Origin of the sequence: Brevibacterium sp. 2SA (genome assembly GCF_005502845.1) — a bacterium.
In the GTDB taxonomy this organism is placed as follows: Bacteria; Actinomycetota; Actinomycetes; order Actinomycetales; family Brevibacteriaceae; genus Brevibacterium.
Window position 1 is genome coordinate 1 of record NZ_SCMW01000021.1, and the last position, 54,354, is coordinate 54,354.

Below are 54,354 nucleotides of genomic sequence, written 5' to 3' on the forward strand. Positions count from 1 at the left end.
GTCGAGGGTCGCCGCGGACTCGTAGAACGAATCCGTCGTCCGGTTGACCACGGCCATGATGACCGGGGCACCGGGTCGGGCGTCGTCGAGGACGCTGCGGGCACGGACCGGACGGGCGGAACCGCTCGGTCGGGCCTGCGCGCGGTCTCTCACTGTTCGGGGCCTGCGCCGCCCACGGGGGCATCGGGGAGGGAGCCGCCGGGGCCGATGTGTGTCACGACCTCGTCGATGTCGTCGGTGAGGATGAAGAGGTCGAGGTCGGTGTCCGAGATCGTGCCCGAGGCCAGCAGCGTGCTCCTGATCCACTCGACGAGACCCGACCAGTACGCGGTGCCGAAGAGGACGACGGGGAACGAGGTGACCTTGCCGGTCTGGACGAGGGTGAAGGCCTCGAAGAGCTCGTCGAGGGTGCCGAAGCCGCCTGGCATGACGACGAAGCCGCGCGAGTACTTGAGGAACATCGTCTTGCGGACGAAGAAGTACCGGAAGTTCACGCCGAGTTCGACGTAGTCGTTGAGGCCGGACTCGAAGGGCAGTTCGATGCCGAGGCCGATCGAGACTCCCCCGGCCTCCATCGCACCGAGGTTGCCGGCCTCCATGATGCCCGGTCCCCCGCCGGTGATGATCGCATTGCCGTTCTCCGCGAGTCGGCGCGCGATCTCACGGGCGTCGTTGTAGGCCTGCGTCTGCGGGCCGAGGCGCGCGGAGCCGAAGATCGACACGGCGGGGCCGACCTCGGCCAGCGAGCCGAAGCCCTCGACGAACTCGGCCTGGATGCGCATGACCCGCCACGGATCCTCATGGACCCAGTTCGAGGGGCCGCGTGATTCGAGGAGACGCTGATCGGTCGTCGTCGTCGGCACCTGGGATCCGCGCAGGCGCAGCGGTCCCTTGCTGTAGAACTGTGCGTCCTCGCCCGGCTCGGGCTGGGGCGGAGCGTCAGTCTGCGGTGTGGCCGTGGCGGCCTGCGGTGCGGCGTCCTGCGCCGGTGCGCTCTCGTGCGCCGGTGCGCTCTCCTGCGGTCCGGCCGCAGATCCCGCCTGTGCCGGTGTGCCTGAGTGTGTCGACATCGTTCTCAGCCCTCCTCGAGGTAGCTCACGAGCGCCCGGGTCGCGTCCTCCACTTCCCGGACCCTGACATGTTCGTCTGACTTGTGAGCATACAGAGGGTTGCCCGGGCCGAAATTCACCGCCGGCACCCCGAGCGCGCTGAAGCGCGAGACATCGGTCCATCCGAGCTTCGCCGCCGGTTCGGCGCCGAGGGCGGAGAGGAAGTCCTGTGCGATCGGCCGGTCGAGTCCCGGCCGGGCGCCTTCCGCGGCATCGGTGACGACGACGTCGAAGCCGGTGAAGAGCTCACGGAGGAAGCCCTCGGCCTCAGCCGCCGACTTCGACGGCGCGAAGCGGTAGTTGACGGAGATCCGGGCCTCGTCGGGGACGACGTTGCCGGCGACTCCCCCGCTGATCGCGACGGCCGAGAGGGATTCGCGATAGTCGAGTCCGTCGACGGTGACCGTCTCGGAGACGTGGTCGGCGAGGCGGGTGAGCACCTCGGCGGCGGCATGGATGGCATTGACGCCCATGAAGGCCCGTGCCGAATGCGCCCGCACCCCGTGGGTCGTGACGTCGACGCGGATCGTGCCGTTGCAGCCGCCTTCGACGCTCGCGTTCGAGGGTTCGCCGAGGATCGCGAAGTCCCCGTCCAACCAGTCCGGATGGTTCCGGGCGACCCGACCGAGGCCGTTGAGTGCGGCGTCGACCTCCTCATGGTCGTAGAAGACCCAGCTGACGTCGCGCGTCGGATTGCGCAGGGCTGCCGCGGTGACGAGCTGCATCGCCACGCCCGCCTTCATATCGCACGCCCCACGGCCCCAGACGATGTCCTCGTCCGGGACGGCCGCCTCGGCGGCAGACGCCCCCGGCACACCCTGGCCGGGGTGCGGCTCGGCACCGGTCCCCGCGGGGCCGGCGGCGGTGCCGACGAAGCGCAGGGGCGGGAGGTTGCCCTCGACGGGGACGGTGTCAAGGTGACCGGCGACGACGATGCGCTCACTGCGCCCGAGCCGGGTGCGAGCGACGATCGTGTCGCCGTCGCGGAGGATCTCGAGATCGGGGCCGTCCCCGGCGCTGATCGCCTGCAGCACGGCCTCGACAGCATCGGTGATCGCCGCCTCGTTGCCGGAGACGGATTCGATCGCGCACAGCCGGCCCGTGAGCTCACCCGGATCGTCGATGGCGGCGAGCAGATACTCGCCGAGGTCGCCGTCGGGAACGAAAGCGGATGTGGTCTCAGCAGGTGGATGAGCGGTCATACGGCTTAGCCTAGTACCGCGGTCACCGACTAGGCTTGCGGTCATGACACAACGCATCGTTTCCGCGCGTGGACTCGCCACGCAGCATGAGAACACCGTCCTCTCCGTCTGGTACCCGACCCTGAGCGTCGCCGACGATTTCACCGACGCCGAGGCGGCCGCCACCGCCCTCGCGTCCGAGGACGGACTCGACGCGATGACCGGTGAGGATCCGGCCCGGGGAACGACGACGACCGTGGTGACGACGACGATCGACCTCGACGAAGCACCCGCCTCGGCGGCCGACGTCTACCTCCGCCTCCACGCGCTCTCCCACCGCATCGTCGTGCCCAACGACGTCAACCTCGACGGCATCTTCGGTCACATCGCCAACGTCGTGTGGACCTCGGCGGGCGCCTGCTCGCCCGAGGGCTTCGAGGCCACCCGCGCGAAGCTGCTCGCCAGCGGCCCCGTCGCGGTCTTCGGCCTCGACAAGTTCCCGCGGATGACGGACTTCGTCATCCCCTCCGGTGTCCGCATCGGAGACGCCGACCGGGTGCGTCTCGGCGCGCATCTGGCCCCGGGCACGACGGTCATGCACGAGGGCTTCGTCAACTTCAACGCGGGCACCCTGGGTTCGGCGATGGTCGAGGGACGCATCTCGCAGGGCGTCGTCGTCGGTGACGGTTCGGACGTCGGCGGCGGTGCCTCGATCATGGGCACGCTCTCCGGGGGCGGCACGCACCGCATCTCGATCGGCACGGGCAGCCTGCTCGGCGCGAACTCCGGTGTCGGCATCTCGATCGGCGACGACTGCATCGTCGAGGCCGGCCTCTACCTCACCGCCGGCACGCGCGTGAGCGTGCTCGGCGACGACGAGCGGGTCGTCAAGGCCTCGGAGCTCAGCGGAGCGAACAACATCCTCTTCCGCCGCAACTCCGTCACCGGTGCCGTCGAGGCGATCGCGCGCTCGGCCAAGGGCATCGAGCTCAACCCCGACCTCCACTGAGATCCAGGGCCGTCACTGAGGGACGGCACTGCGATTCACACCTGCCCCGTTCGGATCAGCCAACAGCCCTCCGGGAACCGAGGAACCGCCTCGGCGCCGGAGGGCTGTTTCGCTGCACTGCCGGGACGGGCAGGCGGAAGGTCGAACGACCGCGGATGAGGGCAGCCGCTCCGGCAACCCCCTACCCGGAGGTTCACACACAACCCGTGCGGGCGCAGGGGACGCGACTCCGCGGTGTGCGTGCGAAGCCACGCGGTGTGTGTCGCCCCGCAGGTTGTCGGTGTTCGGCGCCGCGATCACCCCACACGACAGCAGCCCTCCGGGCGCTCAGCCACCGTGCGGTGGAGAAGCGCCCGGAGGGCTGCCGGAGTGGAGAGGTGCTCAGCGCTCGCTGATGTCCTCGTAGTCGCGGGAGACCGCGCCGGTGTAGACCTGACGGGGACGACCGATGCGCGTCTCGGGATCGTTGATCATCTCGCGCCACTGGGCGATCCAGCCCGGGAGGCGACCGACGGAGAAGAGCACCGTGAACATGTTCGTCGGGAAGCCGAGCGCCTTGTAGATCAGGCCGGTGTAGAAGTCGACGTTCGGGTAGAGCTTGCGCTCGACGAAGTAGTCGTCAGCCAGCGCGATCTCCTCGAGCTGCATCGCGAGCTCGAGCAGCGGGTCGCCGCCGTTGCGGGCGAGCACCTCGTCGGCGGTCTTCTTGATGATCTTCGCGCGCGGATCGTAGTTCTTGTACACCCGGTGGCCGAAGCCCATGAGGCGCACGCCCTCTTCCTTGTTCTTCACGCGCTCCATGAACTTCTTCGGGCCGTCATCGGACGCCGCGATCGACTGGAGCATCTCGAGCACCGCCGAGTTCGCGCCGCCGTGCAGGGGTCCGGCCAGGGCGTTGATGCCCGCGGAGATCGACTGGAAGATGTTCGCCTGCGCCGAGCCGACGAGGCGGACCGTCGACGTCGAGCAGTTCTGCTCATGGTCGGCGTGGAGGATGAAGAGCTGATCCATCGCCTTGACCGCGAGCGGGTCCGGCTCGTAGGGCTCGGACGGCACGCCGAAGTTCACCCGCAGGAAGTTCTCCACGAGGCTGAGCGAGTTGTCCGGGTGGATGACGGGCAGGCCCATGTTCTTCCGGTGCGCGAGCGCCGCGATCGTCGGCATCTTCGCGAGCAGGCGGTAGGACGAGGTGTCGACCTGCTCCTCGTCAAAAACATCGAGGTCATCTTGGTAGAAAGTCGACAAAGCCGCGACAGCGGCTGAAACCATGGGCATCGGGTGCGCATCGTAGGGGAACGCACGGAAGAACCGACGCAGATCCTCGTGGACGATGGTGTGCTTGCGCAGACGCGAATCGAACGCATCGTACTGCTCCTGAGTGGGCAGTTCGCCGTGGATGAGGAGGTAGCAGACTTCGACGAAGTTCGACTTCTCCGCCAGCTGCTCGATCGGGTAGCCCCGGTACTGGAGCACGCCGGCGTTGCCGTCGATGTAGGTGATCGCCGAGGAGGTCGATGCCGTGTTGCCGAATCCCGGATCGTAGGTGACGGCGCCGGTCTCCTTGAGCAGAGAGCCGATGCGATATCCGTTGTTGCCCTCAGTGGCCGGCACTTCTGGCAGTGCCAGGTCCGTATCGGCAATCCTGAGATTCGCTTCGGTCGGCATATGTTCTCCTCACCGTCGACCCACCTCAAGAACTTCTTGAGGCGTCTTGCACAGTTCCCTCAAAGACTACCCACTCCCTGAGGATTCGAAAAATCACTGCACCCAGTGCATACTGACCGGTAACACGTCCTACCTGGTCAGACATGCCGCGGCCGGTCCAAATCAGAGCGGCTCCGCGGACCTCATTTCGCAGCGGCGAGAAGGCGCTCGGCAGCCGCGTCGATGCGCTCGTCGGTCGCCGTCAGCGAGACGCGCACGTGCGACGCCGCGGCGTCGCCGTAGAACGCGCCGGGCCCGGCGACGATTCCGAGATCGGCCAATGCACCGATCGACTCCCAGCCGTCGACACCGGCCGTGGCCCACAGATAGAGGCCGGCATCGGAGTCGTCGATGCGGAATCCGAAGGCCTCGAGCGCCGGACGCAGACGATCGCGCCGTGCGCGGTAGCGCTCTCTCTGTTCGACGACATGGTCGACATCGCGCAGTCCGGCGACCATCGCCGCCTGAATCGGCGCGGGCACGATCATGCCCGCATGCTTCCGCGTCTTCGTCAGATCGCCGATGAGCTCGGCGTCCCCGGCCACGAACGCGGCACGGTAGCCTGCGAGGTTCGACTGCTTCGACATCGAGTAGACGCTGAGCACACCGGAGTGGTCGCCCTCGGTGACCGACAGCACGCTCGGGGCCGGCTCGTCGGAGACCCAGTTGAGCAGTCCGTAGCACTCGTCGGAGGCGACGACGACTCCGGCTGCGCGGGCACGGCGGACCACCTCGGCGAGGGTGTCCCGGTCGAGGACAGCACCCGTGGGATTGCCGGGGGTGTTGAGCCAGAGGAGCCCGATGCCCTCGAGCGAGGCCCCGGCGAGGATCTCGGAGGCGTCGAGCCGGACGCAGTCGACGCCGGCGATCGTCGCCCCCATCTCATACGTCGGGTAGGCCGCGTGCGGGCAGGCCACGCTCAGACCCGCCTGCCGCAGGCCGAGCAGAGTCGGCAGCCACGCGACGAACTCCTTCGACCCGATGGTCGGGAGCACCTCGGTGGCGGGGTCGACGGTCACCCCGTGCCACGTGTCGTACCAGTCGGCGATCGCCGACCGCAGCTCATCGGTGCCGGTCGTCGTCGGGTAGCCGTGAGCATCGCCGGCCGCGGCCAGCGCGTCCTCGATGACCTGCGGGGTGGGGTCGACCGGCGTGCCGATCGAGAGATCGCAGACGCCGCCGGGATGCTCGGCAGCGCGGGCACGATAGGCCGCGAGCTTGTCCCACGGGTAGTCGGGCAGGTCGAGCCCGAGGCGACGCGTCACTCCTCGCCGTTCTGCGGCGGCAGGACGGAGATGATCGGGTGGTCCTTGCCGGTGTTGCCGAGCTTGGCGGCGCCTCCCGGTGAGCCGATGTCATCGAAGAATTCGACATTGGCCTTGTAGTACTCCGACCATTCCTCGGGAACGTCGTCCTCGTAGTAGATCGCCTCGACGGGGCAGACGGGCTCACAGGCTCCGCAGTCGACGCACTCGTCGGGGTGGATGTAGAGGGAGCGCTCCCCCTCGTAGATGCAGTCGACCGGGCATTCGTCGATGCAGGCCTTGTCCTTCACGTCGACGCAGGGCTGGGCGATGATGTACGTCACGGATTCGCGCTCCTCGGGAAACTGAAGTCGTTCTCTGCAGTCAACCATACGCCCTGCACACGTGCGCAGTCTCTCCGCGGGACTCGTGATCCTCGTTGCACTTTCCGTGGGCCCGGTCACGCAGGCGCGCGGGCCGGCGCCGTCTGCTCTAGGGTGGACTGAGGACTCAGCGAGCGAGAGAGGGGATTCCGTGGACGATCTGCAGCCCGGGAGGAGAGTCGTGGTGCGTTACTCGCTCGATCCCGGAGACAGTCATGCGACCTCCGATGCGCTCGGCGTCGTCACCGCAGCCGATGAGTCCCGCGTCGAGATCGACACGAAGCGCGGGCCCGTGCGCATCCTCCGCGACCAGATCCTCCTCGTCCACGAGGTGCCTCCCGCTCCCACCCGGTCGGGCCGCACGCATGAGATCGTCTCCGCTGTCGACCTGCGCCGGATCTCGGCGGCGGCCTGGCTGCCCGCCGATGTCTCGTGGCTCAACGCCGAGAACCTCCGCAACGAATCCCGCAGCGACGACGGCGACGACGTCGGCCTCCTGCAGAAGGGCTGGCTGCTGCGCAGCTCGGAGTCGGTGACCCGGCGGGCCAACAGCGCCCTGCCCGTCTCAGAGACGGGACTGAGCTGGGAGGACGGCCTCGACGCCGTCGAAGCGTGGTATGCCGCCAGGAACCGACCGCCGGTCGTCCAGATCTACTCCGCCGATGACTCCGCCGGCCTCGACCCCGTGTGCGCGGGCCTCGGCCCGCTGCTCTCGGACCGCGGGTACACCGCCTCGGAGACCGTGTATCTGCTCACCGGGTCCACCGCCGAGGCGGCCGGTGGTGCCGCCGGACCCGCCGAGGCGGCCGCTCCCGGCCTCGTCATCGACGTCACGGAGACCCCGAGTCCCCTGCACTACGCGGCGTGGACGAGTGAGCGCGACCCCGGCTCCGCCGAGGCCCTCCGGGCTCTCATCGAGGCCGACGATCCGTGCCAGTTCGTCACCGCCTGGGCGCAGCATCCTGACGGCTCGCAGACGATGGTCGCCACCTGCCGGGTCGTCGAGCGCAGCAAGTGGGGTGTCATCACCAACCTCGTCACGCGCCCCGACCTGCGTCGTCGCGGCGCCGGGCGCGCGGTCGTCCGGGCGGCCGCCGCGCTGCTCTCCCAGCGCGGGGTCCGCTCCTACCTCGTCGATGTCGAAGCGGGCAATACGGCTTCGCTCGAGCTCTTCGGCTCCCTCGGGGCGAGCGTGCGCCACCGGTACTGGTTCGCCGGCCGCGGCTGAGCCCGGACCGAAGCAGCTGAGCCCGGTCGAGCCGGCCTCGGGGTCACCCGCCTACTTGCACTCGACCTTGTTGACCGGGCGGTAGGTCGTGACGAAGGAGTCCTTCGTCGTCTTGCCCGTGGCGATCTCCTTCATCGTGCGGGTGATCTTGATCGACCAGCCCTCGCGCGGAGACTGCGGCTTGCACGAGGCTCCCGACTCCGTCTTCGTCGCCGGAGAGGTGAAGGCGTAGCGGCCGGAGGACTCGGAGGACACGTCGAGGGTCTTGACGCCGAAGACCTTCGCGTTCACCTTCCCGTCAGCCAGGTACATGTTGAGAACGACGGGCGTCTTCGACGTGTTCGTGAACTTGAGGTCGATCGACGAGAAGTCGAGCGTCGTCTCCCGGCCCTCGGGGTAGCGCGAGATGTAGCGCGAATGCGCCTGGTGCTCGTCGAGGGAGAAGCCGGCAAAGAACGCGGCGTTGAACAGCGTCGTCGACACCTGTGAGACTCCCCCGCCGAAGTCCTCCTTCATCTGCCCTTCCGAGATCACCCCGGCGGGCTTGTAGCCGTTGGCCGCGGTCCGCTGACCGAGGGTGTCGTTGAGGGAGAACTGCTCACCGGGCTGGAGCACGGTGCCCGAGACCTCCTTCGAGGCCACGCGGAGGTTGTTGTCGCGGTTCGGGTCGGAGTCGTAGGGAGTGCTGAACTCGGAGACGACCTGGGAGACGTCGGCCTTCTCCGCGTCCTCGGTCGTGAACTCGGGGTCGACGGAGGCCAGGGTCACCTCGGCGGCCGCGCTGTCTCCGTTGATGGCATCGGTGACGGCCTTCGAGAGGTCGTCGGCCTTGATGCCGATGCCGGTCTCCGATGCGACGACCTTCGGCTTGCCGTCGACGATCTCGTACGTCGCGTCCTTCGCGGGGCGGCCGATCTCCGTGTTCTCATCGAGCGTCTGCTTCTGCAGCTTCTTCGCGTCGAACTCAGGCACGAGGGCGGAGTCCTTCGGAACGAAGCTCAGGGTGTCCGCGATCGTCTCGGGTGCGATCGTCAGGTCTCCGCCCTTGACGTCGGAGTCGGCGTCCTTGCCGGGCACAGCCTTGACCGTGACGTCTCCGGCGACGGCGTCGGTCGCGAATCCCTTGGCGACCTCGTCGGCCTCCGCTGTCGTGATGTCGGGGTCCTCGTTCGTCGCCTCGACCGCCAGCGGCCCGTCCTTCTGCAGCCATTCCGAGGTGATCGCCGTGCGGATCGCCTCGGGTTCGACGGTCTGTCCGACGACACCGTCCTTGACCGTCGGGGTCGTCTTGTCATAGGTGAGCTCAGCATTGGCCGGGTCGACCTTGAGTGCCTGGGCGGCATCCTTGCCGGCCGGGTCGAAGGCCGCGTCGTCGACGGCGATGACCGGTGCCACGGTGTTGTCCCCGAAGAGCCGGTCCCAGAGGATCGTGGGATCGAGCGTGAACCCGGTGACCCTGGCGACCGTGGCGTCGACATCGACGCTCAGCCCCGCGTCCGCAGGGTTGAGCGTCGCCGTCGACTCGCCCGCGGTGAGCTCGATGTCCTGCTTGACCGGGTCGGCGAGGGCGTCCTCGAGGGCAGCGCTCGCATCACTCGCGCTCTTGCCGCCGATGTCGACCCCGGCCACGGTGGTGCCGGGAGCGACGATGCGGCCGCTGAAGAGCCCGAGGAGGAGGTAGACCACGGCGAGGCCGAGCACGACGAACAGGGCGATGAGCCAAGGGCGGCGGCTGCGTCGCTTCTGGGTTTCGGCACCGGATTCGGGGGTGCCGCCGGAGAGGGTGGGAGTGGACATCAGTCTTCCAACTTCAGCGTGGGCGTCCCGCGCGGTGCTTCTCCCGCCCCATCACAGGGGTGAAGGCGAAGACCGCGGCGACGATCATGGGGCCAAGCAGCCAGACAACTGACCGCAGGGTGCCCGTGACGATGGTGTCGGCACCCGGCAGCCACTGCGGCTGACCGAGGATATACGAGAGGAGAGCGATGACGATCGCAGCGACGAGCATCGGCCCGGTGCTGCGGTACATCGTCTTGAGGTGCCAGAGTCCGGCGACCGCCATGAGCAGTGCCAGGGCCAGTCCCCAGGGAAGGATGACCGGTTGCTCGCCGAGGCGGACGACCGAGACATTGAGGTGCTGGAGTCCGCCGAGGAAGCCGATGAGCAGCCCGAGCAGCACCGCGTGGATGAACGCGAGGACACCGGGCTTCTTCGGTTCCCGACGGCGCCGGCGACCGGCGAGGGCGTTCTCGTCCTCGATGGCTTCGAGGTCGAGCCCGGCGAGCACGTGCGCAGCGGGTCCCGCCTGCACCGTCTCGGCGGGGATCGGCGTGCCCGCACCGATCGAGTAGTACTCGTGGTCGGCAAGCTTCGTGCCCACGCCGTTGGACAGCGCATAGAAGTCGCCGTCGACGCTGACCTGCGTGCGATGGGCCGACAGCGCCGCCCGCTGCGCCGGCCGAGAGCGTGTGACGTCCTGGGCCACGGCGATCGGCCCGCTCGGAGCCTTCGTCGGAATCGCCTGCGCAGGCGCGAACCCGGACTCGGCGAATCCGGGCTGAGCAGGATCGAAGGACGCGCGAGCCACCTCGGAGGGCACCTCGACGAAGAGGAGGCGACCCGTCGTCCACGTCGCCGCCTCGACGGCGGCCACGGTCGCATCGTGGACGCGGACGTGGTCCGGGTGGCCGTAGCCGCCGTTGGCCGCATACGTGATGACGGCGTGCGGGCGGACCTCGTCGATGACGGCCGCGATGTAGCCGGCGACGTCAGCGACCGGTGCCGCGCAGAGCGCCCCCGCGGGCATCGTCGGGGCGGGAACGGCGTGGCCGTCGCTCCCCCAGGCCATCCCCGAATCCTCGAAGCGGCGCTCGGGCCGGGTCGCCGCACCGCCTCGGCGAGTGCCGAGGAACCGGTGGTCGGTGACGCCGAGCGCGCGCATCGCCGCCGCGATCTCCGTCTCCCGCACCTCGGCGAGGCCGGCCCGATCGCCTTCGAGACTGCGGAGTTCGGGCGGGATGACCTCTCCGCCCTCTCCGCGGGTGGCGGTCAGCACTGTCACCTGGTCGCCCTCGGCGACCAGTTCGGCGATCGTGCCCCCTGTCGCGATCGTCTCATCATCGGGATGAGCGTGCACGAAGAGGATGCGCGGGGTGACACTCATGCGTTCTGGCGGCGCAGCTTCGCGTAGTTCTTCGCGCGTTCCTTCTGGTCGAGTTCGACCTTGCGGATGCGCACGGCGCTCGGGGTGACCTCGACGCATTCGTCCTCGCGGGCGAATTCGAGGCTCTCCTCGAGGGTGAGCTTGCGCGGCGGGACGAGGTTCTCGAAGGAGTCCGCCGAAGCCGAGCGCATGTTCGTCAGCTTCTTCTCCTTCGTGATGTTGACGTCCATGTCGTCGGCGCGCGAGTTCTCGCCGACGATCTGGCCCTCGTAGACCTCGGAGGTCGGCTGGACGAAGAACGAGCCGCGCTCCTGGAGGTTGATCATCGCGTACGGGGTGACGGCCCCGGCACGGTCGGCCACGAGCGAGCCGTTCGTGCGGAACTCGATGTGCCCGGCCCACGGACCGTATCCGGCGGAGATCGAGTTCGCGATGCCGGTGCCGCGGGTCTCGGTGAGGAACCGCGTGCGGAAGCCGATGAGACCGCGCGCGGGGACGGTGAACTCCATGCGCACCCAGCCGGTGCCGTGGTTCGTCATCGTCGACATGACGCCCTTGCGGCTGGCCATGAGCTGGGTGACGGCGCCGAGGTAGTCCTCCGGAACGTCGATCGTGAGGTCCTCGAAGGGTTCGTGGATCTTGCCGTCGACGGTCTTCGTCACGACCTGCGGCTTGCCGACGGTGAGTTCGAAGCCCTCGCGGCGCATCTGCTCGACGAGGATGGCCAGCGCGAGCTCGCCGCGGCCCTGAACCTCCCACGCGTCGGGACGCTCGGTGGGCAGCACCTTGAGGCTGACGTTGCCGACGAGCTCGGCGTCGAGGCGGTCCTTGACCATGCGGGCGGTGACCTTCGTGCCCTTCTCGCGACCGGCCAGCGGCGAGGTGTTGATGCCGATGGTCATCGAGATCGCGGGATCGTCGATGACGATCGCCGGCATCGGCTTCGGGTTGTCGATGTCGGTGAGCGTGTCGCCGATCATGATGTCGGGGATGCCGGCGACGGCAACGATGTCACCGGCGGAGGCCTCGGTGGCGGGCACCCGGTCGAGACCCTGGGTCTCGAGGAGTTCGGTGATCTTCACCGAGCTGATCGCGTCGCCGCGGGCCCAGGCGACCTGCTGGCCCTTCTTCAGCGTGCCGCCGAAGATGCGCAGGAGGGCGAGACGGCCGAGGAACGGCGAGGCGTCGAGGTTCGTCACGTGCGCCTGGAGGATGCCGTCGGCGTTGATCTCCGGGGCCGGGATCGTCTCGATGATCGTCTTGAACAGCGGCTCGAGGTCCGGGTTGTCCGGGGCCTCACCGTCGGCGGGCTGGTCGAGCGAGGCGGCGCCGACCTTCGCGGCGGCGAAGACGACGGGCACGTCGAGGACGGAGTCGACGTCGAGGTCGGGGACCTCGTCGGCGAGGTCGGAGGCGAGTCCGAGGAGAAGATCCTGGGAGTCCTCGACGACGCCGTCGATGCGGGCATCGGCGCGGTCGGTCTTGTTGATGACGAGGATGACCGGCAGCTTCGCGGCCAGTGCCTTGCGGAGGACGAAGCGCGTCTGCGGCAGCGGTCCTTCGGAGGCGTCGACGAGGAGGACGACGCCGTCGACCATCGACAGGCCGCGTTCGACCTCACCGCCGAAGTCGGCGTGGCCCGGGGTGTCGATGACGTTGATGACGATCGGCTCGTCGCCGGCCGAGGGGCCGTTGTAGAGCACCGAGGTGTTCTTCGCGAGGATCGTGATCCCCTTCTCCCGCTCGAGGTCGCCGGAGTCCATCACGCGTTCGGCGAAGTCACCGTGCTCGTTGAACACACCGGTCTGCCGGAGCATGGCGTCGACCAGAGTGGTCTTGCCGTGGTCGACGTGGGCAACGATTGCCACGTTGCGGCGGTTTTCCCGGCGCATGGGAGCTTCAGTCATCAATAGCCTTTTGACGGTAGGGAGAACGGTCCGGTACGGACCCGACACTCAATTATACGCACCACCGCCCTTCCCCATTCACAGGTCGGTGACAGCAGCGGGCAAGGCGGGTGCCGGCACCTGCCGACATCGCCGCAGACGACAGCGAGGCGGATCCTCAGCGACATCGAAGTTCGACATCACGTCGGATCCGCCTCACCGGCACCGAGGTGGTCGCCCTTACGCGTCCATCGTCGCTTCGAGCACCGCGTCCCTGGCCTCGCGGCGCTTGCGCTGCTCCTTGGGATCCGGAACCGGAACTGCGGAGAGCAGACGCTGCGTGTACGGGTGGACGGGGTTGGCGACGACCTGTGAGCTCTGTCCGATCTCGACGAGGTAGCCGTGGCGCATCACCGCGATGCGCGAGGCGATGCGTTCGACGACGGCGAGGTCGTGGCTGATGAACAGGCACGCGAACCCGTAGAGCGCCTGCAGGCTCTCGAAGAGGTCGAGGACCTTCGCCTGCACCGAGACGTCGAGGGCCGAGGTCGGCTCATCGGCGATGAGCAGCTTGGGCCGCAGGCTCAGCGCCCTGGCGATGCCGATGCGCTGACGCTGACCGCCCGAGAGCTCGTGCGGGTAGCGGTTGCGCATCGTCGTCGGCAGCTCCACGGCGTGGAGGAGCTCTTCGACCTTCTTGTTGAGCGCCGGCCCCTTCATCCCCTCGTGGAGGTAGAGCGGCTCGCCGATCGACTCGCCGACGGGCAGACGCGGGTTGAGCGAGGAGCCGGGATCCTGGAACACGATCCCGACCTCTTTGCGCAGTGGCCGCAGCTGCTTGTTCGACAGACCCTTGATGCTCTTTCCACCCACGAGCATGTCGCCCTCGACCGTGGGCAGGAGTCCGAGGGCGGCACGGCCGATCGTCGTCTTGCCCGACCCGGACTCGCCGACGAGGCCGACAACCTCTCCGGGAGCGATCGAGAGATTGATGTGGTGGGCGGCCCGGAAGGCCTTCTTCCGCCCGAGCGCCGGGTACTCGATGGCGACGTCGCGCAGCTGGAGGGCAGAGGGCTTCGAGAAGTCCGCCTGCGACCCCGGATGATAGTACGTCTCCGTCGAGTCCATCTCGATCTGCGGGTGGTCGGCCTCACCGGTCGAGGCGGGCGTGGCTTCGGCGTCATCATCGGCCAGCGATCCCGCCGCGAGGTCGTCGCCTGCGGACTCGTCCGCTTCGGCCTCCTCGAGATCGTGGAGCGCGACCTCGACGTCCCCCAGATCCGCGCCGAAGGCCTCTCCCTCGATCTCGGTGCCGAGGTGGGGCACCGCCTCGAGGAGCTGCTTCGTGTACGGATGCTGCGGGTTGTAGAAGATCTCATCGGCGGTGCCCGACTCGACGACCTTGCCCGCCCGCATAACGATGATGCGGTCGGCCATGTCCGCCACCACGCCCATGTCGTGCGTGATGAGGATGATGCCGGCGTCGAGCTTCGACTTGAGCTCGCGCATGAGCTTGAGGATCTCGGCCTGCACCGTGACGTCGAGCGCTGTCGTCGGCTCATCGGCGATGAGCAGCTTCGGCTGGCACGCCAGCGCCTGCGCGATCATGATGCGCTGCCGCTGACCGCCCGAGAGCTGGTGTGGGAACGAGTGGAACCGCTCCTCGGGATCGGGGATCTCGACGAGACGCATGAGCTCGAGAGCGCGCTCCTTCGCCTCCTTCGGACCCATGTTCATGTGCACGCGCAGCGTCTCGACGATCTGGAAGCCTGCCGTGTAGACCGGGTTGAGCGCGGTCATCGGCTCCTGGAAGATCACCGAGATGTCGTTGCCGCGGATGTGCTGCATGCGCTCCTGGGGCAGTCCGATGAGCTCCGTGTCGCCGAGCTTCGCCGAGCCCGTGGCCCGACCGTTGGACGGCAGCAGACCGAGCAGGGACATGCTCGACTGCGACTTGCCCGACCCTGACTCACCGACGATCGCGAGCACTTCGCCCGCGTTGACCGTGTAGGTCAGGCCTTCGGCCGCCATCCACCATTCGTCGCTGACCCAGAAGTTCACTCCCAGGTCCGTGACGTCGAGGATCGGTGACTTCGCCGAGGCGGTCGCCTCCGCTGTGGTCTGTGCGGTCATCACTTGTCCCCCTTCTTCGCCATGCGCTCGGCCTTCTTCATCTTCCGCCAGCTCGGGATCGTCTTCATCCGCGGGTCGAACGCGTCGCGCAGACCGTCGCCGATGAAGTTCACGCAGAGCGCGATGATGATGATGAAGAAGCCGGGCCACCAGAACAGCCACGGACGCGTGGCGAACGAGGTCTGGTACTCGCTGATGAGCTGACCGAGCGAGATGTCAGGCGGTGCGATGCCGAAGCCGAGGAAGCTCAGCGAGGCCTCGAGGACGATCGCCTGGCTCATCAGCAGCGTCGTGTTGACGATGATGACACCCATCGCGTTCGGGAGCATGTGCTTGAACATGATCCGGAAGTCGCTCGCTCCTGCCACTCGCGCCGAGTCGACGAATTCGCGTTCGCGCAGCGAGAGGAAGTCACCGCGGACGAGTCGAGCGAGCCCGGTCCAGAGGATCGCACCGAGGACGAGCCCGAGCATCGCACCGCCGGTGCCCGAGACGAGCTTGCCGAGGATCGCGCCGACGACGATGACGGGCAGGATGATGAAGCCGTCGGTGATGCGCATGAGCACCGAATCGACCCAGCCGCGGTAGTAGCCGGCCAGCGCCCCGACGATCGTGCCGATGATCAGAGCCACCACACCGATGATGACCATGACCATGATCGAGATCTGGGTGCCCTTCATCACGCGGGCGAAGTTGTCGCGGCCGATCTCGTCCTGACCGAACGGATGCTCGCCGGGTGAGAAGAAGTTCGACAGCGTCCACGTCGGTGCGCCGCCGGGGTTGACCACCGGGCCTGATGCCGTGTGGTTGAAGATCCACCAACCGGGGATCGGACCGATGCCCTGGGCCGTGTAGGCGAAGATCGTCACGAGGATGAGGACGATGAGCCCTGCCATCGCGCCCTTGTGGCGGATGAACTTGCGGAAGACGATCTTTCCTTGGGAAAGACCTTCTGTCTCCTTCGTTTCGATCGCGTTCTCGCCGACGGGGTCGAGGCCCGTCTCCGTGTCTTGGTTCTTGTTGTCGATGCTCATGCGTTCACTCGGATTCTCGGGTCGAGGACGGCGTAGAGGAAGTCCGCGACCAGGTTGGCGATGATGGCGAGGATGCCCGTGATGAGGATGTAGGCCATGATCGGATCGAGCTCGGACTGTCGCATCGAGTCGATGAAGAGCTTGCCCATGCCGTTCCAGCCGAAGATCGTCTCTGTGATCACCGCACCGCCGATCATTGTGATGATGTCGACGGGGATGATCGACGCCAACGGAAGCAGCGCATTGCGCAGCGCATGCCGCATGATCACCGTGCGCTCATTGAGGCCCTTGGCTCGCGCCGTGCGGATGTAGTCCTGACCCATGACCTCGAGCATCGATCCGCGGGTGTACCGCGTGTACGACGCGAAGGAGATGAGGACGAGGGCGATCGACGGCAGCAGGAGGTGGGTGAACGTGTCGAGGTTCGTGATCCAGAAATCGCCATTGACGTTCGGTGCCGAGGCACCGATCGTCGCGATCGGGCGATTGTTGATTGCGGGACTGCTCGAGTACTCCGACCACCCCTGCAGCACACGGTCGGCGAAGATCGTCACCGCGATGATGACCGCAGTGAAGACGGTCGTGCGCGCGGTGTCCCACGGATCGGGTCCACGGAACGCGAGGCCGACGCCGATCGCCACGCCGATCGTGACGATGAACAGGCCGAGCATCCACAGCCAGTTCATCTCCTGGTAGTAGAAGAGGTACTGGAGCGGCATGTAGAGGAGCGCTCCGATGACGGCGATCGTCAGCGAGGCGTAGAGCACGCGCTTGTTCTTCAGGCCGGTCGAGAGGAAGGTCATGACGATCGCGGCGCCGACGCCGATGAGGACGACTCCGACGACGCCGATCGTCGGCTGCTGGAGCCAGCCGCTCGCCAGGATGTAGTAGATCGTCCCGAAGGTGACGAGCGTCGCGGCGAGGAACGTGATGATCCGTCGCTTCTTGCCACCGCCGAGGGCGCCCATCCAGAAGAGACCCATCGCGATGCACGCGATGATGATCGGCCACCAGCTGGTCAAGGTCGGATCGTTGATGAAGTTGTTGATCTCGATGGCTCCGTACTGCTTGAGGAGCACCGCGACCCAGAAGACGGGCAGCGAGTAGAGGAGAAACGAGACGAAGGTGATGAAGTAGTCGAAGCCCGAGTACTGGCGGATCGCGGAGACCATGCCGACGGCGATGCCGAGGATGATCGCGACGATCGTCGAGGCTGTGATGAGCTTGATCGTATTGACGATCGCACCCTGGAGCAGGTAGGTGACTTCCTGACCGCTCTTCCAGGCGATTCCGAGGTCACACTGGCCGACGAGGCAGCCGCTCGCGCCGGCGAGCCACTTGAAGTAGCGGACGATCGCGGGCGTCTCGAGATCGAGGAGGCGAATGCGCGACTCGTAGAGCGCTTCGATGTTCGGGGACGTGCTCGAACGCAGGTCCCAGAAGAAGTCGAGGGCGACGTTGAGCAGAAGGTAGAGGACGAAGGTGACGACGAGCAGAACGAGCACTGTCGACAGCAGTCGCCTGAGAATGAACTTGATCATGGTGTGTCCGATTCAGTCTGTGCGAGCACGCCACTGTGGGGATCACTGTTGTGACCCCCACAGCAGCTGAGATGGTGAAAAGCCGTTCGCATCAGAAGCGAATCAGTTCTTCTCCCACTCCCAGTAGTTCCAGAACATCGTCGGCGACACCGACGTCGACTTCACGTTCTTCACCTTGTCGTTGTAGATCGTCAGCTCGGGGAACTGGAAGATCGGCGCACCGAACGCGTCCTCGGTGAGCTGCTTCTCCATGTCCGTGAGCAGCTGCTGCTGTTCGTCTTCCTTCGACACGAGAAGCTTATCGAGGATCTCGTCCATCTTCGGATTCGAGTAGCCGCCGTAGTTGTTCTGAGCCCCAGTGCGGAAGTTCGCATCGTTCTCAGTCACGCCGGTGCCCTCCGACTGCCATCCGAAGAGGGCGACATCGTAGGACTTATCACCGAGACGGGTGCCCCAGTTGACGTCGCCGACATCTTCGATCTTGAAGCCGGCCTGCTCGGCCGATTCCTTGATGAGTTGGAACTCCTGCTGACGTCGAGCGTTCGTATTGTCGTACATGATGCGCACAGTCGGATTGGAAACGCCGGCCTCTTCGAGGAGCTTCTTCGCCTCGTCGAGGTTGACCTGGCTGTAGGCGTCTATACCGTTCTCGGCGACGATGCCGTCGTACATCGGAGCGCCTGGCACCTGCGAGTACGAGTCGCGGGTGACCGCTTCTGGATTAAGCGGCTTGATGATCTTTTCGACGATGTCAGCACGCGGCACAGTGTGGAGGAACGCCTGGCGAACCTTCTTCGCCTTCTCTTCGTCGCCGCCGTTGGCTGCGGGGTCAAACGGACCGCCGTTGTCGAAGGTGAAGTCGACGTGCTCATAGGTCGCACCGTCGGCAGCATCGACAGTCACGCCGTCAATACCTTCGGCTGCGTCGAGGACATCAGCGGTCGCCTGGGGCTGGGTCATGTCGACCTCGCCGTTCTCGATTGCCTGGACCATGGCCATCGGATCACCGTTGTAGCGCACGGTGATGGTGTCGACCTTCGGTTCGACCGGACCCGAATAGTTCTCGTCGCGCTGGAGAGTGATGTACTGCCCCTCCTGGAAGTCCGTGATCTTGTACGGACCGTTGTGGACGAGCAGGTCCTCGTCGTCGGGCATCGAGGTGAAGTCGAACCCGGTGTTCCAGAAGTTCGAGATCTTCGAGAGCTTCTCCGTGTCCTTGTTCTTGATCGCATCGAGGATCTCCTGCTTGCCTGCAGCTGCGTCCTCGGTGCCGAGCGCCTTCTTCGCCACGATGTGCGCGGGCACGCCGACCCCGTCGGCGCCGGTGCCGAACTCCGTTGCCCAGTCCGCGTAGGGCTTCGAGTACGTGAACGTGATCTCCTTTCCGTCTTCGGAGACTTCTGGGAAGTCCTTGATGAGCGCGGAGCCCGCTGTCGCGGAATCGAAGTAGACGGTGCTCGCGTCGTTCTCCTTGACGGTGCCGTCGTCGTTGTTGTTCGACTCGACGGTGTTGAAGTTCGCCGAGGTGCCCGCCCAGGTCAGAGCGAGGTCCGCGGCGTCGACGGGCGTGCCGTCGGACCACTTGGCAGTGTCGTTGAAGGTGTACTTGACCTTGAGCGGATCGTCGGAGACCTTCTCGACCGAACCGAGGGCGCCGTCCTGGACCTCGAGCTTGTCATCGTAGTACCCGAAGTTGTCATTCATCATGTAGGTGAGAATGGCGTTCGAGGTGGCATTGCCGTTGGCCGTCAGAGTGTTCATCGACCGGAACGACTCGTTCCAGCCGATGTTGAGAATCGAGTTGTCCGAGGCCTGGTCGTCGTTACCGCCACCGGGAGGGGTGCAGGCAGAAAGCACCATTGCTGCTGCGGCAACTGAGGCTCCGGCTGCGAGGAAGCGCTTGTTCACGTTCTCTCCTTGTTGTTCTCTGGGCTCGCGCCCATCGTGCCCGCATCCCGGTTTCGGGATGCGTTCCGACCACTCCTCCCGCCATCGGGAGTGTGACCGCGTTCATGTTTTCACATGGATTGCCTCAAAGTTAATTCACTGGTCTCTGTGACTGAGTCCACATTCTGAGCAGTTTGAGGAATCGTTACCGTTTCGAGACACAGCTCACATCCATCGAATTGAAAGTCTCAATGGATAGGATGTTCAGATGGCTGACAGTGAGATGACACCCGGTGAGACCCGAATTGTGAGAACCACGGGATCGACGGTGCTCTTCGGTCTCATCGCGATCATCGCCGTCATCGGCGTCGGCTCGATCGTCGTCGGTGACTTTACTCTGCGTGGCTTGGCGATCGCAGGGATTCCCGTGCTCCTCTTCATCGGCGCGTGGATGCTCTACCGGTTCCCCCGGGTCGAGCTGCGGCCCCGGGACATCGTGCTCGTCAACCCGCTCAAGACCGTGACGGTGCCGTGGAATCTCGTCGACGGCTTCGACACGCACTTCGGCCTCGGCGTCGAGACGCGTGAGAAGACATTCTCCTCATGGCCGCTCGCCGGTCGCGGGAAGAAGATGGAGAAGGATGCCGCCGGCGCGCGGCGCCTCGTCGACAACCCGAACCCCGCCGTCGACGGTGTGCTCGATCACTTCCGCGGGCTCGGCGACGAGCAGCTGTCGAACCCGCGGGGAGAGCGCACGATCACCGAGCGCTGGAACGTCGAGGTCATCATCGTCCTCGCCGTCGCGATCGGGTGGGCGATCATCGGCTTCACCGCCGTCCCCAGCTGGTGATGTTGATCGGCCCTCAGGCACCGTTGCCGGAGACCGTCACCACCCGCGCTCGCGCCACTGACCCAGTTGACCGCGCTCGGCTCCGAGCGTCGTCGGTGCGCCGTGGCCGGGCAGCACCTGCGTGTCATCGGGCAGCTGCTCGAAGACCCTCTCCTCGAGATCGTCCATGAGCGAGGTGAAGTCCTCGGGACTCCACGTCTTTCCCGGGCCGCCGGGGAAGAGCGAGTCCCCAGAGAAGAGGATCGACTGTCCGCCGTCGAGGAGCAGCAGCGCGATCGATCCCGGGGTGTGCCCGCGCAGCGCGATCGCCTGAAGGACGAATCCCCCGAAATCCCCGACATCGAGATGATCGACGGTGTGGGCGATCTCGACGCCTTCGGCCTCGGTGATCGCCTCGGCGTCGGCGGCACCGGCGATCGTCATGGCGTCCGGGTGCCGCGTCGCTGCTTCCGGCAGCGCCCGGATATGGTCCCAGTGCCGGTGCGTCGTGATGATCGCCTGCAGGCTCGGCTCGGCGCTCGTGTCCTCGGCTCCCGCTGCCAGCAGGCTCTCGATCGCCTCGATGTCGTCGGCGGCGTCGATGAGGACCTGTGCCCCGGTCTCCTTCGCAGTGATGAGATAGACGTTGTTCTCCATCTCGGAGACGGAGATCCATCGGATGACGACGTGTTCGGTCTCGATCGTGTTCACCATTTTCCCCTCACGTACTGTGCTGGATACGGTCCCGGCTCGACGCCGAGCTCATGGGCCGCCCGCTGCGGCCACGCCGGTTCGCGCAGCGCCACCCTGGCGAGCAGGATCGCGTCAGCCTGCCCCGAGGCGAGGATCGTCTCGGCCTGCTCGGGTTCGGTGATGAGACCGACGGTCGCCGTCGTCGCCCCGGCGTCGCGGATCGCCGCTGACAGCGGCACCTGGTAGCCGGGTCCGACGGGCACCTTGACGGGGAAGTTCCCGCCCGAGGACACGTCGATGACGTCGACCCCGCGGGCGTCGAGCTCACGGGAGACCTCGACCGCCTCGGCGATGTCGAAGCCGTTCTCCACCCACTCGCTCGCCGAGAGCCGGACGAACACGGGCACGTCCTCCCCCACGGCCTCGCGCACGGCGTCATAGGTCTCGTAGAGGATCCGGGCGCGACCGGCGAGGTCGCCGCCGTAGCCGTCGGTGCGCTGGTTCGACAGGGGCGAGAGGAACGAGTGGAGCAGGTAGCCGTGGGCGGCGTGGAGTTCGACGAGGTCGAAGCCGACGTCGATCGCCCGGCGCGCAGCCGTCGCGAAGGCGGCGACCACCTCGGCGATGTCGGCCTCCGTCATCTCTGTCGGCTCGGTGTAACCGGGATAGGCGATCGGGCTCGCGCCCAGCGGCTGCCATCCGCCCTCGGCAGCGGGCACCGTGCCGCGCGGGTTGCCGTCGAAGGGGCGGTACGTGCTCGCCTTCCGGCCCGCATGCGCAAGCTGCATGCCGATCGGAGTGCCCTGTGAGTGGACGAAGTCGACGACGGGCTTCCACGCCTCGGCGTGCGCGTCACTCCAGATGCCGGCGTCCTGCGGGGAGATCCTGCCCTCGGAGAGGACAGCTGCGGCCTCGGTGAGGATGAGACCGAATCCGCCGGTCGCCCGCGCGCCGAGGTGGACGAGGTGCCATGTGCCGGGCATGCCGTCCTCTTTCTCGCACGAGTACTGGCACATGGGCGCGAGCCAGATCCGGTTGTCGACGGTCAGTCCGCGCAGAGTCATCGGGGTGAAGAGTTCAGCCATGGGCACCAGTCTGCCTCAATGGTGCTTGTCCTCACAGCATGATGTTGAACACCGGGACGGCAAGCAGGTAGACGGTGGCGGTGATGAGGACGATGCCGATGAGGTTGAGCCAGATGCCGCCCTTGACCATCTGCCCGATCGTCACATAGCCCGAGCCGTAGGCGACGGCGTTGGGCGGGGTCGCCACCGGGAGCATGAACGCGCATGTCGCGGCCAGCGCCACCGGGATCGTGAGGATGAGCGGGTCGAGCTGGAGGCCGAGGGCGACACCGCCGACGACAGGGATGAAGGTCGCCGCGGTCGCGGTGTTCGACGTCAGCTCCGTGAGGAAGAGGATGAGCGCGGCGAGGATCGCGACGATGAGGATGAGCGGCAGCGCGCCGAGACCGGCCGAGACCTCGCCGATCCACTCGGTGAGTCCCGAGGACGAGAACTGCGAGGAGAGTGCGAGACCGCCGCCGAAGAGGAGGAGGACGCCCCACGGCAGCTTCTCCGCGGTCTCCCAGTCGAGGAGGCGGACGCCGCGGTGGGCGCCGCCGGGGATGAGGAAGAGGAGGAGGCCGATGACCATCGCGATGCCCTCGTCGCTGATCGGCGGGTCCTCGAAGATCAGCGGGATCGAGATCCAGCTGACCGCGGCGAGGATGAACATCCCGAGGACGAGCTTCTCGCCCGTCGACATCGGCCCGAGCTTGGCCATCTCCTCACGAATGAGTTCGCGGCCACCGGGGATCTCGTCGATCTCGGGCTTGAAGAGCACCTTGACGAGGAGGAACCATGCGATCGCCATCATGACGACAGCCAAGGGCACGCCGACGAGCATCCACTGGCCGAAGCCGATCGAGATGTCGTGGTTGTCCTTGAGGTAGGCGACGAGGAACGTGTTGGGCGGGGTGCCGATGATCGTGCCGAGCGAGCCGATCGACGCGGCATAGGCGATGCCGAGCATGAGCGCGGTGCCGAAGTTCGACTTCACGGCGTGGCCGATGCCGACCTCGCCGGTGCCGCCGTCTCCCCCGGAGCCGTCCGTGCTGCCGCCGGCCGAGGCGGTGGCGGCGTCAGCGGATCCACGGTCGCCGGGGACCGCCTCGGTGCCCGTTGTCCCTGTCACCATCGCCGAGCCGACGACCTTCGCGACGATCATGAGCACGGAGATGCCGATCGGCAGCATCATCACCGCGGTCGCCGTGTTCGAGACCCACATCGACATGAAGCCGGTGGCGATCATGAAGCCGGCGATCATCGGCCCCGGCTTGTTGCCCATGAGGCTGAGCGTGAAGAGGGCGATGCGCCGGTGGAGGTTCCACCGCTGCATCGCCAGGGCGATGAGGAACCCGCCGAGGAAGAGGAAGATGATCGGATTGCCGTAGGAGGCGCCGACATCGGCCATCTCCACCTCGGCGCCGAAGACGGGGAACGCGACAAGCGGCACGAGGGAGGTCGCGGGGATCGGCAGGGCCTCGGTCATCCACCACACGGCCATGAGGACGGCGACGGCGGCGGTGAGCTTCGCGTTGTGCTCGACGGTGTCGGGCATGATCGCGTAGACGAGGGTGCAGAGGATGAGGCCGAGGAGGAAGCCCGTCCACCGCACCCGCACCGTCCGCAGCGGGAAGCCGGGGGCGCGCTCCCCCGGTGACTGCTCGGCGATCTCAGTCGACTGCGGCGACGGGGTGTCGTTCACGGTGAGCTCCTCTATGAGCTGGCGGGCTGGGCCTGTGTCTCCACCCTAACGACAATGACGACAGTTGTCTTCGACCGCGAGGTCACGGCCCGGGCACGATCAGGGTCATCCCTCCGGCCCAGTAGGGGCCGTCTGGGCTGGTCAGGGCTGTCGGCGCAGTCGCAGGTGTCGGCACGGCCGCTGCCCGCGCCTCTCCGCCGCCCGCGTCAGCACGGCCGCTGGCGGCGCCCCTTCAGAGACGCGGCCGCTGGCGGCGCCCCTTCAGAGACCGGCGATGAACGAGTGGATGCGGTCGGCGACGAACTCGGGATGCTCGGCCATGAGGAGATGGGCCGAATCGGGGATGACGGCGAGCTCCGACCCCTCGACGGCGTCGCGCATCTTCCCCATCTCCTCCGGGGTGCAGCCGGGGTCCTGGCTGCCGGCCATGAAGAGGGTGGGCGTCGTGATCCCGCCGAGCTTGCCCTCGAGGTCGTAGAGTGCGAGCGCCCGGCAGCACGCGATGTAGGCGGCATCGTCGACGGTCGCGAGGTCGGTGAGGATCGCCGGCCCGGTCGCGATGTCCTCCTCGAGGAAGCCGGCGGCGAACCAGCGGTCGGCGGTGTCGGGCAGCAGGGATGCGGTTCCGTCGTTCTCGACCTCGGTGATGCGTTCGGCCCACGAGACGTCGGTGCCGAACTTCGGCGCCGTCGCACACGCGATGAGCCCGGTGAGCTTGTGCGCGTGTTCGAGGGCGAGCGTGAGCCCGATGCCGCCGGAGATCGAGGCGCCGCAGTAGGTGAACGACTCGACGCCCTTGTCCTCGAGCGAGGTGACGAGACCCGCGGCGAGATCGGAGATCGTGAAGTCGCGGCTCAGCTCCTCCTGCGACACCGGGTACGTGTGACCCGGCAGATCGGAGAGGTAGATCTGGTGGTCGTCGACGAGGCGGGAGGCCACAGCCGCCCACAGCGGAGTCCGGGTGCCCAGCGCATCGCCGAAGACGAGCGCGGGAGATCCGGGATTGTCATTGAAGGCGTGAAGGGCGATGCGCATGAGGGCTCCTCATCGTCGGAATCGGGATCGGCAGACGGTGCGGACAGCGGCTGCATCGGACAGCGGCTGTGTCGGACAGCGGCGGGAGGGTCTCTACGCCAACAGCCTACCGCCGGAGTAGGTGAGGTAACAGCGCGGACACAGCGATTCGTAGGTCACGGCGTTGCCGTCGATGGCGACCTGATCGCCGTCGAAGATGAACTCCCCGTCGACGAGGCGGCCGTTGAACATCGCCTTGCGACCGCAGCGGCAGATCGTCTTGAGCTCTTCGAGGGTGTGGGCGATCTCGAGGAGGCGGGCCGATCCCGGGAACGCCCGGGTGCGGAAGTCGGTGCGGATGCCGTAGCACATCACCGGCACGTCCTGCTCCGTGGCGACGCGCATGAGCGAGTCGATCTGCTCGGGTTCGAGGAACTGCGCCTCGTCGATGAGCAGGCACGCGACGGGCGCTTTGGGGGTGTCGATCGATTCCAGGAGCGCATCGTGGTCGACGTAGTCGGCGTGCTCGGCGTAGATCGTCTCGACGTCGGCGCCGGCGGGGACGAGGAAGTCGACGGTGCGGGTGACGCCGAGGCGGGAGACGATCTCATCGGCGCCCTTCGTGTCGATGTCGGGCTTCGCGAGCAGCACGCGCTGCCCGCGCTCCTCGTAGTTGAAGGCCGCCTGGAGCAGAGCCGTCGACTTGCCGGAGTTCATCGCACCGTACCGGAAGTAGAGCTTCGCCACCCGTGTCCTCTCTCGCTGTCCATCACTCGTCTGCGCGCCGGGACGCTACTCTACCGCCGAGCCGACGCGAACGCTGAGCCGAGGGCCAACGGCGGCAAAAGGTAGGATGGTGAGGTCAAACCCCACGACAATTCGGAGCAGTCCATCATTATGGCCAAAATCATCTACACACGCACCGATGAAGCGCCGCTTCTGGCGACCTACTCACTCAAGCCGATCATCGAAGCCTTCGCCACCTCGGCGGGCGTCGATGTCGAGACGAGGGACATCTCCCTCGCCGCCCGTGTGCTCGCTCAGTTCTCCGACCGCCTCCCGGCCGACCAGCAGGTCGCCGATGCGCTCACCGAGCTCGGCGACCTCGCCAAGACTCCGGACGCGAACATCATCAAGCTCCCGAACATCTCCGCCTCCGTTCCGCAGCTCAAGGCCACGATCGCCGAGCTGCAGTCGCAGGGCTACGACCTCCCCGACTACCCGGAGGAGCCCGAGACCGACGCGGACAAGGACGTCAAGGCCCGCTACGACAAGGTCAAGGGGTCAGCGGTCAACCCGGTCCTCCGTGAGGGCAACTCCGACCGGCGCGCGCCGGAGGCCGTGAAGAACTACGCGAAGAAGCACCCGCATTCGATGGGCGAATGGTCGAAGGATTCGCAGACGAACGTCGCGACGATGGACGCCGATGACTTCCGCGCCAACGAGCAGTCCGTCGTCATCCCCGCCGATGACACCCTGCGGATCGTCCTGCGCACTGCCTCCGGTGAGGAGAAGGTCCTCAAGGAGTCCCTCCCGGTGCTGGCCGGCGAGGTCGTCGATGCGACGAAGATGAACGTCGCCGCCCTCGACGAGTTCCTCCGCGCCCAGATCCAGCGCGCGAAGGACGAGGGCATCCTCTTCTCCGTCCACCTCAAGGCGACGATGATGAAGGTCTCCGACCCCATCCTCTTCGGCCATGTCATCGAGGCGTTCTTCCCCGAGGTCTTCGCGACCTACGGTGAGGCCCTCGCCGAGGCGGGGCTGACCCCGGACAACGGACTCGCCGCGATCCTCGACGGACTCGACGAGCTGCCCGCCGAGGTCGCCGAGGGCGTGCGCGCCGGCATCGAGAAGGGCCTGGCCGAAGGCCCGGCGCTGGCGATGGTCAACTCGCACAAGGGCGTGACGAATCTCCACGTCCCCTCCGACGTCATCGTCGATGCCTCGATGCCCGCGATGATCCGCGTCGGCGGCAAGATGTGGGACAAGGACGATCAGACGCAGGACACGCTGGCCGTCATCCCCGACTCCTCGTACGCCGGGGTCTACCAGACCGTCATCGACGACTGCCGGATCAACGGCGCGTACGACCCGACGACGATGGGCACCGTGCCCAACGTCGGGCTGATGGCGCAGAAGGCCGAGGAGTACGGCAGCCACGACAAGACCTTCGAGATCGCCGAAGCCGGCGTCGTCGAGGTCGTCGATTCCGCCGGTGAGGTGCTCATGAGCACCGAGGTGGCCCCCGGTGACATCTGGCGCGCGTGCCAGACGAAGGACATCCCCGTCCGCGACTGGGTCAAGCTCGCCGTCACCCGCGCCCGGCTGTCGAACACCCCCGCAGTGTTCTGGCTCGACGAGGCCCGGGCCCATGACCGCAACCTCAAGGCGAAGGTCGAGGAGTACCTCGGCGATCATGACACCGAAGGCCTCGACATCCGGATCATGAACCCCGTCGATGCCACCCAGTTCTCGATCGACCGGATCCGCCGGGGCGAGGACACGATCTCTGTGACCGGCAATGTGCTCCGCGACTACAACACGGACCTCTTCCCGATCCTCGAGCTCGGCACCTCGGCGAAGATGCTCTCCGTCGTCCCGCTCATCGCCGGCGGCGGACTCTTCGAGACCGGAGCCGGGGGCTCCGCACCGAAGCACGTGCAGCAGCTCGTCGAGGAGAACCACCTGCGCTGGGACTCCCTCGGTGAGTTCCTCGCCCTCGCCGAGTCGTTCCGCCACGAGTTCAACGTCCACGGCAATGCGCGGGCCGGCGTCCTCGCCGACACCCTCGACGCCGCGACCGGGAAGTTCCTCGAGGAGAACAAGTCGCCTTCGCGCAAGGTCGGAGAGATCGACAACCGCGGCAGCCACTTCTACCTCGCGCTCTACTGGGCGCAGGAACTGGCCCGCCAGACCGAGGACGCCGAGCTCGCCGCCGCGATCGCCCCGGTCGCCGAGGAGCTGGAGAAGAACGCCGAGGCGATCTCCGCCGAACTCCTCGCCGTGCAGGGCTCGCCGGTCGACCTCGGCGGGTACTACAACCCGGATGACGCGAAGGCCGACGCCGCGATGCGTCCGTCCCCGACCCTCAACCGCATCGTCGAGACGCTGCGCGAGAAGGTCTGAGCGCTCGCTCCGGCACCATCACCTGCCTGCGCACCACGGTGCGCAGTGACACCCTGACTCATGGGGCCATCAGCGTTTATGATGGCCCCATGAGTTCTCAAGACCCCCGCGGACGCGCCCAGACGCCTGACGAACTGCTCGCCGAGACCAACGCGCTCCTCGGCGCCGAGGGCGACGACCCGTCCGCTCGCCAGCCCGCAGCCGATGGCACTGCGACTGCCGGTCGCCGCGAGATCGCCGATCGCGACGGCACTCCAGTGCGCGGTGAGGGACAGATGCGCGGCGACACGGCGGGCGGGGCCGCCCGCAGCGGCGGTATGTCGGCGGGCATGTGGATCTCGCTCATCCTCGGCGCGGTCATCGTCGTCCTCCTCCTCATCTTCATCCTGCAGAACAACGTGCCCGCCGACTTCCAGTACTTCGGCTGGCAGTTCCAGCTGCCGCTCGGCGTGGCGATGCTCTTCGCCGCGATCGGCGGCATCCTCGTCGCCGGGATCATCGGGTCGGTGCGGATCTTCGTTCTCGGGCGCAGGCTCAAGAAGATCGAGAAGGCCACGGGCCGCTGACAGTGCCCTCCGATCCCCTCTCCCCCTCCGACTTGCCGATGCACCCGGACTTCACCGTCCTGCGCACCGATCTGCCCGCCACCCTCGTCCTCGCCGACACGGCAGGCCCCGCCGCGTGGGCGCGCACGGACGATTCCGTGCTCACCGCGCAGGAGCGCAACTACGCCGCGGAGTTCGAACCCGAGACCGCAGCGACCTGGTCCGCCGGACGAGTGGTGCTCCGGCACGTCCTCGGCGCCGTGCTCGAAGCCGATCCCGCCGGGATCGAGATCCGCCTCGATTCGGCGGGCAAACCGCGCGTCGACGACGTCGAGTTCTCCATCACCCGAGCCCGTCGCCTCGTCCTCGTCGCCGTCTCCACCGACCCTATCGGCCTCGACCTCGAGGCGATCCCCGATCACGACGTCGCCGCCGAGGCCGCCGGCCTGCTCCATCCGCGTGAGCGCGACGAGCTCGCTGCGCTCGGCGCCGACGACCTCGCGGCCGCCTTCGTGCGGGTGTGGGCGCGGAAGGAGGCCTTCCTCAAGGCGCTGAGCACGGGACTGGCCCGCGACCCCGGAATGGATTACATCGGTGCCGGTGAGACACCCGATTCTCCGCACCCCGACGTCGACATCCACGACCTGCGCGAGGGCATACCCGCCGGCTTCGCCGCCGCGATCGCGTTCAACCGCTGACCTGCACACGGTCGCGTCCTGCTGCCTCGCGCCGCTGTCACCAGGCACGGCCGGCGGTTGCTTGTGCGCCGAGTCTTTCGATCACGCGGGAGTGCGGTTAGCGGGCCTGCCATCGGCACCGGCGCTTGATCGAGGATGTCGGAGTGTGCCCGTCGCACGCAGGCGCGGCCGGGCACGCGGCGTTCAGTCCTTGCCGAAGTCGGGCCCGTTCGCGCCCGTCGTGAAGACGACGGCGATGGCGAGCGAGGCGAGGGCGATGAGGCCGAACCAGATGAACCCACCGGCCGGATTGCCGAGCGTGGCGAGGACGATTCCGAGGACGGCCGCGCCGACGATGACGACATCGGCGATGATGATGTGGCGCAGATAGGTCGTCGCCCCCTTGCTCACTCCGTAGGAGATCTCCGTGGCCGAGCTGAGGAAGAGCAGGACCGCCGCGGTGATGATGATCCACGCCGGAACGAGGAAGAACGACCCGAGGCCGGGAAGGAAGATGACGAGAACGGCCGCGAGCAGCAGCTTGACGATTCCGTCGATGACATAGGCGGATTTCCTCATGGTTCGATCCTACTGGCCACCGGCTCACGATGCTCGCCGCTGAGGCTCTGAATGAGTCCGAGGACCGACCGGAGCACGGTCGCCTCGACGTTCGAGTGGGCGATGACGATGCCGTGGCGCACCGCGCTGTCCCCGCTCCAGCCCGCGGCGAGCGAGGCGACGCGGATGCCCCTGCCCTCGAGCTCCCGCAGCAGCGTCTGCGCCCCGTCCGCGTCGGTCTCGATGACGAGGGTGCGCCCCTCGTGGACGAGTCCGGGGATCGCACCGGCCTCGGCGACGACCGCCTCGGCGGCCCGCAGACGTCGCCGCCCCCGGGCGATCCGACGTCGCAGACCACCGGATTCCAGGTAGGCGGCGATCGCGCTCTGCAGAACCGGGGCGATCGCGGGACCCCACGACGTCCGCACCGCGCTCATCGCCTCGCCGAGGCGGCCGCGGGCGACGATGTACCCGGTCGACACGGCCGTGGTGAGCACGGTGGAGAACGTTCCGATGTGAACGACATCGACGTCGAGGTCGAGGGAGCCGGCGAGATCGTAGAGGGTGGGCACCGAGGTGCGCTGGAGCCGGGCCTCGCTGTCGTAGTCGTCCTCGATGACGACGACGCCGGCCCGGGCCGCCCAGGTCAGCAGCGCGATGCGGGTGCTCACCGGCATCGTCCCGCCGTGGGGGAACTGGTGGTTCGGAGTGACGACGACCGCCGCGACCCGGCCCTCGAGCTCCTTGAGCCGGTCGACGTCGAGCCCGGTGGAGACGTCGAAGGCGAGGAGCTCGCGGTCGGCCATCGCGAGCCGCAGACCCGGGAATCCCGGGTTCTCCACGCCGATCGCCCCGTCGAGCCCGGAGGCGAAGAGGAGGCGGAGCCCATCGCGGGAGCCGCTCGTGACGATGATGTCGCGCGGGTCGACGCTCATCCCCCGCAGCAGTCGCAGGTGGTCGGCGATCGCCCACCGGGTGCCCGGCTGGCCGAGCGGGTCGACCGCGCCGGGATCGACGTCGAGGGCCTCGCGCCACGCCCGCCGGAACGCCGGGTCGCGCAGCGGATCGTCACCCCCGTGGCCGGGACGCAGGTCGATGAGGCGCCGAGGCGCTCGCTGCGGAGCCGACGGCGGTGCGGGCACGTCCGTGTGCCGCAGCAGGGCGGTCGGCAGGTCCGGGTCGACGATCGTCGCGGCGCGTTCGCGCGTGAGCAGGTAGCCTTCGACGGCGAGCTGGGCGTACGCGGTCTCGATCGTGCCGCGGGAGACGCCGAGATGACCGGCGAGTCGGCGACTCGAGGGCACCGGATCGCCCGGCCGCAGCTCCCCGCGGGTGACGAGGCTCCTGATGCCCGCGACGATCTGGTCGGGCAGGGGTGAGCCGTGGTCGATGGCGATGTCGAGGGACTCGCGGGTCGAGCGCGGCAGGCTGGAGGCAGCGGGCATCCCACCATCATAGTCCAAACTGGCCTACAACTCTCGTGCGATTCTGGCTCTGCGAATAGGCCACTGGCGGCTCTAGCCTGATTGAGGACGCGACGCCGACACCTCGTCTGCGACGAACGGCGACCGCAGTCCGACACGACAGTCACGACACCACAGCGCCGCTTTCCGGCGCCGGAGAACGAAGGCCCAGCAATGACCGAGACTCAGACTCTGCTCAACACCGGACTCGCCCAGATGCTCAAGGGCGGCGTCATCATGGACGTCGTCAACGAGGAGCAGGCGCGCATCGCCGAGGCCGCGGGCGCCTCGGCGGTCATGGCACTCGAACGGGTGCCCGCGGACATCCGCGCGCAGGGCGGGGTGGCCCGGATGAGCGATCCCGACCTCATCGAATCGATCATCGGCGCCGTGTCGATCCCGGTCATGGCCAAGGCCCGCATCGGCCACTTCGTCGAGGCGCAGATCCTCGAGACCCTCGGCGTCGACTACATCGACGAGTCCGAGGTCCTCTCCCCCGCCGACTACGTCAACCACATCGACAAGTCCGTCTTCCAGGTCCCCTTCGTCTGCGGGGCGACGAACCTCGGCGAGGCGCTGCGTCGCATCACCGAAGGCGCGTCGATGATCCGGTCGAAGGGCGAAGCCGGCACCGGTGACGTCTCCGAGGCGATGCGCCACCTGCGCACGATCAACTCCGAGATCCGCGCCCTCGGCGCCAAGAGCGAGGACGAGCTCTACGTCGCGGCCAAGGAGATCGCCGCCCCCTACCCGCTCGTCAAGCAGGTCGCCTCGCTCGGCCGCCTGCCGGTTGTCACCTTCGTCGCCGGCGGCATCGCCACCCCGGCCGATGCCGCGATGATGATGCAGCTCGGCGCCGACGGCGTGTTCGTCGGCTCCGGCATCTTCAAGTCCGGCAACCCCGAGGCCCGCGCCCGGGCGATCGTCGAGGCGACGACGCACTACGACGACCCCGCCGCCGTCGCCGCCGCCTCCCGCGGTCTCGGCGAGGCGATGGTCGGCATCAACGTCGGCGACGTCCCCGCCCCGCACCGCCTCGCCGAGCGCGGATGGTGACGGTCGGCGTCCTCGCCCTCCAGGGAGCGTTCCGCGAGCACCTCACGGTGCTCGGCTCCCTGGGGGTCGAGACCCGCAGGATCACCCGCCCCGACCATCTGGCCGGACTCGACGGCATCGTCCTGCCCGGCGGGGAATCGAGCGCCATGGTCCGCCTCGCCGCCCCCACGGGACTCTTCGGCCGCCTCGGCGAGGAGATCCGGGGAGGTCTGCCGACGTTCGGCACGTGCGCGGGACTCATCCTCCTCGCCGACCGCCTCACCGATGATTCGCTCTCCGGCTTCGACCGCCTCGGCGGGCTCGATGTCACCGTGGCCCGCAATGCCTACGGCCGGCAGCGCGAATCCTTCGTCGCGCCGCTGACGATCACAGGGATGGCCCCGGACTTCGACGGCACGTTCATCCGGGCACCGCAGATCGTCGAGACGGGAAGCGCCGAGGTGCTCGCGACGCATCACGGACGTCCGGTCCTCGTCCGGCAGGGTTCGGTGTGGGGGGCGAGCTTCCACCCCGAGTTGGGTCCGGACACGAGACTCCACGCCGAGTTCGTGCGAGGATTGGGCCATGACGACTGAGGCGATGACCACGCTCAAAGACGGATACACCTTCGACGGCGCCACCCTCGAACTGGGGGTGGCGCTCGACGGGGAGACCCCTGCTCCCGACGTTCCCATCGCGATCCCCCTGGGGATGCTCAACCGCCACGGCCTCGTCGCCGGGGCCACCGGCACGGGCAAGACCGTGACCCTCCAGGTGCTCGCCGAGCAGCTCTCGAAGGCCGGGGTCCCGGTCTTCGCCTCCGACATCAAGGGCGATCTCTCCGGCATCGGCGCGCCCGGCGTCGCCTCGGAGAAGCTGACGAAGCGACTCGAGGCCGCGGGACAGGAGTGGGACCCGGCGGCGAACCCGACGGAGTTCTACACCCTCGGCGATTCCGGGCTCGGCACCCCGATCCGTGCGACCGTCACCTCGTTCGGACCGATCCTCCTGTCGAAGGTGCTCGAGCTCAACGACACCCAGGAGTCGGTGCTCTCCCTCGTCTTCCACTACGCCGACAAGGCCGGGCTCGCCCTCCTCGACCTCTCCGACCTCCGCGCGGTCCTCACCTACCTCACCTCCGATGAGGGCAAGGCCGAGCTCGAAGGCATCGGCGGGGCGTCGAAGGCGACGGTCGGGGTGATCCTGCGCAAGATCGCCGAACTCTCCGCCCAGGGCGGCGACGTCTTCTTCGGCGAACCAGAGTTCGACACCGCCGATCTCCTCCGCGTCGACGACAGCGGGGCCGGCATCGTCTCCGTGCTCGAGCTGCAGAAGCTCAACCAGTCCCCCGCGCTGTTCTCGACGTTCCTCATGTGGCTGCTCGCCGATCTCTTCCAGGATCTGCCCGAGATCGGCGATGCCGACAAGCCCGCGCTCGTCTTCTTCTTCGACGAAGCCCACCTCCTCTTCGCCGATGCCTCGAAGGCGTTCCTCGAATCGGTGACGCAGACCGTGCGCCTCATCCGGTCGAAGGGCGTCGGCGTCTTCTTCGTCACCCAGACGCCGAAGGACGTCCCCGAGGACGTGCTCGCGCAGCTCGGCTCCCGGATCCAGCATCAGCTGCGGGCGCACACGCCCAACGACGCGAAAGCGCTCAAGGCGACGGTCGCGACGTTCCCGAAGTCCGACTACGACCTCGAATCGCTGCTCACCTCGCTCGGCATCGGCGAGGCCGTCGTCACCGTCATGGATCCCGACGGCGCGCCGACTCCCGTGGCGGCGACGCGGGTGCGGGCTCCCGAGTCGAAGATCGGCCCGATGAGCGAGGACGAGATCAAGGCCGCCGTCGCGGCGTCTGACCAGCAGAAGAAGTACGGGACTGCGATCGACAACGAGTCGGCGCGGGAGATCCTCACGAAGCGCCTCGAAGCGGGTGCCGCCGAGCAGGAGGCCGAAGCCTCGCAGACGGCCGGGTCACAGACAGCTGGGTCGCCAGCAGGCGGGTCCTCGACTGCCGAGTCTCCGACTGCCGGCGGCGACGCCGGCAGCGGTTCCGACAGAGTCCCGTTCCCCGAGGAGGGAGCCCGGGCCCCGCGGGAGCAGAACCCGAAGGCGGAGAAGAAGGACGACAACCTCTTCTCGCAGGTCGTCAACTCCTCGGCGTTCAAGCAGTTCACTCGCACGGCGGCCCGGGAGATCGCCCGCGGGATCTTCGGCACCTCGCGCCGGCGCCGGTAGGTTCGGGCTGCCGGCAGGAGCGTCAGTCGATTGCGTGTGCCGCCGGCACGACGACGTCGAGGAGCAGATCTCCGGTGCTCATCCGCAGTGAGCTGAACTCGCCGAGATGGTCCCCGTCGAGGTGGACCGGCGCGGGTTCGGCGACGGAGATCCGGGCCGATCGCGCCGTCCAGTAGCGCATGTCCTCGTCGCGTTCGGGGTGCCCCCGCACGCAGGCCGTGCCGATGCCCGCCCATGCTCCCACCCGGCTCACGGGTGAGTCGGCGGCGAGGACGACCGCGAGGAATTCGAGGTCCTCACCGGTCACCTCGGCGCCGGGGAACACCGGGATCGGCCCGGCCGGGCGGGCGGCCTTCGCTCCCATGACCGACCAGACGCGCAGCGCCTCCCCATCGATCCGCGCCTCCATCTGAGGCGCGAAGAGCGCGCCGAAGGCCCCGCGGGCATAGCCGAGCAGGCCCCATTCCCGCCGGTGACCGGCGACGGCGCGGGCATCGCCGCCGATCCCGGCCAGGGAGAGGAAGTGCTCGTGGCGGTGCGCGCCGTCGACATCGAAGCCCTCGGCGAGGCTGATCGGCACGCCCGTCGTCGTCGCCGCTCCGAGGAGATACTCCTCGCAGAGGGCGAGGCCGGCGCGGGCGTTCGGCACGCCGAGCGCCCGACTGAACACGTTCGCCGTTCCCGTCGGGATGACGAGCGTCGGCAGATCCGCGATCGCCAGGGTCGGGGCGGCCGCCCGGAGCGTGCCGTCGCCGCCGAGGACGACGACTGCCTCGGCGCCCCAGTCCGCCAGCTCACGGGCCTGCTCGGCACCCGGCCGGACGGCCGACGTCGACACCGTTCGGTACCGGACGTGGAGGCGTGCGAGCAGGGTGACAAGCCGGTGATGGGTGCGGTGCGTGCGCGCGTGGAGCGGATTGACGATGATCCCCAGTCTCATGTGCGCCTCCTCACGCGTAGATTCTCCGACGCGAACTCTCCCGTGCCGCCGCGCAGGCCGTTCCCTGCGCCGCCGCGCAGGTCATTCTCTGCGCCGCCGCGCAGGCCGTGCCCCGTGCCGCCGCGCATGCCGTCTCCCCCGCCGTTCGCTCAGCCGAATGCCGGGTGGGTGTGTGCCGCCGCCTCGGCGCGTTCGACGTCGATGCTCTCACCCGCGAACGGCTCGATGAGCACCTTCGGTCCGGTCTTCCGCGGGGAGCGCTTCCACGTTCCGCGGGCGCGGGTGTCGGTGATGACGGTGTTCTTGAACATGCCGTTGCCCCCGGGCACCACCGCCTTCTCGTGGACGGGGGCGAGCGTCTGGCTGCGATCCTTGTACCCGAGGATGAGTTCGTCGAAGCCGGGCAGGAGCCTGAGCGTCCGGGCCTCGTCCTCCCAAACGCCCAGGCGGTCGTCGAGGTCAGGGGCCTGCACGTGCTCGCGCTCGCCGATGGTCGTCGTGACGATCGAACCGTCGTCGACGAGGTCTCGCAGCGCGGCCCGGATCGGCGTCTTCGGCAGACCGGTCCAGCGGGCAGCATCATCGACGGTCACCGGTCCGTGACTGAGGACGTAGCGGCGCAGCCAGTCGCGCAGGGCCGCCTCGCTGTCGACGACAGCGTCGGCGCTGCGATCACGCAGGACAAAGGCGAGTTCCTGGCTGCCGGCGGCGAACCCGGATTGGACGAGGATGCCCTGCATCGCCAGTGTCGTGATGAGGTAGCGTTCGCGCCCGTAGGCATCCGCCTCGGCGATCCCGTCCATGAGCGGGGCGAACTCGGCGAGGAGGTCCTCCCGGCTCAGCGGCCCGCGCGCGGAGATCGCCGACTCGGCGAGCACGGCGGCATCCTCGAGCATCGCCTCGCTCACCCCGAAGTGGTCGCGGCGCGCAGTCTGGGACCGCATCAGCCGCGGTGCGGTGAGGGCGAGGATCCCGCCGACGTCCTCGGCGGCGGCGAGGTGGATCGTGCCCCGCTGCGTCCACGTCCGCACGACCGCACCGCTTTCGATCGCCGCGCGCACGGCGGGCAGGGACTGCGAGGCGGTGCGCAGCGCCACCGAGACCAGCGCACCGGGAAGCGCTTGGGCCTGCACGCACGCCAGGCTGCGGACCACCTCGGCGGGATCATCACCGGAAGCACCGACCAGGCCCAGGGCGATCATGCGCGCTGCTGAGACCTGTGCGATGTCCATGCCCTCAGCGTAGCGTGACGAACCTCATGCGATACCGTGAAACCACGCACCAGTTACGGTCGGATAACAGAACGCGCTGATCACGGCGTTGCACTTCACGTATAGTGAACGGTTGTTCGATCATGAAGGGACAGCGCTCCCGACAGCAGAGGAATCCCCGGTGACATTGAGTCCGATCAGAGCACGCGAACGAATCGTCGACGATCTCTGTGCGCGGGCCGTGACCGAAGGCGGGCTGCTCTGCATGCTCACCGGCTTCGCGGGAACCGGCAAGACATGGCTGCTGCGCCGGATCGGCGAGCGGATGTTCACGACCTCGCCGGTCGCCTACGCCACTGCCGACGAGTTCGAGAAGGATGCGCCCTTCAGCTTCGTCGAACGGCTGCTGAGCACGGGGCTCGCACCGTTTCGGATCATCGACGGCGCCCGAGCACCGCTCGACATCGCGCGCGAGATCATGGCCGAGTTCACCGAGAAGGAACGTCCGGCGCTGCAGACGGTCCTCGTCGACGACGCCCAGTGGATCGACGTCGAATCCCGGCTCGTGCTCCGCTACCTCGTCCCCCGGATCATGCGGCAGGGCTACTTCATCGTCGTCGCCGGCCGGCTGCCCGACGTCCATGGTGCCCCCGTGTCGTTCCTCGCCGACCTCGCCGAGTCCTCCCCGCAGGGTGAGAACATCGTCCTCGAGCCGCTGACGATCGCGGAGATCCAGGCGCTGGCGGTCGACGTCCTCGGCGCATCGATCTCGCCGTTCACCGCCGAATCGCTGCGCAACGCCACGGGCGGGTCCTTCCTCGGCATCGACAGCATCTTCCGCCGCATCACCCCGCAGGAGCGCAACAAGCTCCACCTGCTCTGGGACATCCCCATCCGCGGCGTCGACCCCGATCACAATCCGCTCCTCGCTCCGGTCCTCGGCCTCTCCCCCGCCGCCCGGCTCGCCGTCGAGATCGTGTGCTGCGCGGACACGGAGCTCGCTCCGCACATCGTCGCCGAGGTGGCCGACCGCCTCGGCGAGCCCGTCGACATTCATCCCGCGGTCGCCGCCTCGGTGCTCACGGAGTCGGGGTTCGGGTCGACGGTGGCTCCCAGGCATTCGCTCATCGCGCATGCCGTGCGGCAGATGCTGCCCAGGGAGCGCGCTCAGGCGATCTACCGGGCGCTGGCGCCGTCGGCGACCGGGTTCCGGCGGATGTGGTATGCCCTGAGCGGGGCCGAGGAGTGGTCGGATGAGCTCGCCGAGGCGGTCGACGAGTTCGTCGCCGAAGCCGTGGCCGCCCGCAGCTTTGCCGCCGTCAACGACGTCATGCGCCGCAGCCTCGACATCGCCACCGGCCAGGCGCGGCAGACGATGCTGCTGAGGATCGTGCTGCTCAACATGCGCAGCAAGACGGTGTACACCGTCCTCGACCTCCTCCCGCAGATCGAGGCCCTGCCGCGGAGTCCGGTGCGCGAATGCATCATCCTCACGATGCTCGCCCACCGCAAGGATCAGGAGTTCCCCCAGGCGCGGCTGGCGGCATTCCTCGCCGAGGCGACCGATGACCCCGAAACCCGCACCCTGCAGTCGTACGCGGCCTATCTCTCCGTCGTCGAGGTCATCCGGAGTCGGGACTTCGCGCGGCTGGGTCCGGTCATCGATGCCGCGCTCGCGACGATCGCTCGCGCTCCGCGCGACCCCGCCGAGGTCAGTCGGCCGACGATCCGCTGGATGGTCGCGCCCGACGAGAGCGCGATGGTTCTCGAGACGTATCGGCTCCTCCAGCTCGTCCTCGAGGTCGATCGGGCGACGGTCATCGCCGAACTCGACTCCCTGGTCCCGCGTGTCCTCGCGCTCGAGCCGAGCTCGTTCAAGGTCGACGCCCTCACTCCGCTCGCAGTCGTCGCGATGACGATCGGCGAGGTGGGGCGGGCCCGGACTCTTGCCGGGATCAGCGTCGGGCTCCTCGAATCCGTCGTCAAACCGTGGGGTGCGGGAACGGTGCGCCTCCTTCATGCGCATGCGACGTCGCTGACCGGGTCGCTCGACGAGGCGGCCGAGCTCGTCATCTCCGCGACCGAGTCGAGCGGCAGCACGATCGACGTCGAGACCCGGCTGCCGCTGTCGGGCCTGCATGCGTGGCTCAACGCGGCACGCGGTGTGCCGGACTTCATCGACCTCGAGGCGCAGACCGACCGGCAGACGAGCATGCCGTGGCAGCCGTATGCGGCGGACATGGTCATCACGGCATCGTGTGAGCGGGCACGCGCTCACGGCGATCCCGAGGGTGTGCTCGCCGCGTCCGCCCCGGAGAAGGTCAAGAGCCTCATCGGGACCCAGCGGGGGTTCCTCAACTATCGGGCTCATGCGCTCCTCGACCTCGAACGGTTCGCCGAGGCCGACGCACTCATCGACCGCCTCGGCGAGATGGAGGGCACGAGCTGGCAGCCGTACTGGGGTTCGGTCGACTGGCTGCGCGCCCGGCGGATCGTCGCCGGTGGTGGTGTCTCCGGGTCGGCGTCCACCCGGTCGGATGCCGTCGCCGAGGCGCTCCGCCGCTTCGAGGCGGCACTGCGCGACGATCGGTTCCCCCTGCCCCGGGCGCTCACCCTGCGCGACTACGGCGTCGTCCTCGCCGGGCTCGGTCGCACCGAGGAGGCGAGGAAGACCCTCGATCAGGCGCTCGCGATCGTGCGGAGGATCGGCGCCGGGGCGTACGAGCCGGGGATCCGGGACGCCCTGAGCGCGGTCGCCGAGAGTGAGCAGGATCTGCTCGCGTCGCTGACGAACCGCGAGATGGAGATCGGTCGTCTCCTCGCTCAGGGATGCAGCAACCAGGAGATCGCTGCGGAGCTGTTCGTCGCCACGGCGACCGTGCGCTACCACGTGTCGAATGTGCTGCGGAAGCTCCAGCTCAATCGGCGCAGCGAGGTGGCCCGGCTGTTCCGGTGAGTTGCTGCCGGTGTCACGGCGCGGGGCGCGCTCCTGGACCATGCTTGTGCTCAGGTGTTCAAGCTCAGGTGCTCGAGATCAGGTGCTCGAGTTCAGGTGCTCGGGCTCAGGTGCTCGAATTCAATTGCTGCGGCGCTGGACCAGCCGCACCATGGCGGCACCGACGCCCGCGATGACGGCTCCGAGGACCGCCATCCACCACATCGCCCCACCGGTGCGCGGGAGGAAACCACCGTCGGCATCGCTGCTGGTACCGGAGCCGTTGCCGTCGGCGTTCGCGGTGGAGCCGCTGCCGCCTGCAGCTGCTGTGCTGCCGTCTGAGTTCGCTGAGCCGGCCGCGCCAGCTCGCGCGTTCGCGTTGGCTCCGGCGTTCGTGTCCGCTCCAGCGTGAGAGTTCGCCGCCGCATCGGAGTCAGCGGCGGTGCCTGCACCGGAGTCGGACTGACCACCCGCGTCGGACTGCCCACCGGAATCGGAGCTGCCGTCCGTTCCCGTTCCGGCGGACCCCGCCGACCCGGCGTCCGCCTCGGCGTCGTCACCGCCGAGCTGGAAGAGCACGTCGAAACGCCCCTGCCGCTCACCGACGTCGGACTTGTTGCCCGAGGTCGCCTCGCGGGGGAAGACGTAGCCGATCGTCACCGGGGTCGTCTCCCCCTGGGGCAGCGGCATGTCGATGATCCGGGTCGTGCCTGCGCTCTCGAGGTCCCGGATCGACGACCGACCGGTCTGCCAGTCGATGAGCAGGTCCGAGTAGAAGTCGTCGTCGATCGTCGGGGTGAGAAGCTCGACGTCGACGATGCTCACGGTCAGGGTTCCGTCGGTGGGCCCGTCGTTGCGGACCATGATGGTGCGAGACGTCGAGTCGCCGGGGACGGCGACGGGAAAGCCGACGAAGCTCTCCGTCGTCGCATCGCTGTAGCTGCTGCCGTCCCACGAGAGCTGAATGGCTCTGCTGTAGTCAGCGCCAGCGGCGCTGTAGCGACCACCTGCGGCGCGGTATTCACCACCGGCGGCGCTGACCTGGGCTGCAGTGGTCGATGCGTTGGGCGCGCTCAGTCCGGTCGGCCCGGCGACGAAAGCAGAGTTCACTGCTGTGCTCAGAGCAGTGGCACCGACCGCAGGCGTGCCGGTGCCCAGGAGGCCCGTCAAGAGGACGACGGCTCCGGCCACGAGGACACGAGTGCGGGTCACGGCTGCTCACCCCCGGGCCGGAAGGTCTCGTAGGCGAACGTGATCTCGTGGGTCGGTTCCTTCTTCGGGTCGAGGCCGAGGCCGACCCTCGCCGACCAGGAGTCCTTCGCCTCGACCTCGGTGCCTGCCGGATCCTCAGCGGTGACAGTCGCGGTGTTCTCGTACTCGCCGACCGTGCCGTTGTCGGTCAGCGTCGCCGTGACACACCAGTATTCGGTCGTCGGGGTCGTCGTATCCGAGTAGTCGGCGCTCACCGGGGTCGAGGTGAGCTCGCCCTGTGCGGCGGGAGCGTTTGCGACGGTGCAGTCGCCGGGTGCCTTGACGGGGAAGACGATGACGTCGGAGGCACCGAAGATGCCGTCGGACCACGCGGGCGGGGTGAGCTCATAGCGCAGGCCCTTGTTGCCCTGGCTGAGTGAATCCGTCTGGAGCGGAATGGCGACTTCGCCGTCGCGGATGAGGGTCTCGGCATCGGCGGGACCGATGCCCACCGTGACTTGCCCGTCGGTGGCCGGCTGGGCGTCGTCGACGCGGCCGGCCGCGAAGTATTCGTAACCGCTCGCGATCTCCCCGTCGCCGTGGGCGGTGTCGGACCACAGGGCGAGAGAGGTTCCACCGGCGCCGATGAGGATGCCGAGCGCCGCGAACGCGCTGAGGATCGCGGCCGTGCGGTGCTTCGTCATCGTCGGTCTCCTTCCTCACGGGTCTGGTCGAGGGTGAAGGCGAAGCGTCCGAGGTCGGCGACCTGGACGGGGCTCTCGGCGGTGAACCGGTCGGAGAGGTCGGCGAAGTCGAGGGTGACGCGCACGGCGAAGTCGTCGGTGCGTCCCGCGTCATCGGTGACGAGGAGTTCACTGGGGTCGTCAAGCGTGGTCTCGGTGCCGATCGGTGCGGGCTCGCCGAGGCGGTTCCCGGCGGCGTCGAGCACTTCGTAGGTCCCCGTCACCCCGTCGGGCAGAGCGGCAGGGTCCGCCCAGTTGACGGTGATGCCTGCGACCATGTTGTCGCCGGTGAGGTGGGTGGTGAAGTCCTGGGTCATCGCAACGGAATCGCCCTGGCGGACGAGGAAGGCGTCGGGGTCGATCGTCCGGCCACTGTCGGTGACGTCCGGTGAGGTCTCACGCCACGTGGTCTCACCGGCGGTGACGTCGAGATTTCCGGAGACGATCGCTGCCGGCGCGGCACTGCCCGTCGTCTTCCACAGCGCCATGGTGCCGCTGCCCACCGCGGTTCCGGCGAGCAGGACGCCGGCGGCAAGGAGCGGCAACCGCCAGTTCGTCCTCGTCATGTCGTCTTCTCCGTCTCGGGGGTGCGTGAGTTCTCGATCGTCGATGGGCCCGCGTCGGCTGCCGTCGCCGCCTCAGGACGCGTTGGTGGAGTCTGCGCCGCTGTCTTCTTCTCGCCCCGGCGTTCGATCGCGCCGGAGACGAGGGCGTATGCGGCGTAGGCGATGAGGACGAATCCGATGCCGGCGACGAGGAGACCCTTGTTGCCGCCCACGGCCTGCTGGACGTACCCGAGCTTGGGGATCGAATAGAGGACCTTGCCCATCACCTGCGCTTCGACGATGGGTTCGTCGTCGTCGCCGTTGGCGTCACCGCGGGTGACGTAGGTGCGGCCGTCCGCGGAGTCGGTGACGGCGACGACGCGGTGGGTGATGAGCATGGGAACGTTCGAGCGGGGCTGGAACGTCACCGGATCGCCGATGCGGTACTGGTCCTGGGGCACCGAGACGACGATGTCGCCGGGTTCGTAGGTGGGCTCCATCGAACCCGTGAGCACGGTCAGCGCCGCTCCGTTCATCACCTTCGGAACGACGCCGACCGCGACAGCGAGAGCGAGGAAGCCGACGAGGAGGATGGCGAACCCGCCGGACGCCAGTCCGCGTGCGAATCCCGAGGTCCGGGCCATGGTGCGCTCCTCTTCGTGTGTTCTCTGCGTCTCTCGGATGTGCCGCGTGTCCGCGGCGGGGTGTGTCAGCCGTGCCGCGGCTCAGCGGTCCTGGTTGAGCTGGATGGTCGAGCCGGCGAGGGCGGCCTGCTGCTGCACGAGCTCCCGGTTCGGGGTGGACTTGTCGAATTCGGCGGTGACGACGACATTGAAGTCGGCGGTGCCGTCGACGGCTGTGCCGGCAGCGACCTGGTTGGAGCCGGGTGCGGTGTTGTCGGGCGAGACGAGGGTGACCTCGACGCCGGCGTTGTCACCCGAGGCGATCTCCTTGCCGCTGGCATCCTCGACGGTGTACTTGAGGCTGAGGCCTTCGGCCAGTGCGCCTTCGAGCTCTCCGCCGCCGGCGAGCTTGAGCTTCGCGACCATGTTGTCGCCTTCGAGGCCGACGTCGACACCGTACTTGCCCTGGACGGTATCGCCCGGGATGATCTTGAAGGTCGCGAGGTCGATCGCGTGGGGGCTGTCGGCGCGGTCGGCCGAGATGTCCTGCGAGCCGGAATCGGTGACGGCGACATCGAGGTTGCCGGCCGTGATCTGTCCGCCGTCGGCCTCTGCGCTGTCGGACCAGAGGGCGAAGGTTCCGCCGCCGAGGAGCAGGGCTGCTCCGGCCGCTCCGGCGATGATTCCGAGGGTCTGCTTCTTCACTGTTCTCTCCTTATGAGGTGGCTGCCGTTCGGCTGCACTGTCTTACTTGGTCACTGCGCCGGAGGCGGAGCAGGTCATGGTTTCGCCTGGTTTCAGGCTGGTCTTCGGGCATGTGACTGCGGTGCCCGGAAGTCTGTCGTCGACGACGCTGATGCCGTCGAGCGGGGTCTTTCCCGTGTTCGTCACGAGATAGGTCCACGTGATCGTCGTGCCGTCGGCCACCCGCTCCCCGGCGGGGATCTCCTTGGCACCGTCGAGTCCATCGGCAGTCGGGGTGTCCCATGCCTTCTTCTCGATCGAGACACCGGGCACGAGCGTCTGCTTGTTCGTCACAGTGCACTTCACGGTGTCGCCGGAGGTCACGTCGAGGCTGATGTCGCTCTTGTCGACGCTGACCTTGGCGCCGTTGACAGTGCATTCGACGGCGTCGATCCTCCAGCCGTCGGCCGTCTGGGCATCAGTGAGGATCTCCTCGATGTCGACACTCGACTTCTGCGCGGGCTTCGGCGTGGAGAAGCGGACCTGGTAGCCGACCTTCGAATTCTCCCGAGTCGTCTGCCGGTTGTCCTGCTGCAGGGTTCCCGGCGCCGAGGCGGTCACCCCGAAGGTCCATCCGGCCCCTCCGGGAGCGGTGCTGTCGGCTCCGTAGGGAAGCGTCTGCTTGGCGATCTCGATGTCCGCTCGGCAGGTGGCGCCCTTGGCGACCTTCTCCATGAGGATCGCGAGGTCTTCCCATCCGGTCTGGAAGTAGTCGGCGTCGTTGATCGACCCACCGTCGCTGTAGCCGTTGGGGCCGGAGATCGCAGCGAGGTTCTCGACGCCGCCCTTGATGCCGTCGCCGACGCCGACAGCCATGATGCGGCTGCCACCGGCTTTGATCGCGTTCGCGGAGTAGATCGCGGCTTCGATCTCGTCGAAGCTCGTCGTGTTGCCGTTGGTCGAGGTGTTGCCGTAGGAGTAGGTCGGCAGGCCATCGGTGACGACGACGGCGAGGTCGTACTTCTCGTTGGCATTCGCGACCTGCCACAGACCGCTGTCCCAATTGGTGCCGCCGCCGGCGGAATAGGCATCGATCCGGGACTTGATGGTGTCGGCATTGCCACCGGGGTCGATCGACATCGAGGGCCAGTTGCGACCGCCATCGGTGGAGTCGCGTGGCGCGTCGGAGGCGAACGTGTAGAGGGCCATCGAGGAGTTCGTTCCCCTGAGGGCGTCCACCATCCCCTTCGCCGAGTCCTTGAGGGTGCCGAGCGCTCCTGAGGTCTCGACGGAACCCGAGAGATCGAGGACGAGCGCAACCCGGAGTCCGGCAGTGCACGAGGTCTCCAATGCCGGATTGGTGCGACTGTTCTGCCAGGTGCCGGTCGAGTTGTAGATGTGCGACCGGTTCGTCGTGATCATGAAGTCCACGCCGGAGCGGTAGGTCTTTCCGGCGATGAGCTCCTTGCCCGTGACGAAGGTGTACTGTTCGGGCTTGTTGTTCGTCGGCGTGCCGATGACGAGGTTCTTGTTGGCAGTCCAGCCTGCCGGAGCGGACTCCTGGACGATCCAGAACTGCTTGTTGCGGTTCGCCTGGTCTTCCCAGCGGCACAGGACGATCAGTGTGCAGACCCGGGTCTGACCGGTCTCGGGAACCGTGAACGAGCAGTCGCCGTCGGAGTCCGAGGTGCAGGTGGCCCAGCGCTCGGTGCGCGGGCGCGTCGGAGCGCTGTCGCCGCCGTCGTAGAGGCGCAGCTTGACGCCGGCGAGTCCGGAGACGGAGTTCGCCGCAGTGCGGTCTCCGCCGACCTTGACGGTGATCACGGCATTGTCGCCGGAGGCCCGGGGAACCGATTGCGGGGCCACGGCACGCGGCGCTCGTGCGGGAGCCTCTGTCTTCTCAGAGGACTCGTCCGCCGCCGGTGCCGGGGCCTCGGTGGGGGCCGGGGACTGCGAGGGGGTCGGCGCTGCATCCTCGACCTGCGGGTCCGCGTGAGCGGCGGGAACGGCAGAGAACATCATCACCAGGATCGTGGCGATGATGACGCAGGCGTGGGTGAGCCTGGGCGCGAATCCCTGCTGGTCTCTCACGGTTCTCCTCGAGCAGTGTGGGGAGGCAACTGTTCGAGTGTAGGAATCGCGCGCGCGAAGCACCCTGGCCGAATGGACGGGTTGGGTGTTGGGAAAGTGTTGGGTTCTGTAGGGGTTTGAACGTACCCGTTCTCAGGCTTCTCCGCCGCAGTGACGGAGGTCGCATCCAGGCGGGGCCACGGGTCCTGGAATCGGGGCCACGGGTCCCGGAATCGGGCGGCCCGGGGCCTCAGCCGAGGATGTCGATGAGCCCGGGAACGGGCACCCGCGGCAGCGCTCCGGTTCTCGCGAAGCGGCCCCAGATCCGGCGCAGCTCAGGTCCGGCCACCTCGGCGGTCGTCCCGTAGTCGAGGAAGCTCGAGTCCCACACGGGACCGGGGAAGAGCAGCGGCAGGTCACCGGAGTGCGCGGCGTCGAAGAAGCTGCCGTCCCCACGGGAGACGATGAGGAGACGGGAGCCCTGTCCCCCCGACATCCGGTGCCGGTCGTAGAACTCCTTCGCCGCGCGGGTGTAGACAGCCGAGGTGATGCCGGAGATGAGCGATTCGAGCATCGGTGAGGTCAGCCGGCGTGCGTGGAGGCGGTGGAAGGCGGGGACGAACCCCGCGAAGAAGGCGATCTCGCGTTCGGTGCGGGTCATGAGCACGTCGTACTCAGGTGCCGCGCTCTTCCATGCGGCTGCGGCGTCGGCTCGCGAGGGCAGCGGGTAGTCGCCGTAGTGGACGCCGAAGCACATGCCCGCGTGGAGTCCGCCGACGAGCGCGGCCTTGTGGACCTCGTCCTGGGCGGCGAGGATCTCCGGCACGCTCGCCTCGGCGGGAATGCGCTGGGCGACGCGGGCCATGGCCCAGTTCATCGATTCGGTGCCTCCGGAGAGCCCCAAGGGCGCCGACGCCATGATCACGCGCGAGAAGAGGCCGGCGGTCGCCTCGGCGATCATCAGGTGGGCGCATGCGTCGGCGCCGGCGCTCTGGCCGGCGATCGTGACGTTGTCGGGGTCGCCTCCGAAGGCGGCGATGTTCCTCTGCACCCAGCGCAGCGCGGAGATCTGGTCGAGGAGGCCGAGGTTCGAGTGCTCGGGCCGGCCCTGGCCGAGATAGCCGAGGACGCCGAGGCGGTACGTCACGGAGACGACGATGATGTTCTGCTCGGTGACCAGGGCACGGGGGTCGTAGATCTCGGCGTCACCGGCGCCGGAGACGTAGGCGCCGCCGTGGATCCACACGAGGACGGGCAGCGCCGCCTCTCCGGTGAGGGCGTCGGCCGGCATCGTCACGCTCACCCGCAGGCAGTCTTCGCTGGTGGTCAGCCCGCCGATCTGGTCGAAGCTGTATTCGGCGTTGGGGTCGATGTGACGCTGGGGACTGGCAGGGCCGGGGCGCGTTGCGTCGATGGTGTCGACGGCAGGTTCGTCGACCGGTGGAGCGAAGCGTTCGGCGCGGGCGTAGCGGATGCCGCGGGCGCGGATGACCTCGTCGTCGACGACCGCGCGCACGGTCCCGCACGGCGCCGGGATGTCGACCCGCGCCGTCGTCGTCTGCGCACTCATCGCTGCCCGGTCCTGCACGCGTCTCGTCGAGAACGGCTTACTTCGAGGGCTCGACCGGGGGTTCAGCGGACCACGGGAAGACGATCCACTGGTCGGTGCGCTTCCACACGAAGTCGGGGTCGACGATCGACGCGGACTTCGCGTAGATGACAGCGGACTGCGCCTCGGCGCCGTTCTTCTTCAGCAGTTCGAGGACGAGGGCGAGGGTGCGTCCGGAGTCGGCGACGTCGTCGACGACGAGGAGCTTCTTGCCCTTGATCGCCTCGATGTCGAGCATCGGGGCGAGCAGGATCGGGTCGGGCAGGGTCTCCTCGACGTCGGTGTAGAACTCGACGTTGATCGCGTCGGAGAGCTTGAGGCCGAGGGCGTAGGCAAGGGCACCGGCGGGCAGGAGTCCGCCGCGGGCGATCGCGATGACGATCTCCGGGTCGTAGTCGGAGTCCGCGATGGTCTGTGCGAGATCCCTGGCCGACTGGCCGAAGGTGTCCCAGCTGAGGATCTCCTTGTCGGTGAGATCGGTCGAATCGGCGTGGTAGGCCTGGCCCATGGGTGCTCCTCGTGCGTCGGTGTGTCGGGATTCGCGAGTTCGGTGTCGGTCGGGGTGCTCTGTTGACTCCGTCGTGGTTGTCTCAGTCGCGGTTGTCTCAGTCGGGAATCTCAGGATACGCGCCGGAGTCGCTGATCTGCCATTTGATTCCCCACAGCCACCCTGCCGATCCGACGAAGATGAGCGCCGAGGCGGCCAGACCCCACCACGGACCCGCCGATGCGGCGATCGCTCCCCCGCCCAGGGCGCCGAACGGTGCGATGCCCCAGGAGACGAGGCGGCTTGCGGCGGTGACGCGGCCGAGCAGGGCAACGGGGATCGTGCGCTGGCGGTAGGCGCCGGTGATCGCGGAGAAGACGACGGTGGCGACGCTCAGTCCGAAATAGCCGAGAACGAGGAAGACGATCCCCGGCACCGAGGTGGTCAGTGGGATGAGGAGGCCGAGCCCGGTGCCGCCGAGGACGCACCAGAACACGACCCGTCCCTCACCGAAGCGTCGGGCGATGGGGTCGGCGGTCATGGCGGCGCAGACTCCGCCGAACCCGGCGGCGCCGAGCGCCACGCCGATGAGGGAGGCGGTGAAGCCTGGGAGTGACAGGAGATAGACGACGATGACGGCCTGCTGCATGCTCAGTGCGAGGTTGAATTGGGCCCCGCTCACGACCATGCGCATGACGTCGGTGCGGCTGAGGAGGTATCGCCATCCGGTGAGGACGTCGGCGATCAGACCGGCGGCGAGTGGCCGGCGCGGGCGAGCCTCCTCGGTGCCTGCCGACGACTCCGGCCGAGTATCGCACTGTTTCTCGCGGAGGTCGATGTCCTCGTGTCGGGTGTCGCCGTCTGCCGTCTCACGGTCGGTCCTCCCCTGCTGAGGATCGTCCCAATGGCGAAGAACCGCCGCGAGCAGGACGAACGAGACGAGGTAGCCCAGCGCGGTGACGAGCAGTGCGGCGGCGGGATTCGCGAACCCGACGAGCGCACCGGCGAGAGGTGGTCCGAGGATCATCGCCGCGGACTGGCTCCACGTCAGGGCGCTGTTGGCTTTGGTGAGGTCGTCGGGGTCGATGCCGGTGGCGAGCAGGCTCGGTGAGCCGACGAGGAAGAAGACGCTGGCGATGCTGACCGCCACGAGCAGTCCGATGAGCACTGCCGGGTGCAGCATGCCGGCGAAGGCGAGGCCGACGATCGCGGCGAATGCGGTGAAGCGAACGGCTTCGCTGGTCAGCAGCAGGCGTCGGAATCCCTGTCGGTCGATGAGGACCCCGGCGATGGGTCCGACTATCAGCCAGCCGATGTCGTCGGCGGCGACAGCCAGTCCGACGACGCCGTCGTCGGCGCCGAGCGGTCCCACGATGAGCAGGGGTATCCCGACCGAGGTGGAAGCGGCAGCGAGGTCACCGCTGAAGGCGGAGGTGAAGACGCCGGCGAACCGGGACGAGCGGAAGCCCCGAGTGGTCGTCGGCGCGGTCATCGCGGCAGCTGTTCGAGATGCCCCGCTTCCTGGCTGATGTTCCCTCGTCGTTCGGGAAGGGTGTCGGTCCGCCAGTACTCCCCGGTGTGCGGATTGCGCTCGAGGTACTGGTAGTCGATGAGCTCGCGTCGCAGACGGGCGAAGTCGGCGTGGAACTGTTCGAGGTGCTCGTTGATCTCCTTCTCCGTGTAGATCCGGTCGCTGTCGACGGTGTCGCGGATGTCGAGGAGGAGGACGACGAGTGCCCGCCGCTTCATCGGGATGGCGGTGAGTCGCCCGTGCGGCATGAAAGTCCGGCGTGTCTTCGCGCGGAAGGCGTCGAGCGCGGCTGCGAGTTCAGGGTCGACGGTCACCGGGTCGGCATTCGTCGCCGGGGCGGGGGCGAGGAGCCGCTGTGAGAGGAGGGCGGCGCGGGCGGAGGTGTAGTTCTCCCCGGTCTGCGCCATGCGTTCGCGCACGAGGGATTTGAAGTCGCTGTTCTTCGTCATGGTGGTCAGTCCTTTGCCGACCGAACGCTGCCCCAGCTCAATGCCCGGTCAGGAGTTCACCGCTGACGGGTCGATCCGAGGATGTACTCCCCTTCGCCGGATGGTCTGTGTGCTGGGGTGCCAGACCGGGCTGGGCGTCGGATGCGCCGCTGAGCACGAGTATAGGTCATGTCCGGCGCCCGTGAGATGGACCGTGCGATCAGTCCTCGGCGGGTGCGAGGTAGAGCCATCGGCCCGCGCGGCGCACGAAAGCGGAGTTCTCCTCGAGGATGTGGTCGCCGAGGCTGTCGCGGTAGTGGGCGCGGAAGTGCACCGTTCCGGTGTCGTCGTTCTCCAGGCCGCCGGTGGTGTCGACGATGTCGAGTCGTGTCCAGGTGACGAGGTCGTCGACGCCGAGGTCGGCCGGCCGGGTGCGCGGATGCCAGGTGCGGAAGAGGTGGTCGGCGTTCTTCGTGGCGAAAGCGGTGAAGCGGGATCGCATGAGCGCTTCGGCGGTCGTCGGCCATCGCTGGCCGTCGAGGGCGGGGCCGCAGCATTCGTCGAAGCCGGCACCAGGTGGCATTCCGGAGCAGGGGCAGGTCATGGCTCGATGATATCGGTTGCCGAGAGATCGATGCGGGCCTGATGTTCGGACGATTTACCGGACACGGCGGGCCGGCCCATCGCACTCCGATGGCTGGCTACGGATATAGTGTGATTCGCCCCCGTGAGACAGGATCGAAACCCTCTAGGAGGAAAATTGGAATTTGAAGAGCGGCTGGCAGCACTCGCCACAAAAGTTCAGAATCAACGCGACGCAATCCAGACGGAAGAGGCCACAAAGAACGCTTTCGTCATGCCGTTCATATCAACAATCCTTGGATACGACATTTTCGATCCGCTAGAGGTAGTCCCCGAATTCACTGCAGACGTCGGAGTTAAAAAGGGCGAGAAAGTAGATTATGCGATATTACGCGACGGCGAAGTGCAGATCCTCATCGAATGCAAGAAAACAGCAGAGTCGATCAGGATAGAGCACGCGTCTCAGCTTTTCAGATACTTCTCGGTCACAAATGCTCGAATTGCGGTGCTCACCAACGGCGAAGTGTACAATTTCTACACCGACTTGGATGCACCGAACAAGATGGATTCCCGGCCATTTTTGGTCTTGGATCTGAACGATGTGGACGAGACCCTCATTCCCGAACTTCGGAAACTGTCCAAAGAAATCTTTGACCTCGACTCGGTCATCAGCGCAGCAGAAGAACTCAAATATGTCGGGGCAATCAAGAGGGAGATGGCAAGTCAGTTCCGAGAACCAGATGAAGCATTTGTCCGACTGTTTACCAGTCGAGTGTACGATGGCCGATTCACGCAAGAAGCGAAGGCACAATTCACAGAACTCGTCACCAAAGCCGCAAAGCAATACCTTAACGAGCAGGCTAACGACCGACTTAAAACTGCCTTGGGAGCAAGCTATACATCAATGGGCGCTAACACCTCGCCCGAAGAAGTGATAAGCAGTTCCGAAGTTGCTGAAGACGACCTGAACCGGGACACTGAAATTGAAACCACTCTAGAAGAACTAGAGGGTTATCAAATCGTGAAAGCTATTGCATGCAGCGAAGTAAAGCCAGAACGCGTCGCGCAGCGCGATGCCAAATCTTATTTCGCGGTCATACTTGACGACAATAATCGGAAGCCAATTGCTCGTCTGCATTTCAACGGCAAGAAGCAAAAGTATCTCGGGATCTTCGACGAAGATAAGAAAGAAACTCGGATTCCAATCGATGGAATTGAGTCCATCTATGAACATGCCGAACATATCCGCGCAACGGTTAGAAACTATCTGGACTGAACAAGAGTGACCACAACCGGCGTTATGGCGCCAAGGTGCCCATCACGCCGGTTGATCACGCTGACGCGCACATCGAGTGCTTCATTTCGGCGAACGTGCCAGTATGGAGGGATGACGACCGTTTATCTCTCCGGTGATCCCAAGTCCGATGAACTCCTCGCCGAGGATCCCTTCGCCCTGCTCACAGGCATGCTGCTCGACCAGCAGGTCCCGATGGAGGTCGCGTTCGCTGGTCCGGCGAAGCTCGCTGAGCGTCTGGGCAGGCTCGACGTCGCCGAGATTGCGGAGATGAATCCGGACGATTTCCTCGAGAAGTTCGCGGAGAAGCCCGCCGTGCATCGGTTCCCGAAGTCCATGGCTGCCCGAGTGCAGAAGCTCGCCGAGGCCATTGTCGACGACTACGACGGTGACACCGCGGCGATCTGGACTCGTGGTGAACCGACCGGCGTCGAGGTGCTCAAGCGTCTGAAGAGCCTGCCCGGTTTCGGGGAGCAGAAGGCGAAGATCTTCCTTGCGCTCCTCGGCAAGCAGTTCGGTCTCACGGCGCCTGGTTGGCGCGAGGCGGCTGGTGTCTATGGTGAGGACGGCAGCCGTCGCTCGATCGCCGACGTCGTTGACGAGGGAACTCTTCAAGAGGTCCGAGCCTTCAAGAAGCAGGCCAAGGCTGCGGCGAAGGCCGAGAAAGCAGCGAAGTAAAGTTTGGTTCGTATCGTCGGCAGTTCGCATTCAGCTGACGGTGCCCCGACGGTCTGGTCGGCTGCGGTGTCGTTCAGGTGATGGTTGCACAGCCACAAATGGTGATGGTCCCATAGCCACAGATTGAGTTGTGGCACAGATTGAGTTCGGATACAGATCGGGTTCAGGCACTGATTGGGTTCGGGCACAGTTCTCCCCTCAGATCTCAGTCTGGTGGCCGACTCGACCCGTTGGCACTCGACCCGTTGGCACCCGACTCGCCCCCGCCACCCTCATCGTGGCCGCCCGTGTCGGCGAGGTCGTCGAAGAGGGTGCTCATGATGTCCTCGGCCAGGAACCGGGGATGGAAGACCGGTTCCCGGGCAGGATCGACCGATGCCGGTGGCACCCACGCCGGGCGCCCATTGGCCATCATCCGCATCTCCCACTCCGAACGATCCATCAGATGATGATGAGCACTGCACGCCAGGGCCAGATTGTTGATCTCCGTCAACCCACCCCGGGCATGCGGGACCACATGATTGGCATCACACCACCCCGGAGGCGCATCACACCCCGGGAACGTACACCCCTTGTCACGAGCCGTGACCACCGCGATCTGCTGCTTATTGGCAAACCGTTTCTCCGTGAGCACCTGCACCGTCTTCGCCTTCTGCGACACCAGATGGAAGAACACCTGCCCCTGCAACCCACGGGCCTGCAGTTCACTGATCGGGATCGGCGTCTCAACCCCCGTGGTGCCTTCCCCGGTGCCGTGAGCAAGATCCTCAGCCGTCGCGGTCACGACAAGCGCGTAAGGGGTCCCGGCCCCGGCCTGGTCCATGCTGATCCGCGAGACCAGAGTCGCGAACCGTTCATAGATCCACGCCCTCGCTGTCGGCTGCTCAGCACTCAGATCCACCCGGGACCCGTCAGCACGCACCCCCACACCCACCACAAATCCACTGTCCTCAGACTCACCGGCCACCTCGCCGAGGTTAGAGCCCTCGGGGTCGACAGCGCCGGTGGTGCCGTTGGGGCTGTCCGAGCCGTCAGGCGCCTGGCCGACGGTCGGCAGTGGTGCGTCGAACCGGTCACCACGGAGCACGGAATCGACAACATCGAAAAGAGACTCCTGACCACCGACAGCACAATCAACACCACCGTCAGCGCCGTCGGCATCGGCGGGTGCATTACAGACGCCACCGTCACCGGGATTCCCGCAGGCACCCGAACCATCGCCGGATGTTCCGAAAGCACTGCCATCACCATCCGTGTGGGTGGCGTGTTGGGGTGTCGTGGTTTCGTTCGCGGATTTGATCCGCGAGGTCAGCAACCCGTTCAGTGCCGCCCCCGCGACAGGGTCGAGGAGACCATTGAGCACCCAGTCCCCATTGCGTTTGGGTCGCATCGTCACCGAATAGTCACTGCGCGGTGTCTCCTCGACCGGTTTCTTCCCATCCGGATCGATATAGCCCAACATGCGATGAAAGATCGCTCGAATATCAGTGACCCGCACTGTCGGGGCATAGGCGACGAGGCGTTTCTCCACATCCGCCCGCTGCCCGGGACTCACCCAGTCGGGCAGGGCGGCCAGGCAGTCATCAATGGTCTTCGCCTGCCCTGCCGACAACGCCCCTGTGTGGAGGGCTTCGGAGACTTCGGGACACAAGGGTTCGAGTGCCTGCCCGGCCAGATCCACCCGCCCACCGAGGTTCTTGGCCATCTCGGCCCGCCGGTGGGCCTCGGTGCGGGTGAGGTTGAGGCGGTCCTGGATGAGGGACTTCGTGTCCTTCGCCCCCGTCTCCGCCGGTGTGCCTACCCTGTCGTAGACGGCCAGGGCGAGAATCGACAGGGCTTCCGAGACCCGGGAGAGGGCCTCGGCGCCATCGACGAGGAGGAGTGCCTCTTCCGGGCCCATGGGTTTGTCGAAGGACCGCAGTTGGGCATCAAGGTGCATGAGGGTGGTGATGCCGGTGGTGACTTCCGGAGCGAACGCCGTCAGGTCGGCCCACGCACTGCCGGTGAAGAGGGGGTGCCTGCTCACCCAGGCGGGCACGTCGGTGTCCCCGTCCAACGCGGCAGCGGCCGCAGCGATCTCAGCGACCTCGTCGTCGACGGAATCCTGTTCTCCACCCGAGGGTGTGGACGGGTCACCGGCGGCATCAGTGGGTTGGAGACCGGCTATGGGACGATCGCGCTGAGGCACGGGACCGTTTACGGCATCGTGGTCACTCCCGGCGGCATCGTCGCTGCCAGAAGTGGGGTGTGACACTTCTCGTAGACAGTCGTTACCAGGAAGGCACGACAGGGAATCATGTCTACGAATCGCAGGACGTTCACGCCGGAGTTCAAAGCCGACGCGGTCCAGTTGG

At 67.2% G+C, this 54,354-nt stretch carries 45 protein-coding genes; 12 read left to right on the forward strand and 33 right to left on the reverse strand.

Annotated features, from left to right (window positions below; genetic code table 11):
• Positions 1-149: 149 nt before the first annotated feature.
• A complete protein-coding gene (locus FFS20_RS09345; protein WP_137825576.1) occupies positions 150-1,070 on the reverse strand; it encodes a TIGR00730 family Rossman fold protein in 921 nt (306 codons plus the stop codon).
• A 5-nt stretch (positions 1,071-1,075) separates the two neighbouring features.
• Positions 1,076-2,311, reverse strand: coding sequence for a succinyl-diaminopimelate desuccinylase (gene dapE, locus FFS20_RS09350; RefSeq protein WP_137825577.1), 1,236 nt, complete (start codon positions 2,309-2,311; stop codon positions 1,076-1,078).
• 43 nt (positions 2,312-2,354) lie between these two features.
• On the opposite strand from dapE, the gene dapD reads away from it, so the two are divergent.
• Positions 2,355-3,299: a 2,3,4,5-tetrahydropyridine-2,6-dicarboxylate N-succinyltransferase gene (gene dapD, locus FFS20_RS09355; protein WP_137825578.1), complete on the forward strand. Its 945-nt coding sequence runs from the start codon at positions 2,355-2,357 to the stop codon at positions 3,297-3,299.
• Positions 3,300-3,680: 381 nt separating this feature from the next.
• Here the strand turns inward: dapD and FFS20_RS09360 are convergent, their stop codons facing one another.
• The 3 genes from FFS20_RS09360 to fdxA all read right to left on the reverse strand — a co-directional run bounded on the left by FFS20_RS09360 (position 3,681) and on the right by fdxA (position 6,591).
• Entirely contained in the window at positions 3,681-4,964 is a 1,284-nt protein-coding gene (locus FFS20_RS09360; RefSeq protein ID WP_137825579.1) for a citrate synthase, read from the reverse strand.
• A gap of 182 nt (positions 4,965-5,146) precedes the next feature.
• Positions 5,147-6,268, reverse strand: coding sequence for a succinyldiaminopimelate transaminase (gene dapC / locus FFS20_RS09365; RefSeq protein WP_137825580.1), 1,122 nt, complete (start codon positions 6,266-6,268; stop codon positions 5,147-5,149).
• Positions 6,265-6,591, reverse strand: coding sequence for a ferredoxin (gene fdxA / locus FFS20_RS09370; protein WP_137825581.1), 327 nt, complete (start codon positions 6,589-6,591; stop codon positions 6,265-6,267). Before fdxA ends, dapC begins: the two co-directional genes overlap by 4 nt.
• Positions 6,592-6,814: 223 nt before the next feature.
• On the opposite strand from fdxA, the gene FFS20_RS09375 reads away from it, so the two are divergent.
• The gene (locus FFS20_RS09375; protein WP_249356764.1) at positions 6,815-7,858 is read left to right on the forward strand and encodes a GNAT family N-acetyltransferase; all 1,044 of its coding nucleotides are present in this window, start codon (positions 6,815-6,817) and stop codon (positions 7,856-7,858) included.
• Between the two features lie 51 nt (positions 7,859-7,909).
• Here the strand turns inward: FFS20_RS09375 and FFS20_RS09380 are convergent, their stop codons facing one another.
• The 7 genes from FFS20_RS09380 to FFS20_RS09410 form a co-directional block, all read right to left on the reverse strand.
• Positions 7,910-9,655 carry a VanW family protein gene (locus tag FFS20_RS09380; RefSeq protein ID WP_137825583.1) on the reverse strand — a complete coding sequence of 582 codons (1,746 nt, stop codon included), beginning with the start codon at positions 9,653-9,655 and terminating at the stop codon, positions 7,910-7,912.
• A gap of 13 nt (positions 9,656-9,668) precedes the next feature.
• Entirely contained in the window at positions 9,669-11,021 is a 1,353-nt protein-coding gene (locus tag FFS20_RS09385) for a PIG-L family deacetylase (RefSeq protein ID WP_137825584.1), read from the reverse strand.
• Positions 11,018-12,928 carry a translational GTPase TypA gene (gene typA, locus FFS20_RS09390; protein ID WP_137825585.1) on the reverse strand — a complete coding sequence of 637 codons (1,911 nt, stop codon included), beginning with the start codon at positions 12,926-12,928 and terminating at the stop codon, positions 11,018-11,020. The genes FFS20_RS09385 and typA overlap by 4 nt, the downstream gene beginning before the upstream one ends.
• 219 nt (positions 12,929-13,147) lie before the next feature.
• The gene (locus tag FFS20_RS09395) at positions 13,148-15,040 is read right to left on the reverse strand and encodes an ABC transporter ATP-binding protein (RefSeq protein ID WP_137825586.1); all 1,893 of its coding nucleotides are present in this window, start codon (positions 15,038-15,040) and stop codon (positions 13,148-13,150) included.
• Entirely contained in the window at positions 15,040-16,074 is a 1,035-nt protein-coding gene (locus FFS20_RS09400) for an ABC transporter permease (RefSeq protein WP_137825587.1), read from the reverse strand. The genes FFS20_RS09395 and FFS20_RS09400 overlap by 1 nt, the downstream gene beginning before the upstream one ends.
• On the reverse strand, positions 16,071-17,615 hold the full coding sequence (locus tag FFS20_RS09405; RefSeq protein ID WP_137825588.1) for an ABC transporter permease: 1,545 nt from the start codon (positions 17,613-17,615) through the stop codon (positions 16,071-16,073). The genes FFS20_RS09400 and FFS20_RS09405 overlap by 4 nt, the downstream gene beginning before the upstream one ends.
• A 102-nt stretch (positions 17,616-17,717) precedes the next feature.
• Entirely contained in the window at positions 17,718-19,523 is a 1,806-nt protein-coding gene (locus tag FFS20_RS09410; RefSeq protein WP_137825589.1) for an ABC transporter family substrate-binding protein, read from the reverse strand.
• Between the two features lie 247 nt (positions 19,524-19,770).
• Between FFS20_RS09410 and FFS20_RS09415 the strand changes: the two genes are divergently transcribed.
• Positions 19,771-20,352: a hypothetical protein gene (locus FFS20_RS09415; RefSeq protein ID WP_137825590.1), complete on the forward strand. Its 582-nt coding sequence runs from the start codon at positions 19,771-19,773 to the stop codon at positions 20,350-20,352.
• 36 nt (positions 20,353-20,388) lie between these two features.
• Here the strand turns inward: FFS20_RS09415 and FFS20_RS09420 are convergent, their stop codons facing one another.
• From FFS20_RS09420 to FFS20_RS09440, 5 genes are all read right to left on the reverse strand, one after another.
• A complete protein-coding gene (locus FFS20_RS09420; protein WP_137825591.1) occupies positions 20,389-21,045 on the reverse strand; it encodes an MBL fold metallo-hydrolase in 657 nt (218 codons plus the stop codon).
• Positions 21,039-22,109, reverse strand: coding sequence for an NADH:flavin oxidoreductase/NADH oxidase (locus tag FFS20_RS09425; protein ID WP_137825592.1), 1,071 nt, complete (start codon positions 22,107-22,109; stop codon positions 21,039-21,041). Before FFS20_RS09425 ends, FFS20_RS09420 begins: the two co-directional genes overlap by 7 nt.
• Before the next feature lie 31 nt (positions 22,110-22,140).
• Positions 22,141-23,793: a DASS family sodium-coupled anion symporter gene (locus tag FFS20_RS09430; protein ID WP_137825593.1), complete on the reverse strand. Its 1,653-nt coding sequence runs from the start codon at positions 23,791-23,793 to the stop codon at positions 22,141-22,143.
• Between the two features lie 261 nt (positions 23,794-24,054).
• Positions 24,055-24,828 (reverse strand): alpha/beta fold hydrolase, encoded by a 774-nt coding sequence (locus FFS20_RS09435; RefSeq protein WP_137825594.1) that lies wholly within the window; start codon positions 24,826-24,828, stop codon positions 24,055-24,057.
• A gap of 93 nt (positions 24,829-24,921) precedes the next feature.
• The gene (locus FFS20_RS09440) at positions 24,922-25,554 is read right to left on the reverse strand and encodes a thymidine kinase (protein ID WP_137825595.1); all 633 of its coding nucleotides are present in this window, start codon (positions 25,552-25,554) and stop codon (positions 24,922-24,924) included.
• Positions 25,555-25,704: 150 nt separating this feature from the next.
• On the opposite strand from FFS20_RS09440, the gene FFS20_RS09445 reads away from it, so the two are divergent.
• The 3 genes from FFS20_RS09445 to FFS20_RS09455 all read left to right on the forward strand — a co-directional run bounded on the left by FFS20_RS09445 (position 25,705) and on the right by FFS20_RS09455 (position 29,176).
• Positions 25,705-27,933, forward strand: a complete 2,229-nt coding sequence (locus tag FFS20_RS09445) for an NADP-dependent isocitrate dehydrogenase (RefSeq protein ID WP_137825596.1) — start codon at positions 25,705-25,707, stop codon at positions 27,931-27,933.
• 89 nt (positions 27,934-28,022) lie between these two features.
• On the forward strand, positions 28,023-28,499 hold the full coding sequence (locus FFS20_RS09450) for a lipopolysaccharide assembly protein LapA domain-containing protein (RefSeq protein ID WP_137825597.1): 477 nt from the start codon (positions 28,023-28,025) through the stop codon (positions 28,497-28,499).
• Between the two features lie 38 nt (positions 28,500-28,537).
• Positions 28,538-29,176, forward strand: a complete 639-nt coding sequence (locus FFS20_RS09455) for a 4'-phosphopantetheinyl transferase superfamily protein (protein WP_137825619.1) — start codon at positions 28,538-28,540, stop codon at positions 29,174-29,176.
• A gap of 183 nt (positions 29,177-29,359) precedes the next feature.
• Here the strand turns inward: FFS20_RS09455 and FFS20_RS09460 are convergent, their stop codons facing one another.
• Together FFS20_RS09460 and FFS20_RS09465 are read right to left on the reverse strand one after the other, a co-directional pair.
• Positions 29,360-29,734: a hypothetical protein gene (locus FFS20_RS09460; protein ID WP_137825598.1), complete on the reverse strand. Its 375-nt coding sequence runs from the start codon at positions 29,732-29,734 to the stop codon at positions 29,360-29,362.
• Entirely contained in the window at positions 29,731-31,158 is a 1,428-nt protein-coding gene (locus FFS20_RS09465) for a PLP-dependent aminotransferase family protein (protein ID WP_137825599.1), read from the reverse strand. Before FFS20_RS09465 ends, FFS20_RS09460 begins: the two co-directional genes overlap by 4 nt.
• 192 nt (positions 31,159-31,350) lie before the next feature.
• Between FFS20_RS09465 and pdxS the strand changes: the two genes are divergently transcribed.
• From pdxS to FFS20_RS09480, 3 genes are read left to right on the forward strand one after another with little or no spacing between them, the layout of a single operon-like run.
• A complete protein-coding gene (gene pdxS / locus FFS20_RS09470) occupies positions 31,351-32,232 on the forward strand; it encodes a pyridoxal 5'-phosphate synthase lyase subunit PdxS (protein WP_137825600.1) in 882 nt (293 codons plus the stop codon).
• Positions 32,226-32,807 (forward strand): pyridoxal 5'-phosphate synthase glutaminase subunit PdxT, encoded by a 582-nt coding sequence (gene pdxT, locus FFS20_RS09475; RefSeq protein ID WP_137825601.1) that lies wholly within the window; start codon positions 32,226-32,228, stop codon positions 32,805-32,807. Before pdxS ends, pdxT begins: the two co-directional genes overlap by 7 nt.
• Positions 32,797-34,449 (forward strand): helicase HerA-like domain-containing protein, encoded by a 1,653-nt coding sequence (locus FFS20_RS09480; protein WP_137825602.1) that lies wholly within the window; start codon positions 32,797-32,799, stop codon positions 34,447-34,449. The genes pdxT and FFS20_RS09480 overlap by 11 nt, the downstream gene beginning before the upstream one ends.
• A gap of 22 nt (positions 34,450-34,471) precedes the next feature.
• On the opposite strand, the gene FFS20_RS09485 is transcribed toward FFS20_RS09480, so the two are convergent.
• The gene (locus FFS20_RS09485) at positions 34,472-35,389 is read right to left on the reverse strand and encodes a diacylglycerol kinase family protein (RefSeq protein WP_137825603.1); all 918 of its coding nucleotides are present in this window, start codon (positions 35,387-35,389) and stop codon (positions 34,472-34,474) included.
• Positions 35,390-35,538: 149 nt separating this feature from the next.
• Entirely contained in the window at positions 35,539-36,621 is a 1,083-nt protein-coding gene (locus FFS20_RS09490; protein ID WP_137825604.1) for a winged helix DNA-binding domain-containing protein, read from the reverse strand.
• A 160-nt stretch (positions 36,622-36,781) separates the two neighbouring features.
• Here FFS20_RS09490 and FFS20_RS18335 point away from each other — a divergent pair, with 160 nt between their 5' ends.
• Positions 36,782-39,556: a LuxR C-terminal-related transcriptional regulator gene (locus FFS20_RS18335; protein ID WP_137825605.1), complete on the forward strand. Its 2,775-nt coding sequence runs from the start codon at positions 36,782-36,784 to the stop codon at positions 39,554-39,556.
• Positions 39,557-39,676: 120 nt separating this feature from the next.
• Here FFS20_RS18335 and FFS20_RS09500 read toward each other — a convergent pair whose 3' ends face one another.
• The 11 genes from FFS20_RS09500 to FFS20_RS09550 form a co-directional block, all read right to left on the reverse strand.
• Positions 39,677-40,747, reverse strand: coding sequence for a hypothetical protein (locus tag FFS20_RS09500; protein WP_137825606.1), 1,071 nt, complete (start codon positions 40,745-40,747; stop codon positions 39,677-39,679).
• Positions 40,744-41,430: a hypothetical protein gene (locus FFS20_RS09505; protein WP_137825607.1), complete on the reverse strand. Its 687-nt coding sequence runs from the start codon at positions 41,428-41,430 to the stop codon at positions 40,744-40,746. The genes FFS20_RS09500 and FFS20_RS09505 overlap by 4 nt, the downstream gene beginning before the upstream one ends.
• Positions 41,427-42,035 (reverse strand): hypothetical protein, encoded by a 609-nt coding sequence (locus FFS20_RS09510; RefSeq protein WP_137825608.1) that lies wholly within the window; start codon positions 42,033-42,035, stop codon positions 41,427-41,429. The genes FFS20_RS09505 and FFS20_RS09510 overlap by 4 nt, the downstream gene beginning before the upstream one ends.
• Entirely contained in the window at positions 42,032-42,658 is a 627-nt protein-coding gene (locus FFS20_RS09515; protein WP_137825609.1) for a signal peptidase I, read from the reverse strand. Before FFS20_RS09515 ends, FFS20_RS09510 begins: the two co-directional genes overlap by 4 nt.
• An 81-nt stretch (positions 42,659-42,739) precedes the next feature.
• The gene (locus tag FFS20_RS09520; protein ID WP_137825610.1) at positions 42,740-43,342 is read right to left on the reverse strand and encodes an alternate-type signal peptide domain-containing protein; all 603 of its coding nucleotides are present in this window, start codon (positions 43,340-43,342) and stop codon (positions 42,740-42,742) included.
• A 42-nt stretch (positions 43,343-43,384) separates the two neighbouring features.
• A complete protein-coding gene (locus tag FFS20_RS09525) occupies positions 43,385-45,412 on the reverse strand; it encodes a vWA domain-containing protein (protein WP_137825611.1) in 2,028 nt (675 codons plus the stop codon).
• A 229-nt stretch (positions 45,413-45,641) separates the two neighbouring features.
• Positions 45,642-46,961, reverse strand: a complete 1,320-nt coding sequence (locus tag FFS20_RS09530) for a carboxylesterase family protein (RefSeq protein WP_137825612.1) — start codon at positions 46,959-46,961, stop codon at positions 45,642-45,644.
• A 37-nt stretch (positions 46,962-46,998) separates the two neighbouring features.
• Complete coding sequence (locus FFS20_RS09535; protein WP_137825613.1) at positions 46,999-47,508, reverse strand: phosphoribosyltransferase; 510 nt, start codon at positions 47,506-47,508, stop codon at positions 46,999-47,001.
• 97 nt (positions 47,509-47,605) lie between these two features.
• Positions 47,606-48,979 carry an MFS transporter gene (locus FFS20_RS09540; protein ID WP_137825614.1) on the reverse strand — a complete coding sequence of 458 codons (1,374 nt, stop codon included), beginning with the start codon at positions 48,977-48,979 and terminating at the stop codon, positions 47,606-47,608.
• Positions 48,976-49,467: a DUF2087 domain-containing protein gene (locus FFS20_RS09545; protein WP_137825615.1), complete on the reverse strand. Its 492-nt coding sequence runs from the start codon at positions 49,465-49,467 to the stop codon at positions 48,976-48,978. Before FFS20_RS09545 ends, FFS20_RS09540 begins: the two co-directional genes overlap by 4 nt.
• Before the next feature lie 199 nt (positions 49,468-49,666).
• The gene (locus FFS20_RS09550) at positions 49,667-50,050 is read right to left on the reverse strand and encodes a YchJ family metal-binding protein (protein WP_249356765.1); all 384 of its coding nucleotides are present in this window, start codon (positions 50,048-50,050) and stop codon (positions 49,667-49,669) included.
• Between the two features lie 156 nt (positions 50,051-50,206).
• Between FFS20_RS09550 and FFS20_RS09555 the strand changes: the two genes are divergently transcribed.
• Positions 50,207-51,304: a type I restriction endonuclease gene (locus tag FFS20_RS09555; RefSeq protein ID WP_137825616.1), complete on the forward strand. Its 1,098-nt coding sequence runs from the start codon at positions 50,207-50,209 to the stop codon at positions 51,302-51,304.
• Positions 51,305-51,415: 111 nt separating this feature from the next.
• Positions 51,416-52,000 (forward strand): HhH-GPD-type base excision DNA repair protein, encoded by a 585-nt coding sequence (locus tag FFS20_RS09560; RefSeq protein ID WP_137825617.1) that lies wholly within the window; start codon positions 51,416-51,418, stop codon positions 51,998-52,000.
• A 205-nt stretch (positions 52,001-52,205) separates the two neighbouring features.
• On the opposite strand, the gene FFS20_RS09565 is transcribed toward FFS20_RS09560, so the two are convergent.
• Positions 52,206-54,354: HNH endonuclease signature motif containing protein (locus tag FFS20_RS09565; protein WP_137825618.1), on the reverse strand; the 2,149-nt coding region annotated here is incomplete at its 5' end.

What these genes read in the sequence shown, in the direction of transcription:
- FFS20_RS09530 (WP_137825612.1), bottom strand. Translation starts at nt 46,961, where the DNA reads ATGAGTGCGCAGACGACGACGGCGCGGGTCGACATCCCGGCGCCGTGC.
- FFS20_RS09450 (WP_137825597.1), top strand. Translation starts at nt 28,023, where the DNA reads ATGAGTTCTCAAGACCCCCGCGGACGCGCCCAGACGCCTGACGAACTG.
- typA (WP_137825585.1), bottom strand. Translation starts at nt 12,928, where the DNA reads ATGACTGAAGCTCCCATGCGCCGGGAAAACCGCCGCAACGTGGCAATC.
- FFS20_RS09480 (WP_137825602.1), top strand. Translation starts at nt 32,797, where the DNA reads ATGACGACTGAGGCGATGACCACGCTCAAAGACGGATACACCTTCGAC.
- FFS20_RS09445 (WP_137825596.1), top strand. Translation starts at nt 25,705, where the DNA reads ATGGCCAAAATCATCTACACACGCACCGATGAAGCGCCGCTTCTGGCG.
- FFS20_RS09345 (WP_137825576.1), bottom strand. Translation starts at nt 1,070, where the DNA reads ATGTCGACACACTCAGGCACACCGGCACAGGCGGGATCTGCGGCCGGA.
- FFS20_RS09545 (WP_137825615.1), bottom strand. Translation starts at nt 49,467, where the DNA reads ATGACGAAGAACAGCGACTTCAAATCCCTCGTGCGCGAACGCATGGCG.
- FFS20_RS09385 (WP_137825584.1), bottom strand. Translation starts at nt 11,021, where the DNA reads ATGAGTGTCACCCCGCGCATCCTCTTCGTGCACGCTCATCCCGATGAT.
- FFS20_RS09515 (WP_137825609.1), bottom strand. Translation starts at nt 42,658, where the DNA reads ATGGCCCGGACCTCGGGATTCGCACGCGGACTGGCGTCCGGCGGGTTC.
- FFS20_RS09485 (WP_137825603.1), bottom strand. Translation starts at nt 35,389, where the DNA reads ATGAGACTGGGGATCATCGTCAATCCGCTCCACGCGCGCACGCACCGC.
- FFS20_RS09420 (WP_137825591.1), bottom strand. Translation starts at nt 21,045, where the DNA reads ATGGTGAACACGATCGAGACCGAACACGTCGTCATCCGATGGATCTCC.
- pdxS (WP_137825600.1), top strand. Translation starts at nt 31,351, where the DNA reads ATGACCGAGACTCAGACTCTGCTCAACACCGGACTCGCCCAGATGCTC.
- FFS20_RS09560 (WP_137825617.1), top strand. Translation starts at nt 51,416, where the DNA reads ATGACGACCGTTTATCTCTCCGGTGATCCCAAGTCCGATGAACTCCTC.
- FFS20_RS09550 (WP_249356765.1), bottom strand. Translation starts at nt 50,050, where the DNA reads ATGACCTGCCCCTGCTCCGGAATGCCACCTGGTGCCGGCTTCGACGAA.
- FFS20_RS09535 (WP_137825613.1), bottom strand. Translation starts at nt 47,508, where the DNA reads ATGGGCCAGGCCTACCACGCCGATTCGACCGATCTCACCGACAAGGAG.
- FFS20_RS09505 (WP_137825607.1), bottom strand. Translation starts at nt 41,430, where the DNA reads ATGACGAAGCACCGCACGGCCGCGATCCTCAGCGCGTTCGCGGCGCTC.
- FFS20_RS09490 (WP_137825604.1), bottom strand. Translation starts at nt 36,621, where the DNA reads ATGGACATCGCACAGGTCTCAGCAGCGCGCATGATCGCCCTGGGCCTG.
- FFS20_RS09405 (WP_137825588.1), bottom strand. Translation starts at nt 17,615, where the DNA reads ATGATCAAGTTCATTCTCAGGCGACTGCTGTCGACAGTGCTCGTTCTG.
- FFS20_RS09425 (WP_137825592.1), bottom strand. Translation starts at nt 22,109, where the DNA reads ATGGCTGAACTCTTCACCCCGATGACTCTGCGCGGACTGACCGTCGAC.
- FFS20_RS09360 (WP_137825579.1), bottom strand. Translation starts at nt 4,964, where the DNA reads ATGCCGACCGAAGCGAATCTCAGGATTGCCGATACGGACCTGGCACTG.
- FFS20_RS09400 (WP_137825587.1), bottom strand. Translation starts at nt 16,074, where the DNA reads ATGAGCATCGACAACAAGAACCAAGACACGGAGACGGGCCTCGACCCC.
- FFS20_RS09540 (WP_137825614.1), bottom strand. Translation starts at nt 48,979, where the DNA reads ATGACCGCGCCGACGACCACTCGGGGCTTCCGCTCGTCCCGGTTCGCC.
- dapD (WP_137825578.1), top strand. Translation starts at nt 2,355, where the DNA reads ATGACACAACGCATCGTTTCCGCGCGTGGACTCGCCACGCAGCATGAG.
- FFS20_RS09465 (WP_137825599.1), bottom strand. Translation starts at nt 31,158, where the DNA reads ATGCCCGCTGCCTCCAGCCTGCCGCGCTCGACCCGCGAGTCCCTCGAC.
- FFS20_RS09510 (WP_137825608.1), bottom strand. Translation starts at nt 42,035, where the DNA reads ATGACGAGGACGAACTGGCGGTTGCCGCTCCTTGCCGCCGGCGTCCTG.
- pdxT (WP_137825601.1), top strand. Translation starts at nt 32,226, where the DNA reads ATGGTGACGGTCGGCGTCCTCGCCCTCCAGGGAGCGTTCCGCGAGCAC.
- FFS20_RS09415 (WP_137825590.1), top strand. Translation starts at nt 19,771, where the DNA reads ATGGCTGACAGTGAGATGACACCCGGTGAGACCCGAATTGTGAGAACC.
- FFS20_RS09380 (WP_137825583.1), bottom strand. Translation starts at nt 9,655, where the DNA reads ATGTCCACTCCCACCCTCTCCGGCGGCACCCCCGAATCCGGTGCCGAA.
- dapE (WP_137825577.1), bottom strand. Translation starts at nt 2,311, where the DNA reads ATGACCGCTCATCCACCTGCTGAGACCACATCCGCTTTCGTTCCCGAC.
- FFS20_RS09460 (WP_137825598.1), bottom strand. Translation starts at nt 29,734, where the DNA reads ATGAGGAAATCCGCCTATGTCATCGACGGAATCGTCAAGCTGCTGCTC.
- FFS20_RS09455 (WP_137825619.1), top strand. Translation starts at nt 28,538, where the DNA reads ATGCACCCGGACTTCACCGTCCTGCGCACCGATCTGCCCGCCACCCTC.
- FFS20_RS09395 (WP_137825586.1), bottom strand. Translation starts at nt 15,040, where the DNA reads ATGACCGCACAGACCACAGCGGAGGCGACCGCCTCGGCGAAGTCACCG.
- FFS20_RS09435 (WP_137825594.1), bottom strand. Translation starts at nt 24,828, where the DNA reads ATGCGCATCGCCCTTCACGCCTTCAATGACAATCCCGGATCTCCCGCG.